The following is a 57,671-nucleotide window of genomic DNA, read 5'->3' as shown; positions in this document are numbered from 1 at the left end:
GCAGCCGGTGTGATCGTCTCGCGCGTGGCCACCGATGAAGACATCGGTTCGCAGCTCGTGAACCAGCTGTTCACGAATCCGCGTGTGCTTGCGATCACGGGCGGCATCCTCGCGATCATGGGGCTGATCCCCAACATGCCGCACATCGCGTTTCTGGCGCTCGGCGGTGGCCTGATTTATGCCGCGCGCTCGCTGCGCCGGAAGGCCGCCGAAGCGCAAGTGACGGCGCTGACGGTCGTGCCGACCGCGGCGGTTACCAGCGGTGAAGCGCCCGAAGCGAGCTGGGAAGACGTCACGCTCGTCGATTCGCTGGGCCTCGAAGTCGGCTATCGCCTGATTCCGCTCGTCGATCGCTCGCAAGACGGCGAACTGCTCAAGCGGATCAAGGGCATTCGCAAGAAGTTCGCGCAGGAAATCGGCTTTCTGCCGCCGGTCGTCCACATCCGCGACAACCTGGAACTGCGCCCGAATACGTACCGGATCGCACTCAACGGCGTCGAAATGGGCGGTGGCGATGCGTACCCCGGTCAATGGCTCGCCATCAATCCGGGTCAGGTCTCGCAGCAATTGCCGGGCGCACAGACGCGCGACCCCGCGTTCGGTCTGCAAGCTGTCTGGATCGACCAGCACATGCGCGATCAGGCTCAGGTGTTCGGCTACACGGTGGTCGATGCGAGCACGGTGATCGCCACGCACTTGAACCACCTCGTGGTCACGCATGCCGGCGAACTGCTCGGCCGTCAGGAAGTCACGGCGCTGCTCGAACGCATCGGCCGCGAATCGCCGAAGCTCGTCGAGGACCTGGTGCCGAAGACGATCGCGCTGCCCACGCTGCAGAAGGTGCTGCAGGGCCTGCTCGAGGAAGGCGTGCCTATCCGCGACATGCGCACGATTCTGGATGCCGTCGCCGACAACGCGCCGCGCATCACCGATGCCAACGATCTGCTCGCTGTGGTTCGCCTGTCCCTGGGCCGTGCGATCACGCAGCAGTGGTACCCGGGCACCGGCGAAATGCAGGTCATCGGTCTCGACGGCCAGCTCGAACGCCTGCTGTCGCAAGCGCTGGCTGCTGGCCCGAACCCCGGTCTCGAACCGAATCTGGCCAGCAACCTGATGCAGCAGACCGAACAGGCCGTGCAGCGTCAGCAGATGCTCGGCAACCCGCCGGTCCTGTTGGTGCAGCACCCGTTGCGCGCGATGCTCTCGCGCTTCCTGCGGCGAAACATGCCGCAACTGAAAGTTTTGTCGTACGCCGAGGTTCCTGATACCCGGACCATCAAGGTGACGACGTTGATTGGAGGTCAAGCTTGAAGATCCGCAAATTCATCGCCGGCTCGTCGCGCGAAGCGCTACGACTCGTCCGCGAGGCACTCGGCGACGACGCTGTGGTCTTGTCGAATCGTGCGATCGAAGGGGGCGTCGAGCTCACCGCGCTCGCCGAAGACGAGCTCGCTTCGCTGGCCTCGCCCACGGATGAAGCTGCGCGCCGCGCGGCGCGCACTGCACGTCGCGACGCCCAGGGCGGCGCGTTGCCCTACGGCACGGCAGGCGGCGCCGCGGGTGGCATGGCAGGCAACGGCGGCTCGCAAGGCGGTTACGCCGGCGGCCAGCCGATGCCGGGTTCGTCGATGCAAAACGGTGCAGCAGCGGGCCGTGGCATGAATGGATCGGCAATGAACGGGTCGTCGATGGGCGGATCGTCCATGGGCGGATCGGCGATGAACGGTTCGGGCATGAACGGCGCGTCGATGCACGGCGCCGGCGCTGAACTGGCCGCCGGGATGCCGTCGGCTGCACCCCACGCTTCGCAGTACGCAACACCGCCGGAATCGACGGGCTATATCAGCCCGCACAGCCCGCAAGGCCTGGCCGCGCAAAACGCGCAGCTCGCCGGTGCGCTGTTTGCCGGTGAACACTACGACACGCTGTCGACGACGGCCTACGCAGCACCGGGCTCGGACGCACAACCGAGCGAAGTGTTCGGCGGTCTGGCACAGACGCGCGCCGCGCAGTCGGCCGCGTTTGCAGAGCGCGCTGCACAAGCGGCTCCGGCCCAGCCTTCGCCGTATCGTGCGCCGGCCGCCGGCGCCTATGGTGCGGATCCGTTTGCCTCGACGTTCGGTCAGTCGCCTGAACCCGTCGCCGCGCCTGCCGCTCCGCAATACCTGAGCGAGCCGCCGGCTGACTACGACACGATGCACGGCGAATCGCTCGCACGCGCCATGGCCGCTCGCGCCGCGCTTGCCAATGCGAACCAGCACGTGATGCCGCTGACGGCATCGGAAGCCGCAAGCAAGGGCCTCGGCCGCACGGCACCGGCGCGCGAAGAGCGCGAGTTGCCCGCACCGTCGCCGTTCTCGTTCGACTCGGTCGAAGCGACGGAAACGCCGTACAACCACCGTGCCCGTTCGGCTGAAGAAGAGTCGACGCGCGATGCGAAGGACAGCGCCGAGCGTCTCAACGAGCGCCTGATCGAACGCGCACAGGAACGCAACGAACGCCAGGCTGATCGCGCAGAACGTGCCGAGCGTGCAGAACGTGCCGAGCGCGAACCCGTCCGCGCAAGCGAACGTGCGGAACCGGTGGTTCAAAGCCGCTCGGAATCGGCCGCTGCCGAAGTCCAGGAATCGCTGCTCGAGCGCGTGAAGGCGTCGCTGATGGGCGAACTGCAATCGATGCGCGGCGCGCTCGAAGAGCAGCTCGCGGGCCTGACCTGGTCGGATCGTCAGCGCCGTCAGCCGGTGCGTAACCAGATCGCCAAGACGGTGTTGTCGACGGGCTTCTCGGCACAGTTCACGAACCTGCTGCTCGACCGCATGCCGCAGAACCTGCAGGAGCCCGCTGCTGCGCTCGACTGGATCAAGGCTGCAATCGAACGCAACCTGCCGGTGCTCGACGACGAAGACGTCATGATGGAAAAGGGCGGCGTCTACGCGCTGATGGGCCCGACGGGCGTCGGCAAGACGACGACCACGGCCAAGCTCGCCGCACGTTGCGTGATGCGCTTCGGCGCAGAGCGCGTGGCCCTGCTCACGACGGATAGCTACCGGATCGGCGCGCATGAACAACTGCGCATCTACGGCAAGATCCTCGGCGTATCGGTGCATGCCGTGAAGGATGCCGCCGACCTCAAGCTGACGCTCGACGAACTGCGCAACAAGCACATCGTGCTGATCGACACGATCGGCATGAGCCAGCGCGACCGCGCGCTGACCGAACAGGTCGCGATGCTGTGCGGCACGGGCCGCCCGGTTCAGCGCCTGCTGCTGCTGAATGCGACGAGCCACGGCGACACGCTCAACGAAGTGGTCCACGCCTACCGCGGCCAGGCTCCGGCCGGCGGCCCGGGCGAACTCGCAGGCTGCATCCTGACCAAGCTCGATGAAGCCACGAATATCGGCGCGGTGCTCGACACGGTGATTCGCTACAAGTTGCCGGTGCACTACGTCTCGACGGGCCAGAAAGTGCCTGAAAACCTTTATGTCGCACGCAAGCCGTTCCTGATGAAGAGCGCATTCTGCATCCCGCGCGAAAGCTCGCCATTTACGCCTGCCGACGACGATTTTCCGGTCGTGATGACCGGTACACAAGCACGTTCAACTGCTGAATTGAGTGAGGTTCGCCTTGGATAAGCATGTCCTGGATCAAGCGGAAGGTCTGCGTCGTTTGCTGGCGCGCGATGCCCCGCGAGTGGTCACGCTCGTCGGCGGTGATGAACAGGCAGGCACCAGCAGTGCAGTGATCAACCTTGCGGCCGCACTCGCGCGCCAGGGCAAGGACGTGCTCGTGATCGACGAACAGTGCGACGCGAAGTCGCTCGTCGAAGCCGTCGGCGCCGATCGTGCACGGACCCTGTCCGATGTCGTCGCAGGCAACGCGACGATCGAAGAAATCTCGGCGCAATTCGACGAGCGCGTTCGTGTGATCGCCTCGCCGCTTGGCACCCTCGCGGGCTGCAGCCCGACGCAGACCCTTGCATCGCTGAACTGCGGCGTAGACGTCGTGCTCATCGATGCAAAGGTCGACGACGAGGGCGCGCTGTCGCCGATCGCCATGCAGGCACACGACGTGGTCGTCGTCATGCGTGCGAATGCTCAATCCATCACGGGCGCGTATGCGTGCGTGAAGCGCTTGCACTTCGCCCATGCGATCCACCAGTTCCGTGTGCTGATCAATGGTGTGACGAGCGCCAGCGACGCCTACAGCGTCTACCAGAATTTGACGGCAGTCGGCAGCCGTTACCTCGCAGTTTCCTTCTCGCCCGCGGGCGCGGTTTCGCTGGACGTGCGCCTTGCGCGCGCCGCGCTGCTGAACCGCACTGTGGTAGAGGCATTCCCGGCCGCGCCGGCAACGCTGGACTTCCGGCGTATCGCGGTCGATTTGTTGCACTGGCCGTGGCGGCCGGCCGTTCAGGCCCCAGCCCGCGGCATGACAAGCCGCGCGGCGCATGCGCCGCTCGCATCGACCGTTTGATCGGGGAGAGACACGATGTACACCCCTCAAGGAAAAGTGACGCAATCCGAGGTGCTGACGCAGTACGCACCTCTTGTACGCCGCCTTGCTTTACAACTCGTCGCCAAGCTTCCGGCGAGCGTCGACCTCGACGATCTGATCCAGGCCGGCATGATCGGCCTGCTCGACGCCGCGGGACGCTACAAGGAAGACCAGGGCGCACAGTTCGAAACCTATGCCAGCCAGCGAATCCGCGGCGCCATGCTCGATGAGCTGCGCAGCAACGACTGGCTGCCGCGCAGCCTGCGCAAGACCTCGCGTGAGGTGGAGCAGGCCGTGCACGAAGTCGAACAACAAGTCGGACGGGCACCGAGCGAAACCGAAATCGCCGCCCACATGCAAATGCCGCTGGGTGATTACCAGGGCATGTTGCAGGACCTGCATGGCAGCCAGTTGATCTACTACGAGGACTTCGATCGCGGTGGCGACGATGAGCCGTTCCTCGACCGGTATTGCGTGGATCACTCCGACCCATTGTCGGCATTGCTTGACGACAACCTGCGTAGCGCGCTGATCGAAGCGATCGACCGCTTGCCGGATCGTGAAAAATTGCTGATGAGTTTATATTACGAGCGTGGTTTGAACCTGCGCGAGATTGGCGCTGTGATGGAAGTGAGCGAATCTCGTGTCTGCCAGTTGCATTCCCAGGCTGTAACCCGGCTGCGCGCACGTTTGCGTGAGCAAAGCTGGACTGCAGCGCCAACGAATTAATCAGACAAGTCAGCCGGTCCCGCTCGTCCGGCTCTTCGTCGTCTTAGTTCATTCGGTAAGTCAGGTATTACGGACGTTTTGCGCGTCTGTAATGCTAAGGAAAGCGAAACGTCATGTAGTCGACATGACGGCGCTGGAAGATCTCACACTTCGTTCGGTCGTGCGCATTTTTTGTGCCCGATATTAAGGAACCCAAAATGAGTTTGAAACGGCATTACGGCCTGGCGGCAGCGCTGGGGCTCGTGTGCTGGTCGGGGTATGCATGCGCGACGCTGGGCCAGTCACAAGACTCGGTCGAAGCAGACCGCATCAGAATGGGCGCTGTGCGCCAGAGCGTCGAAAACAATTCGGCGGTCATGCGTGCAGCAGTCTCGAGCAGCTATTCGGTCCAGCAGATTTCTTTGAGTGACGACACCATCGTTCGCGAGTACGTGAGCGCATCGGGTGTCGTGTTCGGTGTGGCATGGCAAGGCGCGTCGATTCCGCCGCTGCGTCAATTGCTCGGCGACGACGTGTTCACGAAGACGCAAGCGGCGTATCAGGTCGCGCGCGCAGCCAATCCGGGCCGCGGCCCGGTTTCGCTCGCAACCAGCGACATCGTGTTCGTGTCGGGCGGTCACCCGCAAGCGTTTGTCGGCAACGCCTATGTGCCGCGACTCCTCCCGGCGGGCGTCGACCCGTCGGTCATCCGTTAAGGAGCCGGCCATGCATAGCTACAAACTCTGGGGCGCACTCGCGGTGTGCGCGGTGCTCGCCGCATGCGGCGGTGGTGGCGGTGGTGGTGAAACCGCTTCGACTCCGACGCAGCAAAACACGACCGTGCAGGGCAGCACGACGATCACGCAGGTGATCGCGAGCGCGGGCGCGAATGCAGCGACGATTACCGTTGCTGCGGCACCGGCGCCGACCAATGTGGTCGTGGCCAACGTGCCGATGGTCACGGTGAAGATCTGCGCGCCGTCGAACCCGTCGCAATGCGCGACGATCAACAACGTCCAGGTCGATACGGGCTCGAGCGGTTTCCGCGTGCTCAGGTCGGCACTCGACAGCGCAATGGGCAGCACGGCAACGTGGCAGGCGGCGTTCCCGCAAGTCACCGCACCGAGCAGCGCGAATGCGCTGGGCGAATGCATGACGTTTGCGGACGGTATCGCGTTCGGCGGCATCCACAAGGCCAGCCTGACGGTTGCGAATGAAACGGCATCGAACCTCAATATCGAGGTGATCGACGATCCGGCGACACCGAAGCCGACGACGACGCAGACCAACGCCGACGGCACGATCCAGACCGCGTTGAACAACTGCGAAAATCTGGCGAACCAGAACACGCCGCAATTGCTGCACGCGAACGGTGTGCTCGGTGTCGGTACGGCGGTCGATGACTGCTACTACTGCCACAGCGGGCACAATGCGACGCCGATGTACTACAGCTGCACGACGTCGTGTACGAACCTCGCGGGTACGGCGCTGACCTCGACGCAGCTCGTCGCCAACCCGGTCACGCTGTTCCCGGTCGACAACAACGGCGTGATCGTCGAGTTGCCGGCGGTACCGGCGACAGGTTCTGCGAGCGTGACGGGTGTGCTGGTATTTGGCATCGGAACGCAGGCGAACAATGCGCTGGGTAGTGCACAAGTGCTGCAGGCCGATTCGATCAGCGGCAACATCACGACCGCGTTCCAGGGCAACAGCCTGACGAACAGCTTCTTCGATAGCGGTTCGAACTCGCTGTTCTTCCCGGCTTCGATCGCGACGTGCGCGGATGCGACTTCGTTCTATTGCCCGACCTCGACGCAGTCGTTGAGCGCCATGGTTGAAGGCGTGAACGGTACCAACGCGACGATCAATTTCACGGTCGCCAACACCGACACGCTGACGAACTCGGGCAACTTCGCGTTCAACAACCAGGCCGGCACGACGGGCGCCTACTTCGGCGGCAGCGGCGGTACGTTCGACTGGGGCCTGCCCGCGTTCTTCGGCCGCAACGTCTACACGGCAGTCACGGGCTCGACCACGAGCGGCCATCCGGGCCCGTTCTACGCGTTCTAGTTCACAGGGCCCCGTTCAAGGGGGCCCGATTCAGCAGCGCCGATTTACCCTGTAACACCACCTGCATGGCGCCTCAGCTTCGGCTGCGGCGCTATTTTTTTGCGGGTACAAAACGGCGAAGCGGTACGCGAAGAGCGGCGTATCGCGCGAGCCGAAGCGCCGAAGCGCCGAAGCGCCGAAGAGCCGAAGCGCCGAAGAGCCGAAGAGCCGAAGAGCCGACAAGCCGACGAGTCCATTAGCCTGCAGGCGATGCGGGTTGGAAAAGCTATGGGTGGTGTGGGGCCGGGGTGGGCAGCCGACGGTGTCCGCGAGCGCATATTGCGCCTCATCGTTGAGGTCGACGCTGACCTCAGCAGGAGCGCAACGGAGGCTGGGGCCCGGTAGGAATTCGGTGCGCGTTCGTTAAGGTCGGCAAGGCGACGCGTTGTCGCACAGCGTTCGTTGCTGCTGCGCAAACGCGTAGCCGCCGCCGACACGCGACTCGCCGCAACGGGCGGAGTCAGCGTGAGTGCGCGGAATAGCAGGGGGTACGACGACGCGCGGACCGATGACAACGGTCCGCGACAAGCAGCAGGGTCTTAGCGCGATTGCATCGACATCGGCAAACGGCCGTCCGGGCCGTAAATCGCCGGCGCGCCAGCCGCCAGGCGCAGAGCGATCAGCGCCTGATGGTTGTAGTCCATGCGGGTCTTGATCAGCAGGCCGTTCGTGACGTTGCGCGCACGGGCGCGCTCGGCCGAAGTCAGCAAGGCTTTCCAGGCGGTGGAGAGCGATTCGTCGGTGCCGATCGCCGAAGTCATGCCTTCGCGGTTCGCGGGCAAACCCATTTGGGCCAGCGCGGCTTCGCGCTGTTTGCCGAACACGCTGAGCTTTTCGGTCAGATCGGTCTTGCGCTCGACGATGCCAGGCAGCACCGCCATCAGGTTGCCGTCGATCAGCGCGGCTTCTTCCTGCTCGAGGACTTCGGTGAAGGCTTCGACAGCGTTGAGCTCGTCCTGCAGGGCGTCCAGCAATGCAGCAGTCATTTCATGTGCTCCGATGAGATGCGGATCGCCCCCAGGGCGCCCCGCACACGGCGGATCACATGACCCGCCGGGTTACGACGTTTTCAAAAAACTGCGGACCGAATCGATCAGACCGTCGGCAATCTTGCTCGTGTCGATGGGCAACTGTCCCTTGCTGATCGCATCTTTGATCTGCTGAACAGTATTCACATCGATGTCGCCGACGTTCGTGCCGCCGCTACGCAGCGTCGACGAAAGGGGCGACAGGCTGACATCGCTCGTGCCGTTCGACGACGTTTGCACGTTCGTCGGCGCGACATTGGCGGCGGCAGCTGCTGCTGCGGCAGCCGTGCTTTGGGCGCGTTGGGCGTTGTCCTTGACGGTACTACCGATGTCCGCGATGTTCTGGCTGACGGATGGATCGATTTTCACGATAGCTTCCTAATTCTGAGTGACTTGCCTTCTTTAACGGCAGTGCCCCTCACAACTTTAAAAGCCCCCCGGTCAGTGCCGGGCTTCCGACAGCCAAATCGCTTCCTTCCCTACTAAAAACTCCTTTTAAATCAATGGCGTAACACTAAAGGTGCAGAGTTGTTACCAGATGTACGTCACATGGGGATCTGCACAACACCGCGTCCTGCGGCTGTGCCAACCACCGTTTCACCGTTGTCGGTCTTGACCCGGACCTGCTGGCCCGGGCTCGCGTTGTTCATTGCGCTGCCGCTGACGCTGATCGAAAAGCCGTTGCCTTCGGCCACCACCTTGACCGTCTGGCCAAGCTGGATCGCGCTCACCGAGCGGACCAGGTCGCTGCGCACGGGCAGGCCCGGCGTGAGCCGGTTCTGCGCGACGCCGCCGATCACCTGGGCCGGATCGGTCACAATCGCGCGCGGCATGACCGCGAGGTCGCCGTCGCGCGGCAGCAGATCGCCCGGCTGAATCACGTCGCCCGCGTTGATCTGGCGAGCCGCGACGTAGTACGTCGCCTGCACCGAGATCCGCGCCACCACATAAAACGTCCACGGCTTGTCGGCGATGCAGCGCACGCCGACGGTCGTACGGCCCCAGAGCGGCGCACCCGGCGCCATAAAGGCCTGAATGTTGTCGCACGCGGCGAGTCCGCGCGGCGCGATCGGCGGCACGGCAATCGTCACGTGGCCCGGCAGGCCGGTGGCCTGCTGGCGCAGAAAATCTTCAACCGTCTTGATGATGACGGCCGGGTCTTGCTTGCCGGCGAGCGCCGGTTGGGTGAACTGCGCAGCGCCGCCGTGCTCGACCGTCACGGAATGTGCGATCGGCGGGCCATCGGACGACAGCACGGTCACCGCGGGCGCGGGGCGAACGGCTCGACCGTTTGCCTGTTGCGCTCCGGCATCGGCCGCGTTGGCCTGATTCCCGTTGCCTGCGGCAGCGCTGGCGTTGGCCATGGCCGCTGTATTGATGCCGTCGCCCTGGGCGCCAGCCTCTTCATTGATTTCCTTCTGCGCCATGGCGGTCTTCGTCGCTGCCGCTGCGGCAAACCGCGCGGCTGGCGACATCGCCGTGCCCATGCTTTGGCCGGGCTGAATCGTCTCGAGCGCCGGCATCGTGCGCGCCGTCGGCACGTTCGACGTGGCCGAGAACTGGAGTTTCGATTTGCCTGCGGCCCCGGCCCCGGCTGCTGCGTTTGCGTTCGCGGCTTCGGCGTTGCCCTTCGCACCGGCAGTTGCGCCGGCCTTCAGATTCGCAGCGGCGATATTCGCGCCGCTGGAATTCGCTGCATTCAGATTTGCACCCGAATTCGCGATCGCCGCGGCGTTGACGGCCGTCTTCGGCGAACCGGAGCCGTCATGCGCGAGTTCGGTCGCGGCTTGCTGTTGCAGGCGCGCGAGGTCGGCGCCAACCGGCGCCGAGGGCTCATTCGATGCGGCGGTCGCGGGATTGAACGCAACGCGCCGGATTCCTGTGCCGGCAGCCGGGTTGGCCCCATTGGCGCGGTTTGCCCCGTTGGCAAGCAGTGCCGCAACAGCCGGATTCAGAGATGGCTCGGCCGAGTTCGAGCCTGCGGCGTTGGCAGCCAGCGCGTTTGCGCTGTATGGGGTGCTTCTCGCCGCAGTCGGGGTCGTCCCAACCGGATTCGCCGCGCCCGGATTCGTCCCGTTCGGGTTGGCGGCGGTCGAATTCGCCCCATTCAACACGGCCATGTATGCCGCGCGTGCTGCTGCCGGTGACGGCGTCGTCGGGCCGGACACTGTTTCGACGGTGACGCCGGCAGGCTTTCCGCCTGCGCCGGCATTACCGGGGATCACGATCTGGGCGCCGCGCGAGGCGGCCTGGAATGCGGCTTCGGCGCGTGCGGCCTCGGCAGACGCACCGCCTTGAGCGTTATAGCCGGCCGCGGCGTTGCCGCCTGCGGTTGTGCCAGCATTTGCGCCCGCATACGTACCGGCGTTGGCGCGACCGGCGTAAGCATTGGTGGAATTGCCACCCGCCGCCGTTTCGCCGTTGCCCGGAATCATGATCATGCCGTCCGACGCCGACTGCGCGGCCGCCGGAATCGGCAGCAGGGCGAGCGCCGGGAGGGCCGGCAACGCCAGCGCGGCGCCGAGCAGGCCGACGGCGCGTGCGACGCGCCCGGCCAGCTGCGCCGTGGCTTCGATCGTAGTGCTCCGTGGGTTCATATCTCTGCTCCGCTTCACTGCGTTGCCACGTTGGCGCGCGCTGCGCTTCCGGGCGGATTTATCACGAAGCAGATTCTAGAACCGGGGCCTTGTCTGAAAACGTGGAATTGAAGGCCGCTTTCCCGCCTATTCGCCAGATTGCGGCTTGCATGCGCCCCCTAAGATGCCTGTCATGCGGAAAAGCCTCCTTTTGCCTCACGGAAAAAGCTGCCGAACCGCGCGACACAGTCGCCCCAGGCCCCGATGGGCAAGGCGATGGAGATTTCGATGATCGACAAACTCGATGCTGAATTTAAGTTCGGACAGGAAGCCCTGAATCTGCGCGGTTACCGCCAGTCAGTGCTGTCTTCGAACATTGCCAACGCGGATACCCCCGGGTATCAGGCGCGTGACATGGACTTTGCCAAGACGCTGACCAGCGCACTCAAGAAGGGCGGCCACGCGGAAGCGTCGAAGTCCGGCCTGTCGCTCGTCACGGATAACGCCGCGCATATTCCCGCGCAGGCACAAGGCACCGTGGGTGGCGACTTCTACGGCCAGCTGGCCTACCGCAACCCGATCCAGCAAAGCCTGGACGGCAATACGGTCGACCTCGACACCGAGCGCGTGAATTTCGCGGACAACGCGCTGCACTATGAAACAGGCATGACCGTGCTGACGGGCCAGATCAAGTCGATGCTGGCCGCGATCACGCAAGGCACCTGATCAGGCAACTGATCAGTAACGATTGATCGGCGGACTCGCCGGTCAGCGCAAAGATCGACGTACCGATTGTGGCAACAACCAAAGCAACGATGGGTACGGCAAAGAAACAAGCAGCGGCGGGACGCGGGGAAAACGGCTCGGCGCTGCGGTTTGTAATCCAGGCAATCTGAACAAGGGGCGCATTCCATGCCTTCCATGATGAGCGTGTTCGATGTGGCGGGTTCGGCTCTTACCGCCGAATCGCAACGTCTGAACGTCACCGCGTCGAACATGGCCAACGCCAACAGTACGACGGGTCCTGACGGCCAGCCGTACAAGGCGAAACAGGTCGTTTTCCAGGTCAAGTCGATTGGCGGCGCTCGCACGAGCTCGGGCCAGCAGATCGGCGGTGTGTCGGTCAGCAACATCATCGACGATCCGACGCCGATGAAGATGACCTATGACCCGAGCGACCCTTCGGCGAATGCCGACGGGTACGTGACCAAGCCCAACGTGAACCCGGTCAACGAGATGGTCAACATGATCTCGGCGTCGCGTTCGTACCAGGCCAACGTCGAAACGCTCAACACGGCGAAGACGCTGATGTTGAAGACTTTGACGATCGGCAGCTGATCCGCCCCCGGACCTCTCTGACCCAACATGACCTCCTCTGTTAACAACAACACCTCGGGTACCTCGGGCGCCTCGTCGGCGACGGGTGCCAACAGCCTGACGAGCGGCAGCGCGTCCGATCTTCAGACGACGTTCCTGACGCTGCTCGTTACGCAGCTGCAGAACCAGGACCCGACCAACCCGATGGACAGCTCGCAGATGACTTCGCAGCTGGCCCAGATCAGCACGGTGTCGGGCATCAGCAACCTTCAGAGCTCGCTCACCTCGCTTGCGAGCCAGCTCAACGCGACGCAGCAGCTCCAGGCGGGCCAGCTCGTCGGTCACGGCGTGCTCAGTTCGGGCAGCTCGATCACGGTGGGCACGACGACAGACTCGTCGGGCAATTCCACGCAGGTCGCCACGCCGTTCGGTGTTCAGCTGCCGAGCGCGGCAACCGACGTGCAGATCACGATCAAGGATTCGAACGGCAACACGGTTCGTACGATCGACGCCGGCGCCGAACCGCAAGGCGTGACGCCGATGTCGTGGGACGGCACCGACAACTCGGGTACCGCAGTCGCGAACGGCAACTACACGTTCACGGTCACGGCGACGGGCACGTCGGGTTCGATCACGGCGACGCCGCTCGCGTACTCGACGATCTACGCGGTCGGCTCGAACACGGATGGCTCGACGAACCTGCAGCTCTCGAACGGCAAGTCGGCCAGCCTGACCGACATCGCCGAAATCATCTAACTGAATTGAATACAACGGGGCCGCGCCGGAGCGCGCGGCTCGTTTGATACCTAATCTGGAGGCCTAGATGGGCTATTCACAAGGTCTGAGCGGTCTGAACGCTGCTTCTGCACAGCTCGACACGGTCGGCAACAACATCGCGAACTCGTCGACGACCGGCTTCAAGTCGGGCACGACCGAATTCGCCGACATGTACGCAAACACCGTCGCCACGGCTGTTTCGACGCCGGCAGGTCTGGGCGTCAAGGTCGTGGGCGTCGCACAGAACTTCGGTACGGGCACGTTCACGAACACCGGCGTGCCGCTCGACGTCGCGATCAACGGCAACGGCTTCTTCCGTATGTCGGTCAACGGCCAGATCGAATACTCGCGCGACGGTGAATTCCACACCGATGCGAACGGCTACATCATCGACGCCGAAGGCGCGAACCTGACGGGCTACCCGGTCGGCACGAGCGGTGTCGTTTCGACGACCAACCCGCAGCCGATTCAGGTGCCGATGGGCAATATGCCGCCGGCCGCGACGACGATCGTCAATACCTCGGGCCTGAACCTCGACTCGTCGCAAGCGGTTCCGACGACGACGCCGTTCAACCCGACGGACAGCACGAGCTACTCGTACTCGAACCAGATCACGACGTACGACTCGCTGGGTGACTCCCACTCGATGCAGCTGTACTACGTGCGCAACTCGCCGACGAGCCCGATCCAGTACAGCGTCTACGCAGCTGAAGACGGCACGCTGGTCCCGGCGCAAGGCGGCACGGTCGCGACAGTCGGCCTGATCGGCACGATGGACTTCTCGAACACGGGCACGCTGACGGGCTTCACGACGGCTGGCCCGGCTGCCACGCAGACGAATACCGACGAAGTCCAGGTCACGGGCATTCCGTCTGCGACGGGTTCGATCAACCCGATCAGCATCAACTTCAATCTGCAAGGCGCGACGGCTTACGGCGGCACGGGCAACACGGCCAACCTGCAGCCGGACGGCAACGCGGCAGGCAACTTCGTGACGGCCGAAATCGACCAGAGCGGCAACGTGGTCTGCACCTACACGAACGGCAAGACGCAAACCGTCGCTCAGCTCGTGCTGGCTTCGTTCAACAACAACAACGGCCTGCAGCCGGTCGGCGACAACAAGTGGATCCAGACGGGCACCTCGGGTCAGCCGACGCTGGGCACCGCGGGTACGGGCACGTTCGGTCAGCTGCAGACCGAGTCGATCGAAAACTCGAACGTCGACCTGACGGGCTCGCTCGTCGACCTGATCACCGCGCAACGCTTCTACCAGGCAAACGCGCAGACGATCAAGACGCAGAACACGGTCGACCAGACGCTGCTGAACATGTCGTAATCGCAGGCGCGGGTTCGCCCGCGCCACCGGCTCAGCGCAGTCCCGGCTGAGCCTGTAACCAGGCGCCGCGTGCGGTTTGTGCGCGGCATCTGTCACAGCATTTCCCACACATCGTCTTTAGCGCACCGTTATGGACCGTTTGATTTACACCGCAATGACCGGCGCGTCGCAAACCTTCGACGAGCAGGCCACCATTGCCAACAACCTGGCGAACACTTCGACGTCGGGTTTCCGCGCGCAGCTGTACGCCTACCGTGCGGTGCCGCTGAAGACGCAAGACCAGCTCGCGACGAACAACAACGACGTTACGCGTACGTTCGTGCTGAGTTCGACGCCTGTCGCCGACTACACGCCCGGCATCATTTCGAAGACGGGCAACCCGACCGACATGGCGATCCAGGGCGACGGCTGGTTTGCGGTGCAGACCGCCGACGGCAACGAAGCCTATACGCGGAACGGCACGTTCCACGTCGATGAAAACGGCCAGCTCGTCGATGCGCAAAACCGCGTCGTGATGGGCAACGGCGGTCCGATCTCGGTCCCGCCCGGCGGCACGATTTCAGTGGGTACCGACGGCACGATCTCGGAACTCGGCGGCGGCGATTCGCCGAACCAGATCGCCGTCATCGACAAGCTCAAGCTCGTGAACCCCGGCAACGCCAATATGCTTCGCGGCGACGACGGCCTGTTCCGCACGAGCGACAACCAGCCCGCGCAGGACGATCCGACCGTGCAGGTCGTGGCCGGCGCGGTCGAAGGCAGCAACGTGAATCCCGTCGAGGCGATGGTCTCGATGATCGCCAACGCCCGGCAGTTCGAGATGCACATGAAGATGCTCAGCACGGCCGACAGCAATGAACAAAGCGCCAACGCGCTCCTGAACTTCAGTAACTAGGAAAGACCATGAACCGTTCCCTGTACATCGCTGCGACCGGCATGAACGCGCAGCAGACGAACCTGGACGTGATCTCGAACAACCTCGCGAACGTCAGTACCAATGGTTTCAAGGCATCGCGCGCCGTGTTCCAGGATCTGCTGTACCAAACCACGCGTCAGCCGGGTGCCTCGACGACCGACACCACGCAGCTGCCCTCGGGCATGCAGCTCGGTACCGGCGTGCAGGAAGTCGCCACCGAGCGCCTGTATTCGCAAGGCTCGCTCTCGCAAACGTCCAACGCCAAGGACCTCGCGATCAACGGCAACGGCTTCTTCCAGGTGCAAATGCCGGACGGCACGACGTCGTACACGCGTGACGGCTCGTTCCAGACCGACCAGAACGGTGTGCTCGTGACGGCATCGGGCTACCCGGTCCAGCCGCAGATCACGATCCCGCAGAACGCGACGTCGTTCACCGTCGGCAGCGACGGCACGGTCACGATCACGACGCCGGCCAACCCGAACGCAACGACGATCGGCACGATCCAGACGGCGAACTTCATCAACCCGGCCGGTCTTCAGGCACTGGGTCAGAACCTGTTCGCCGAAACGTCGACGTCGGGCACGCCGCAGGTCGGCACGCCGGGGCTCAACGGTCTGGGCACGATTCAACAGGGCTACGTCGAAACGTCGAACGTCAACGTGGTCCAGGAACTCGTCAACATGATCCAGACGCAACGTGCGTACGAAATCAACAGCAAGGCGGTCGAGACGTCCGACCAGATGCTGCAGAAGTTGACGAATATCCAGTAACACAAACGGACCCGGCGGTCCGTAGCCGCTTGTCGGCGGACCCCGGGGCTGAACATGATGGTGGCAGTGATGGTATCTCTCGAATCCTTGATGACCGAGCTTCGCCGACCCCAGCGGGTCGTTGCGACGCGACGCACGTTCGCAGCAGCGGCGGTGTGCGCAGTGGCCGTGCTGGCCGGCTGCGCTCAAATCCCGACGCAGCCGCTCGTGCAGCAGCCGATGACGGCTTTGCCGCCGCCGCGGCCGCTCGTGACGCAGGCCACCGGCGCGATCTATACGGGGTACTCGGACCATCCGCTGTTCGAGGACAGCCGTCCGCGCAACGTCGGCGACATCCTCACCATCGTGATCAGCGAAGCCATCAACGCAACGAAGAGCTCCGGTACGCAAGCGAACCGGAATGCCGAGCAGGATTTCACGCCGACGGCCATCCCCGGCATCATCGGCGGCCTGCTGAGCCGTTCGACGACGGCGATCACGGGCAACAACAACTTCAAGACCACGGGTGGCGCGGCCGCTCAGAACACCTTCAGCGGCACGCTGACGGTGACGGTCACGCAAGTGCTGGCCAACGGCAACCTGATGGTGAGCGGCGAAAAGCAGATGCTCATCAACCAGGGCAACGAATATGTGCGGTTCTCGGGCGTCGTGAATCCGACGACCGTCGCCGGCGACAACACCGTCAAGTCGTACCAGGTCGCCGACGCAAAAATCGAATACAGCGCGAAGGGCTACATCAACGAAGCCGAAACGATGGGCTGGTTGCAGCGCTTCTTCCTCAACCTTGCGCCTTACTGATCATGCACGCCTCATTCTCATTCCGCATGGTCCGGCAGGCTCTGTCGGTCGCACTGCTCACGGCCTGCTCGCTGCTCGGCACGCTCGCGCAGCCTGCGCACGCCGAGCGCCTCAAAGACCTCGCGCAGATCCAGGGTGTGCGTGACAACCCGCTGATCGGTTATGGCCTGGTCGTCGGTCTCGACGGCACGGGTGACCAGACGACGCAGACGCCGTTCACGACGCAGAGCTTGACGAACATGCTCGCGCGCCTCGGCATCACGGTCACGGGCGCCACGAACATGCAGCTGAAGAACGTCGCGGCCGTGATGGTCACGTCGACGCTGCCCGCGTTCGCGCGTCCCGGTGAAGGAATCGACGTCACGGTGTCGTCGCTGGGTAATGCCAAGAGCCTCAAGGGCGGCACGCTGCTGATGACCCCGATGAAGGGCGCCGACGGCAACGTCTACGCGATCGCGCAGGGCAACGTGCTGGTCGCGGGCGCAGGTGCGGCCGCCAATGGCAGCAAGGTCCAGATCAACCAGCTCGACGTCGGCCGCATTTCGAACGGCGCACTCGTCGAGCGCGCAGTGCCCACCGTGCTCGGCGAAGCCGGCACGATGCAGATGACGCTGAACCAGACCGACTTTGACAACGCACAGCGCGTCAGCGCCGCGATCAACAACGCATTCGGCGGCGGCACCGCGGTGCCCGTCGACGGCCGCACGATCGCGATCAAGTCGCCGTCGGATCCGGCTGCGCAGGTCGCCTTCCTCGCGCAGGTCGAGAACATCGACGTCGCGCCGTCGAAGGAAGCCGCCAAGGTCGTCGTCAACGCACGGACTGGTTCGGTCGTGATGAACCAGATGGTGCAGCTCCAGTCGTGCGCGGTCGCTCACGGCAATCTGTCGGTCATCGTGAATACGACGCCGCAGGTGAGCCAGCCGGGTCCGTTCTCGAACGGCCAGACGGCGGTCACGCAACAGTCGCAGATCCAGGTGCGCCAGGAAAACGGTGCACTGCAGATGGTCAAGGCCGGCGCTTCGCTTGCCGACGTCGTCAAGGGCCTCAACGCCCTCGGCGCGACGCCCGCGGATCTGATCTCGATCCTCCAGTCGATCAAGGCAGCCGGCGCCCTGCGCGCCGACCTCGAAATCATCTAAGGGGCGCGCCATGTCACGTCTGAGCATGCAGAACCAGCTGGGCGGCAACGCCAACTCTGCAGATATCTCGCAGCGCTTCGCACTCGACACCAACGGTTTCGATGCGATGCGCACACAGATCCAGAACTCGCCGGCCGCGGGCGCGAAGCTCGCCGCACGTCAGTTCGATGCGACGTTCATCAATATGATGCTCAAGAGCATGCAGGACGCGACGCCGTCCAACGGCATGCTCGACAGCCAGGCCGGCAGCCAGTACATGTCGATGCTCGACCAGCAGCTCTCGCAGCAGCTGTCGACCAAGGGCATCGGTGTCGCCGACCAGCTGCTGACGCAGCTCATGCGCAATCAGGGCCTGTCAGTCGGTGCGGACGGCCAGTCCGGCGGCAACGACGCGAACGGCGGCACGAGCGCGGGCGGCGCGATCAATACGAACGCGATGCTCAATATGCTCGCGGCATCGGCGTACGCGTCGGCGCACTCGCAGGGCGCGTCGCTGGCGGCGAACCAGCAGGACTACAACGCCAACGATTCCGAGATCGAATACGACGGCGACGATCGCAAGCAGGCGTTCGTCAACAAGCTCGGCAGCGCGGCGCGTACGGCAGCGGCGGCATCGGGCATCCCGGCGCGCTTCATCCTGTCGCATGCGGCGCTCGAGTCGGGCTGGGGCCGCCACGAAATTCGCGAGCACGACGGGTCGACGTCGCACAACGTGTTCGGCATCAAGGCCGGCAAGAACTGGACGGGCCGCACGGTCACGGCGATGACGACGGAATATGTCGACGGCGTGGCACAGAAGGTCCGCGCGAAGTTCCGCGCCTACGATTCTTACGAAGACGCGATGGTCGACTACGCGAACCTGCTGCGCAGCAACCCGCGTTATGCCGACACGATCGCATCGACGCATTCGCATGACGCAGCGGGCTTCGCGGCCGGTCTCCAGCGCGCGGGTTACGCGACGGATCCGGGCTACGCAAAGAAGCTCGTCAAGATCATGAATCAGATGGTGTAAGGCCGAGCGCGAGCCACGCCGGCCGGGGTTTCACACGTAATTTGCAGCAATGCGAGCAGGTCAGGCCCCCCGGGGCCGCCTGCTCAAGTTTTCTAGTCGAAGGCCGTTATTCCACTCATTGACTGGCCGGAGCCATTTGACGCCGCACCCCTTCCGGCGCGCGCCGGGACGTCGCGGCAACACAGGATCACGCATGGCACAATCGCTTATAGATATCGGCAAGAGCGGTCTCACCGCAGCTCAGTACGGCCTTTCGACGACGGGTAACAACATCAGTAACGCGTCGACGGCAGGGTACTCGCGTGAGGTCGTCGAATACGCGGAAGCCAACGGCCAGAACCTTGGCGCGGGCTACCTCGGCCGCGGCGTCAACGTCGTGACCGTGCAGCGTCAGTACGCCGACTACCTGAACCAGCAGCTCAACAAGGCGATCGCTCAAGGCGGCACGCTGAGCACGTACAACACGCAGGCTCAGCAGCTCAACACGATCGTCAGCGACCCGACCGCGGGTATCACGACGCAGCTCACGACGCTGAATACCGGCCTGTCGACGGTTGCGAACAACCCGCAGGACACGGCAGCGCGTCAGGCAGCGATCGGCAATATGCAATCGCTGGTGTCGCAGTTCAATGAAATGACGTCGGAATTCAACGACGTCCGCCAGAACGTCAACACGCAGCTCGTCAGCGCGGTCAGCCAGGTCAACCAGCTGTCCGCCCAGATCGCCTCGCTGAACAAGCAGATCGTGATCTCGCAAGGCACGTCCAACGGTCAGGCCCCGAATCAGCTGCTCGACCAGCGTGATGCGGCCGTGACGCAGCTGAGCCAGCTGGTCGGCGCGACCACGACGAACAACGCGGACGGCTCGATCAACGTTCAGATCGGCAACGGTCAGTCGCTCGTGAACGGCCAGTTCTCGTACAACCTGACGACGACGCCGTCGGCGACGGATACGTCGGAGCTCGAAGTTGCCTATCAGGTTACCAACAGCAGCGGCGTGACCACGAACATTCCGCTCGCGGAAAGCACGCTGTCGACGGGCACCATCGGTGGCCTGTTCCAGTTCCGCAGCCAGACGCTGGATCCGCAGGAACGTGCGCTCGGCAATATCGCCGTGACGATGGGCACGTTGATGAACCAGCAGAACGAAGCGGGTGTCACGCTGACGGGCGCGCAAGGTGGCGCGTTGTTCAACGTCGCGCAGCCGGCCGTGACGCCGGGCACGGCAAATACGGGCGCCGCGACAGTGAGCGCGATTTACGGCGGCAGCACGCTGAGCCAGCTGACGGGCGACAACTACACACTCACGTACGCAGGCGGCGGCAACTACACGCTGCAGGACACGACGACGAATGCCGCGCCCGTGACGATCGCGGCGACGCCGAACACGACCGGCACCGGCAGCACAATCAACGTCGACGGTCTCCAGATCGCGATTTCGACGAACCCGGCTGTCGGCGATTCGTTCCAGATTCAGTCGGATACGCGTTCGGCCGGCGCCACGCTGTCGGTCGCGGTTTCGCAAGCTTCGGACATCGCCGCGGGTTCGCCGCAAGCGACCGCAGCCTCGGGCACGGCGAATACCGGCTCGGGCGCACTGACGGTGACGTCGCCGCCGGCTCAGTACTACACCGGCGCAATGATGCAAGGCGTGGTGACCGCGACCGTGAATGCGGGCGGCACGACGATGGACTTCACGCAAGGTACGACGGGCGATGCCACACCGGATGTGACCGTGACGGTCAACGGCGTGTCGACGACGTACCCCGCGCCGCCGACCAATGTGCCAATCACGGCAGGCGCGACCTACAACGTCGGTGGCGTGACCTTCACGATGGCCGGTACGCCGGCAGCTGGCGACACGTACACGCTGACCGCGCAACCGTTCGGTCCGTCCGACAACACGAACGCCCTCGCAATGGCGAACGTGCTGCAAGCCAAGACGATGGGCAACCAGACGTTTGCCGGCGCTTACTCGACGTTCGTCGGCGCGATCGGCGATGCCGAATCGACGACGAACACGGCAAACCAGGCGCAGACGACGCTTGTCTCGCAGGTGACCCAGGCTCAGCAGTCCGTCTCGGGCGTGAACCTCGACGAAGAGGCCACGAACATGATGACGTATGAACAGATGTACCAGGCGAACAGCAAGGTGATCCAGGCGGCCGGCACGATATTCGACGCAATCATCGGCATCCAGAACTAACAGCATGCTGGCCGCGCGGCGGGTCGATCCCGCAGCGCGCCACACTGAATGACTGAAATCGAAGGATAAGAAACCATGCGTATCGCAACCAGCACGATCACCCAGATCGGCGTGAGCGGGATGAACTCCCAGCAGTCGCAGCTCGTGACGCTGATGGAAGAGATCTCGTCGAACCGCACCGTGAACCTCGCGGGCGACGATCCAGCTTCGGCCGCGCAGTCGGTGCAGGTTCAGACCAAGGTCCAGAACAACACGCAGTACACCGCGAACCAGAGCTCGGCGACGACGTCGCTCGGTCTCGAGGACAGCACGCTGAACAGCGTCGCGACGCAGATCCGCAGCATCCAGTCGATCCTCGAAAAGGCCAACAACGGCTCGCTGACCGACTCGGACCGTGCCGCGTACGCTACGCAGCTTCAGTCGGCTCGCGAACAGCTGCTGTCGCTCGCGAACACGACGGACGCTTCGGGGAACTACATCTTCTCCGGCTTCCAGACGCAGACGGCTCCGTTCACGAACGCCGCGAGCGGTCCCGGCGTCGTCTATAACGGCGACCAGGGCGTGATCTCGGCGCAAGTCAGCTCGCAACGCCAGATCCCGACGAACGATCCGGGCAGCAACGTGTTCCTGAGCGCAACGCCGGGCGCGGCCTCGCCGATCGCCACGGCACCGACGACGAACGGCGGTTCGGGCACGATCGGCGTGCTGTCGACGACGCAAGCCGGCGCGGCGACGAACAACGACAACTTCACGGTTAACTTCGCGGTCGACGCGCAGGGCAACACGACCTACACCGTGACGGACAACACGGCCGTTCCCGCGACGACCACGCAACCGGCATCGTTCACGGCGGGTTCGGCGATCCAGCTCGGCGCAGGCGAGACGATCACGATCAACGGCGCACCGGCTAACGGCGACTCGTTCAACGTCGCACCGCCGACCGCCGCGCAGAACAACATCTTCACGACGATCGACAACGCGATTGCCGCGCTGCAAACGCCGTCGCAAAGCGCATCGGGCCAGACGAACATCGCGAACGCGATGGCCACGTCGCTGCAACAGATCGGGAACTCGTACACGACGGTGCTGACGACGCTTGCATCGGTCGGTTCGCGCGAAACCGAACTGCAGACGCTCGGCACGCTGGGCACGTCGATCGATACGACGTACTCGACGCAGCTGACGAACCTCGTGGGTCTGTCGACGTCGGACATGGCTGGCGTGTACTCACAGCTGTCGACGATCCAGACGCAGCTGTCGGCCACGCAGAAGGCCTTCGTGTCGACGCAGCAGCTGTCGCTGTTCTCGCAGATTCAGACCTGATAAGCCGCACAAGCCACGACACGGTCGGGTGCGAGCCTGACCCGGAACGCGGCATCGGTAACAAGGTAGCCAACAAGCCGCATCAAGACGGCAATAAGTGTTCAATCGCTACGGGGGCGCCTCAACGACCGGAGAATCCGGCTTTGGGCGCAAAGTGCAGCGGCCACGGATTTCGTGGCCGTTTTTTTTTGCCACGTGTGACCCTGTATTCAGTGGGCACGTCGGTCAGGCCAGCCCACCGATGACCCGTGTGAGCGCGTCCATGCCCATCGAGAAGAGCCGCGAGAAGAACGGCATGAGGTTCGGCGTCATCCATTGCAGCATCAGCAAGCCGACGGTGAGCGTGAGCGGCAAGCCGACTTGAAAGACACCGATCTGCGGCGCAGCGCGATTGAGTACCCCGAGCGCAAGGTTCACGATCAGCAGCGCGATGACCACGGGCAACGAGAGGAGCAGCCCTGCGGAGAAGATGGTCGCACCCCATTCGACCATCGTGTGCAAGCCCACGGCCGAGATCGGCGTGGCGGTGATCGGCACGCGATAGAAGCTGTCGATCAGCACGCCGAGCACCTGCAGATGCCCGTCGATGGTCAGGAACGCGAGCACGGCGATCAGGTTCATGAACCGCGAAAGCACGTCGGTCGAGCCGTCCATGCTGCCGGTGTAGAGCTGTGCGAAACCGAGGCCCATCTGCAGGCCGGCCATGTCGGCGGCGGCCTCCACCGTGGCGAACACGACCTGCACGGTCATGCCGATCACGCCGCCGATCACGATCTGCTGCGCCATGATGAACAGGCCCGTCGCGGTCGCGATACCTGCGTCGGGCATGGCCGGCAGATTCGGCGCGATGATGATGGTGATGAGCAGCGAGATGCCGACCTTCGCCGTCACGGGAATCGACGAGTGATTGAAGAACGGCGCCGTCGCAAACAGCGCGAGCAGCCGCGAGGCGGGCCACAGGAAGGCGGCCAGCCACGCCATCAGCTGTGAGTAGGTGAACGTGATCATGCGTCGGGCGCGATCCGGAGGGCCACGACGGACGAGGCGCGCGCGGTGGCCGGCATCAGCCGATCAGCGACGGAATGTTCGTGAAGATCTGCCGCATATAGTCCAGCATCATATGCAGCATCCACGGACCTGCGATGACCAGCGCCACGAACACCGCGAGCAGCTTCGGGATGAATGACAGCGTCGATTCATTGATCTGGGTCGCCGCCTGGAACAGGCTTACGACCAGACCGACCACCAACGAGACGATGAGCAGCGGCGCCGCGAGCAGCAGCGCGATGACCATCGCATGGTGGGCAATGCCCATGACGGATTCTGGAGTCATGATGGCCTCGCGATCACTGGAAGAAGCTTTGCGCCAGCGAACCGATGATCAGCTGCCAGCCGTCGACCAGCACGAACAACATCAGCTTGAACGGCAGCGAGATTGTCGCGGGCGACACCATCATCATCCCCATCGACATCAGCACGCTCGCCACCACAAGGTCGATGATCAGGAACGGGATAAAGATCGTAAAGCCGATCTGGAACGCCGTCTTCAGCTCGCTCGTCGCAAACGCCGGCACGAGCAGCGACAGCGGCACGTCGGCGGGCGTGTTCATCGGCGCAGCGTGCGAGATCTTCGCGAACAGTGCGAGATCGGGCTCCCGCGTCTGACGCAGCATGAATTGCTTGAATGGCTGGGCGCCCCGCGTGACGGCCTCTTCGAACTGGATCGTCCCTTCGGAGAACGGCTTGTACGCATCCTGATACGCACGGTCGAGCACCGGGGACATGACGAAGAAAGTCAGGAACAGCGCCAGGCCGACGAGCACCTGGTTCGGCGGCGTGGTCGACAGGCCCATGGCCTGACGCAGCATCGACAGCACGATGATGATCCGCGTGAAGCTCGTCATCATCAGCAGGATCGCGGGCAGGAAGCCGAGCGACGTGATGAACAGCAGCGTCTGAACAGGCAGCGAGTAATTCGTACCGCCGTTTCCTCCCGGCACCGCAATAAAGGCGGGCAAACCGCCCGGCGCGCTGCCTGTGCTCTGCGCGTAGGCGAGCATCGGCAGGGCGAGCGATGCGCCGAGCGCGATATGGCGGATCAGGCGCCGGCGACGCACCGACTTGTCGGCGCACAGGCCGGCATTCAGGGCGAGGCTCGAGCAGGAGCGGGTGTCGCGTGTCGCGCCAGTGCTCACTTCGCGAGCCGCGTCGGCGGCAGCGGAAATCGGTAATTCGTTCATGTCTGATCGCAGGGCCGGATAATCGCAGGTTATCGCGCTGCGCCGATATCGTCGTCGTGAACGTTGCGGCGCGGCGACTTGCCGAGCTTTTCGCTCAGGCGTTGGCGAAAGTCGGTCGCGAATTGGGCGACCTGGGGCGAAACGGGTGCCGGCGACGCGGCGGCTTCGCCGGCGGGCAGGGTATGAAGATGGCTCACGCTGCCCGGCGCCACGCCGAGCACGAGCCACGTATCCTCGATTTCAACGACGACCACGCGCTCCTTCTGCGACAGCGGCGTGGTGCTCACGAGCTTGACGAGCCCCGTGCGCGGCGGTGTCTTGTTGAGGCCGAGCCGGCGCGCAATCCACGCACAGCCGAAAATCAGCCCGATCACTACGACCAGGCCGAACAGCGCCTGAAAGATGCCCGCGAGACCCAGCGAAGGCACGGCGGAGCCGGCGTCGACGGCCTGGCTCGCGGCACGCGCCGCACTGTTGAGCCCGCCGCCGACCACGCCCGACGCGACGATCGAGCCACCGGCGGCTTGTTCACCTGCGGCTTGCGCCGCCTGACTGGCCATCAGGCCCGCAGTTGCCAGGAGCAGCGCAAGCGCGCTGCCCATACGACTGCTTACGGCACGGCACACGGTACTGCATGCCTTACGACTGGCGGCGTGCCCAGCGGCACGCCATGCCCTGGCTTTCATCGATTGAGTTTCCGGATCCGTTCGGACGGGGTGATGATATCAGTCAGGCGGATACCGAACTTGTCGTTGACCACCACGACTTCACCCTGCGCGATCAGACAGCCGTTCACGAGCACGTCCATCGGCTCGCCGGCCATGCCGTCGAGTTCCACGACCGAGCCCTGCGCGAGTTGCAGCAGGTTCTTGATCGCGATCTTCGTGCGCCCGAGCTCCACGGTCAGCTGGACCGGGATGTCGAGAATCATGTCGATGTCGTTGCGCGTCGTCGTCTGCGGCGTGCCCGCGAGCGGCTGGAACACGCTGGCGCCGGCCGATGTGGCCGCCGGCGTCGTCACGACGGTATTTTGCTCGGCGAGCGCGCTCGCCCAATCGTCGACGCTTTGCTCTTCGTCCGGCGCCGGGGTCGTCGTATCACTCATATCCACTGTCCTTGTTGATTTCCGCCGAGCTGATCATCTTGTTGACGCGCAGCGCGTATTGACTGTTGAACGTCCCGTAACTGCATTCCATGACCGGCACGCCGTCGACCTTCGCGGTGACTTCTTCCGGCATTTCGAGCGGCAAGACATCGCCGACCTGCATGTTCAGGATCTGATTGAAGTTGGTGTCGATATTGCTGAGTTCGACGCGCAGGTCGACGAGCGCGGTCTGCACCTGCTGCGACAGCAGGCGGACCCAGCGGCGGTCGACTTCGAGCGCTTCGCCCTGCAGCGGGCTCGACAGCATGTCGCGTACCGGCTCGATCATCGAGTACGGCATGCAGATATGCATCTGGCCGCCGCTCGTGCCGAGCTCGATCGAGAACGCCGTCGACACGACCACTTCGTTCGGCGTCGCGACGTTGGCGAACTGCGTCTGCACTTCCGCGCGGATGTATTCGAACTCGACCGGGAAAACAGGCTTCCACGATGCGCCGTAGTTCTCGAACACGATATTGAGCAGGCGCAGGATGATGCGCTGCTCCGTCGGCGTGAAGTCACGGCCTTCGACGCGCGTGTGGAAACGACCATCGCCGCCGAACAGGTTGTCGACGATCAGGAACACGAGGTTCGGATCGAAGACGAACAACGCCGTACCGCGCAGCGGCTTGATATGGACGAGGTTCAGGTTCGTCGGGACATGCAGGTTGCGGATGAACTCGCTGTACTTCTGCACGCGCACCTGGCCGATCGAAATTTCGGCGCTGCGGCGGATGAAGTTGAACAGCGAAGCCCGCATCAGCCGTGCAAAACGCTCGTTGATGATTTCGAGCGTCGGCATCCGGCCGCGGACGATCCGTTCCTGCGTGGCCAGGTTATATGGCCGTACCGACCCGTTGTCGCCGGCGGCACGTGCCTCGGCGCTTTCCTGGTCGCCATTGACGCCTTTGAGGAGGGCATCGACCTCCTCTTGGGAAAGGAACTCTTCGTGCGACATGGCTCTCGTTCGCTTACTGGACCACGAATTCGGTGAACAGCACTTCGGCGACGTGGTTTGCCGGACCGCCGTTCGTGAACGGCTGGTCAACCGCGGCCTCGATCTCGGCAGCGAGCTTTTGCTTGCCGTCGAGCGAAATCAGGTCCTCGGGGTGCTTGTTCGAGATGAGCAGCAAAATGCGGCTACGCAGCTCGGGCATATGCTCGGTCAGACGGGCTTCGCCTTCGGGGTCTGCAAGACGCAGCGTGAGACCCACGTGGGCGTAGCGTTGGCCGTCGTCCGACAGCAGGTTGACCGTGAACGGCTCGAGCGTGAAGAACACCGGCGGTGCGACCTTCACTTCCGCGGGTGCTGCAGCTGACGAGCCTTGCTTCTTGGACAACATCCAGAAGGCCGCGCCGCCGCCCGCGAGCACGAGCACGAGTACGGCCACGAGGATGATGACCAGCGTATTCTTGCCGCTCGCGCGGGGCGCTTCGGTAGTGGATGCCATGAGAGAAATTCCTTGTGCTTACAGATTGAATTGTCGTGGAACGCGCGCGCAACGATCGGCGGAACAGAAGCCGTAAACTCGGCCATCTCACGCATTTGCGCGGTGGGCCGGAGCCCGTGATGCCGACACCCCCCTGACGCCGGCTCCCGCGGAAACTGCTATATCGGCGGGGGCGCAAAAGGGCTTTAGCGAGTTGTCGGTTGTTACGGTGTCGGTGTGCGGTGCGTACAACACTGATCGGATCGATTTCGATTCCGATCGGCGTGTAGCGAGCGTCCCCTGCCTGATTGAACGGTACGTTTGAATCGGTGGTGTGAGCGAAGCACGCAACGGCATGACCGCTGTCAGCTTCGCGGCCCTTTCAGGCCGCTTCCTCGATCTTGCTGGTGGGTTCTGTCCGGACCCGCAAGCGAGTCCGGACGCTGCCCGACAATCAGGCGAAGGTATCGACGGCGCGGTCCGACACGCGGACGTTGGCGACGGTCTGGAGCACGCTCGTGTCGTCGCTCGCATCGGCATCGCTGCCCGAGCCCGAACCGTTACCGCGGCCGTTGCCATTGCCACGACCCGAACCGGTGTTGGTCTGGGCGAACGCGGCGAATTGCTGTTGCTGCTGCGCCGAGTTGTCCGACACCGTCGTGCTGCCAAGGCCGATACCGTTCTGCTGGAGCGCGTCGCGCAGTTGCGGCAGTGCGGCTTCGACCGCATCGCGCACTTGCTGATGGCCCGACATGAACATGGCCGTTGCGTTCTTGTCCGCGACGTTGAGCACGACTTGCAGCGGACCGAGATCCGGCGGGTTCAGGCTCAGCTGAGCCGTCTGCTGGTGCGCGTTGGTCAGGAACACGACCTTCTGCGACAGGGCGTCGGCCCAGGCGCTCGTGGTGCCGACCGGCGGCGACAGCGTCATCGCGGCGGCCCCGACTTGCTGCGTCAGGGCTGGCGAGGTCGTCGCGTTGGTCTGGGCGGCAGCGGCTGCGGCGGTGGCCGCGAGTGCATCCGTGTTGGCCGTGTTCGCCGTATCGGCGTCGGTTTCGGTCTTCGCTACAGCTTGCTGGAGGGCGGTCTGGTCGGCGAGGTTCGGCGTGGTCGTGGTCGCGGCCTTCGGATCGGCAGCCACGGCGTTGACGGTCTTCGCGTCACCGGCCTTCGTATTGGCGGCGTTCGCTGCGACACCGGTCGTCGCGGCCGACTTCGCTGCACTGCCGAGCTTCGCGGCGCCGAGGTTGGCAGCGGTCGTGGGTGCGGCAGGGGCCGTCGCGCCGGCCTTGGGCACGGCGACACCGTTTTGCTGAAGCATGCTGAGCGCGGCCTGCAGGGCCGATGCGCCTTGCGCTGTGCCGACCTGGCCTTGTGCAGCCGTTGCCGTGGCGTCTGCAGCCGTCGTGGCTGCGTCGGCTGACGGGTCGTCGCCTTGCGCGTTCGCATCGGAGCTGCCTGCTGCGGCTGCGGCGAGTGCCGCCTTTTGCTGGGCCGCGAGGGCGGCGGCCGCCGCAGCGGCTGCGCCCGCAGCCGATTGCACAGCCGTACCCGCTTGCGCGTCCTTTGCGCCCGCGGCCGTGCCGCCGTTTGCCTGGACATGCGCGTTGATCATGGCAGCGGCGGCTGCCGCTGCAGCCGCGACTGCGGCAGCGTTCTGCTGGCGCGCGTCAGCTGTGGCCTTGTCCTGCGCGCTGGTATCCGTCTGCGACGACGACGCATCGCTGCTCGAATGGCTCGACGTGTTGCTCGAGCTCGAGGTGGGATGCGGCGTGCTGCTCGATGCGTGCGTGCTCGACCAGCTCGAACCGCTGTTCGACGCGTTCGCCGAGCTGTTCGAGTTGCTCGAATTGTTCGAATTGCCGGAATTCGCGTTGTTGTTCGACGACGCGGCATTGTTGTTCGATCCGCCGAGCGCCTGGCTTGCGCTGTTCAGCGCATCGGTGAAGCTCGAAACGGGGTTGGACGAGTTGTTCGACGAACTATCCGACGAGCCGGACAGGACGGAGGCCGCGGTGTTCACGGCAGCTAGGACTAAGGGCAGCATGGCGTTCTCGATTCCCGGATATCAGTCTTGCGAAGCGTCGCGGCGCATGCGGACGATCTTCGCGGCATATTCGTCGGATTCGCGCTGTTCACGGCGCGCAAGCACGGCCTGCTCGCGCTGACGCGCGCGTTCGGCGAGTGCTTCGTAGGAAGTCATCTTGCGGCGCTTTTCCATCCAGTTCGCGCGGGCGATCTCGAGCCGGTGCTGCGCGGCGGCGAGCACGCGGCGCTGTTGTTCGATCGCGGCGTCGAGCGTCTCGATGAACGTCTGGAAGTTGCGCCAGTTCGCACCCGACAGCCCGGCCTGGGCCGAGGTGGTCAGACGCGCACGGTATTCGTCGCGATACGTGATCAGCGACTGGGTCTGCGTTTCCGCCTCGGTCGCTGCCTGTTGCGCGATACCGAGGGCGCGCTGCGCTTCGTCGAGCTCGCCACTTGCCAGCTCGATCAGTGTCGTCAGCGGTAACTCATTCGAAATCATTCGAACGCTCCTGTCATTTCATGCTCGTCAGCCCATCGCATTGGAAAACAATGCGTTGAGCTGCGCAAGGCTTGTCGCATATTCCGCGCGTTCGAGCATCTTCTGCTGAAGGAATTGCTCGAGTCGCGGATACATCGCAATCGCGCGGTCGATCTGCGCGTCACGGCCGGGCGCGTAAGCGCCAACGGCGATCAGGTCGCGGTTGCGCTGATAGCGCGACAGCGTCTGCTTGAATTTACGGACTTCGTCGAACTGCTGATCGGTCACGAGCGCGGCCATCGCCCGGCTGATCGAGGCTTCGATATCGATCGCGGGGTAGTGGCCCGACTCCGCAAGCGAACGCGACAGCACGATGTGGCCGTCGAGAATCGCGCGCGCCGAGTCGGCGATCGGGTCTTGCTGATCGTCGCCTTCGGTGAGCACTGTATAGAACGCCGTGATCGAACCGCCGCCTTTCGGACCGTTACCGGTGCGCTCGACGAGGGCGGGCAGCTTGGCGAACACCGAAGGCGGATAGCCCTTGGTTGCCGGCGGCTCGCCGATCGCCAGCGCGATCTCGCGCTGAGCCATCGCGTAACGCGTGAGCGAGTCCATGATCAGCAGCACGTTGCAGCCCTGATCGCGGAAGTATTCGGCGAGTGTCGTCGCGTAAGAAGCGCCCTGCAGGCGCATCAGCGGGGTCACGTCGGCCGGCGCCGCGACCACGACCGAACGGCGAAGGCCTTCCTCGCCGAGGATCTGTTCGATGAATTCCTTGACTTCGCGGCCCCGTTCGCCGATCAGGCCCACGACGATGACGTCAGCGCTCGTATAGCGCGCCATCATGCCGAGCAGCACCGATTTGCCGACACCGGAGCCGGCGAACAGGCCCATCCGCTGGCCACGGCCGACGGTCAGCAGCGCATTGATCGCGCGCACGCCGACGTCGAGCGGTTCGTGAATCGGATCGCGCTGAAGCGGGTTGATCCAGTTGCCGTGCAGCGACGCGTCGGCTTCCGTCCGGAGCGGGCCGAGGTTGTCGAGCGGGCGGCCGGCGGAGTCGACCACGCGGCCGAGCATGCCAAAACCCACGGGCAGACGCTTCTGGCCTGCGTGCGGATCGTCGACCGGTGCGACTTCGAGCGGGAACACGCGTGCACCCGGCAGCAGGCCGGCGACTTCGGTCGTCGGCATCAGGAACAGGCGATCGCCCTGGAAGCCGACGACTTCGGCTTCGGCCATCTTGAGCGGGTTGCCCGGCGGCAGTTCGATGAGCGCGCCTGCGCCGACCGGCATGCGAATGCCGATCGCTTCGAGCACCAGGCCCGCGGCGCGCGTCAGACGGCCGCTGCGCAGCAACGGGCGGGCGAGCGGGGCGCCATGACCGACTTCGGCCATGCGTTGACGCCACGCCGCAAGGTGCGGATTGGCAGCCAGCGCCGGATCGTGCGTGGCGACGATCGCCGCACGGGCCGCGGCGTCGGGCTCCATGAATGAGTGATGCAGTTGCTCGGCGGCTTCCTGCTCCGCGTCGAGTTCGGCTTCGAGCTCGGCCACGGTGCGAGCCTTGCTCGGCGTCCAGTCCATCTCGTCGAGCACGGCGGGGCCGTCGGGCGCGGCGGGTTGAGCGACCGGCGTGGGCATCGCGGACGTGGGCGTCGGCGTTACGTGTTTTTCGGGCGCTTTGCGCGGTGCCTCGAACGGTGAGGGCATCGTGAACGGCTCGGCTTCCGGAGCCGGTGCTGCGGCATAGGCGGCCGGGGCCGCTGCAGGTGCGGCCGGAGCCGTTTGCGCGTGTGCTGGCGCAGGCGCTGCATAGGCCGGTGCAACAGGGGCGACAGGCGCAGCGGGCGCAGCAGGTGCCGAGTACGCGGGCGCAGCAGGTGCAGCCGGTGCCGAGTAAGCAGGCGCAGCGGGAGCGGCGGGTGCCGTGTACGCCGGTGCAGCAGGAGCCGCATAGGCCGGTGCGGCGGGCACAGCACCCGGAGGGGCGGTCAGCGGCGCACGTGATGCAAACGCATCGAAATCAAAATCGTCAGGCGGCAAGGACGGAGCGGAACGTGAAACGGGTGACTGAGCGGCGAAATCGCCGTGGTGGGCACCCGACTGCGAACCACTACCCTGATGGCCGGTGCCGTGGCCATTCATGGCGCCATTGAAGGCCCCGTTCATTGAACCGCTGCCGCGGCTTTCGCGACGCGACGGCATCACCGGCGCATCGAAATCGTCGGGCGGCAGCGTGGCTTTGCGAGCGCCGCCGTCGTAGGCGGTGCGAGCCTGCGTCGATACCTCGACGAGCTCGCGTTCGAGCTCGCTGAGATCCGGAGGCAGCAAAGGCGCGTTCATCGTCGACCTACCACTCGCTCTGGTGACCAAGGGCGAGCAGCACGCGCTGCCAGCGCGTGGCCAGCGTCGCGTCGACGTCGCCGGTCGCGGCGCGCGCACGGCAGCCGCCGCGCTCGATCGTCGGATCGGCGTGCAGCGCCCAGCCGTTGGCTTCGAGCTCTTCCTTGAGGTAGGCCTCGATCACCGGCATATCGGCCGGATTGATCAGGATCTGCGGCGAACCGACCAGCGCCGGCTCCGACGCGAGCACTTCGCGCACAGCACCGAGCAGCACGGTCGGATCGAGCGTGATGCTTTGACGCACGACTTCACGCGCGACGTCGAACGCCAGCGCGACGATACCGTCGGCCACTTCCGCATCCGCGGCGGCGAGCGCCGTCGTGAAGGCGTCGGCGACCGTCTTGAATTGCGTCGCGACCGCCTGCGCCTCGCCCAGACCCTTGTTCAGGCCGTCGAGATGACCGGCCGAAAATCCGGCCTGATAACCCTCTGCATGACCTGCGGCAAGTCCTTCCGCATAAGCGGCGGCACGCGTTTCTTCGATCAGGCGTGCGCGTTCTTCGATCCACGGATCGATTTCGGGCTCCACCGGCGCCGGCGGGGGCGGCGGCGGAGGCGGCGGCGGGTCGAAGGAGGCCATCTCCCAGCGCTCGTACGCTGTGAGACGTTCCTTCGGAATGTGTTGGCCGCGATTCATTTACTGCATCCCTCTTCGCGTTAGACGTACGCGTCTTCGGGCTTGCTGCCCAGCGTGATCTCGCCTTCGTCGGCGAGGCGTCGCACGATCTGCAGAATGTTCTTCTGCTCGGCTTCGACTTCCGACACGCGCACCGGTCCACGCGACTCGAGGTCTTCGCGCAGCAGATCGGCCGCCCGCGAGGACATGTTCTTGAGAATCTTTTCGCGCAGTTCCGGACGTGCACCCTTGAGCGCGACGATAAGCGATTCCGACTCGACTTCCTTGAGCAGCACCTGGATGCCGCGGTCTTCGACGTCGATGAGGTTGTCGAACACGAACATCTGGTCGACGATCGCCTGAGCCAGTTCCTCGTCGTACGAGCGGACGTTGGACACGACCGATTCCTCGTTCGCACCGCTCATGAAGTTCAGGATTTCGGCCGCCGCACGCACGCCGCCCATCGGGCTGCGCTTGAGGTTGTCCGAACCCGACAGGAGCTTGGTCAGCACGTCGTTGAGCTCGCGCAGCGCCGTCGGCTGGATGCCGTCGAGCGTTGCGATACGCAGCACCACGTCGTTGCGCAGACGTTCCGTGAAGTACTCGAGCACTTCCGACGCCTGATCGCGGTCGAGGTGGACGAGGATCGTCGCGACGATCTGCGGGTGTTCGTTCTTGATGAGTTCGGCGACTGCACCCGAATCCATCCACTTGAGGCCTTCGATACCGCTGGTATCGCCGCCCTGAAGAATCCTTTCGATCAGGCCCGAGGCCTTGTCGTTGCCCAGTGCCTTGGTCAGCACTGCGCGGACGTACTCGCCCGAGTCGAGCGACAACGCCGAGAACTGTTCCGCTTCGAGGCGGAATTCCTCGAGCACGGCGTCGATCTGGTCGCGCGTCACGTGCTTGAGCGTTGCCATCGTGGCGCCGATCTTCTGCACTTCACGCGGGGCGAGGTACTTGAACACCTCGGCAGCTTCATCCTCGCCGAGCGACATCAGCAGGATCGCGGATTTGGTCAGACCTTCAGCCTTCATCATTCACCCAGTTCTTGATCACCGTTGCCACCGCCTTCGGATCGGACTTCGCGATCTGGCGAGCGTAGGCAAGGTTACGATCGAACGACGAGACCTGCGGCGCGCCCAGCGCTGCGTTCTCACCAATGGCCTCGACGACATTGCCGTTCTCGTCGACGAGCTGTCCTTCTGCATTGAGCGCCGTCGGTCCTTCGAGTGCGGCGAGCGCTGCGGCTTCTTCCTCGGCCTGCGTCGGCTGCGGGCCGAGCTTGCCCTTCATCCACGGACGCAACACGCCGAAGAACAGCACCAGGAAGACCATCGCCATCAGCACGTACTTGCCGACCGTCTTCGTGAGATCCAGCGTTTCAGGCTGCTTCCAGAACGGCAGGTCCGGTCCGGTCGAAGCGTTCGTGAATTCACCGTTGACCACGTTCAGCGAGTCGCCGCGCTTCGCGTCGAAGCCCATTGCGTCGCTGGCCAGCTGCTTGACCTGAGCGAGTTGCTCGGCCGTCAGCGGCTTCATCGTCACGTGACCCTTCGCGTCGACCGTCGGCTTGTAGTTCACGAGCACGGCGGCGCTCAGGCGGCGCACACGGCCTTGCGGCGTATCGATGTGGCGAACCGTCTTGTCCAGCTCGTAGTTCGTCGTCGTGTCCTTGTGCTCGCTCGACGGACCGCTGCTTGCGCCGGCTGCGCTTGCACCGCTTGCCGGGTTGGCGATCGGCGCGCTCGCGGGCTGCGGCGGCGTGTTCGACAGGGCACCGGGCACACCACCCGACTGCGTTGCACCGTTTTCCTTCGATTCGCTCGTCTGCTGGCTGCGGATCGCGCTGTCCTTCGGTGCCTCGTTCGGCGTGTATTCCTCGCTGCTTTGCTCCATCTTCGAGAAGTCGATGTCGGCGCTGACCTGCGCGTGGACATTGCCTTCGCCGAACAGCGGCCCCAGGATCGCGTTGATGCGGCGCTGCGTGTCTTGCTGGATCTGCGCGACGTACTTGAGCTGCGTGGCGTCGAGGCCCGAACCGGCTTGCGGCGACGTCAGCAGATTGCCGTTCTGGTCGACGATCGTGACGTTCTTCGCCGGCATGTCGGGCACGGCCGACGACACCATATGCGTGATCGCGGCGACCTGACCGTCGTCGAGCACGCGGCCCGGCCAGAGGTTCAGCATGACGGAGGCCGTCGGGCTTTGCTTTTCGCTGACGAAAACCGTGGGCTTCGGAATGGCCAGATGCACGCGCGAGTCGCTGACGGCCGACAGGGCATCGATCGTGCGTTCGAGCTCGCCTTCGAGTGCGCGCTGGTAGTTGACCTGTTCGGCGAACTGGCTGATACCGAATTTCTCGTTGTCCATCAGCTCGAAGCCGACCGAGCCGCCCTTGGGCAGGCCCTGTTGCGCAAGGCGCAGGCGCGCCTCGTGCACCTGGTCGGCCGGCACGAGAATCGCGCCGCCGGCATCGGTGAGCTTGTACGGCATGTTCATCGCCTGCAGCGCAGTGATGATCGAGCCGCCGTCGCGGTCCGACAGGTTGCTATAGAGCACCTTGTAGTCGGGCGCACGCGTCCAGAGGTACAACGCGGCCAAGGCGGCGATCAGCAAGGCGCTGACGACCATGATCGGCAGCCGCGGATTGGTCCGGAGCTGCGTGACGAACGGCATGCGCTGCTCGAGCGCTGCGATCATCGGAATCGACGACGGGGCGGGGGCCGCGTCGGGTGCCGCTGAGGCGGGCGCGGGCGCGGGGGACGCCACAGCGCCGCCGGGGGCGGCGGTCAGCGGTGCCGGGGTCGTGGTCGCTGCGTTCATGCGGCGCTCCCGATCAGGCCTGCTTTCAAGGTGGATGAAACCATCATCACGGCGAAACTCTCCAGAATTCGATGGTGCTGCGTTGTCTGGCGCCACGCGGACCCCGCGGGCGGGCAGACGACGACAGGTTCTGCACGTTGCCGATTATTGGGCTGGAGGGTCCAGTGCGATTGGACGAATAGAAGAGGGTTTTCCCGTCAATTGACCGGCTTGAATTCCGGTTTGCGCTGCTAATCTGCGAACCATCGATAGAAGTGGGCTGCGCATCGCGCGCACAGGAGAGTGGAATGAGCGGGATTGCACCGATCGCAACGGCATTGCAGCAGATCCAGTCGATGGCCACGGAAGCTGCCGGCAGCAAGATGCCCGACGTGGGCACGATTGCAGAAAGCGGCGCGGCTTCGGGCGAATTTGCGACGCTGCTGAACAATTCGCTGAAGAAGGTCAGCGGCATGCAGGCGCACGGCATCGCCCAGGCGCGTTCGTTCGAAATGGGCGGCCCGGTTGCGCTGAACGACGTGATGGTTGATCTGCAAAAGGCGAATATCGCGTTCCAGGAAGCCGTCGAAGTGCGTAATAAGCTCGCAACGGCTTATACGACGATTATGCAAATGAGCGTTTAAACGCCCGACTAGCGGCGAATAAACGATCAAATAGCAGCTTTTAGCGGGATTTAAGAGCCGTTCAGCGTCCGCTGAACGGCTTTTTGGGCTTCGAAGCGGTTTTTGGCTTCGGGCCGAGCGCCGGCATCTGTGCGTCCGCGCCATTTTCGAGCCGGTACAGCCAGGCGAGCAACTCCGCCACGGCCTGATACAGCATCGGCGGCACGTGGCTGTCGAGATCCACCCCCATCAGCATCGACACCATCTGCGACGACTCGTGCACATAGAGGCCCGATTCGCGCGCGCGCTGGACAATCATGTCGGCAAGTTCGCCATAACCCTTGGCGACAACGCGCGGGGCCGTATCGTCCCCGTGCTCATACGCGAGCGCGACCGCTTCGCGACGACCTGTTGCGCTCATGACGAGACTCCCGGAGTCGAAGTACCCGAAGCGGAGTCCACCGTGCGGGCCCGCGCCGGCAGGCTGCCGTCGGCATTGCGGATCGCGAGCTGGTCGAGGTTGAGCCCCGCACCGGCGAGCGCACGCATAAAGTCGGAAGTACCTTCCTTGAGCGTCGCGATCGTCTGACCGTCGGCCGTGATCCGCGCGCCGAGCCGGTGACCCGTCAGCGTCAGTTCGGCGTCGACCAGACCCAGCGTCGGCAATTCGATCGCAATCCTTGTGCGCCAGACCCGCTGGTCGGGCGAGGCCCGGTCGTCCGGGTCCCAATCGAGTTCCCAATACATCCGCGAATCGGGCCAGGCTTCGCCAGACCAGCGAAAACGCGGCTCAGGGGCCTGCAGCAATTCGAGCTGCTGGCGCACGATCGACAGGGCATCGGGGTGGATCGGCAGCGACGTCGGCGCGCCGCTGGCCTGCAGCGTCGGGTTGTTCTGGGCCGCCGACGCGAGCGCACGGTCCGTGGCGCTGGCAAAGGCTTCAGGTGATTCGTGGACCTGCACCGCGGCCTGCGCCGCGTAGGCCGCGTTGCCTTCGTTGGCGAACAGCGTGCTCGACGGTGACGGCGCGTAGCTGGCCGCATGAGCCGCACCGGGCAATGCGCCTGACGGCAGACCGTTTGCCGACGCGGCCGATCCATTCGGATCGCCGTCGCGGCCTGCGACGACGAGCGCCGTGCCGGCGTCCGGGCTGGCTTCGCCGGGGATTTCTTCGCTGGCTGCGTCGAGCAGCAGCGCATCGAGGCCGCCCGAGCCCCCGGACGCGGCCGCCAGAGCCAGACGTGCAAGGCCGGCTTGCCCGGAATTGCCGGGCGCGGGCGTCGTTGCGCCTTGCGGGCCAGTCTGCGTCGCGTGCGCGCCGCTCTGGCTGCCGCCCGGGCCGTCATCGGCTTCGGCGACTTCGACGTCGATGGTTTCGCTACCCGTGCCGATGCTGGCGGTGCTCGAGCGCTGGCCCGTAAAGGGGACCGGCCCCTGCGCGAGCGCGCGCAGCGCGGCTTCCGCGTCGTACGGCCAGCCGGCTTCGTCGTCGGCGGTGGGCAGCTGGGATTGCGGTTCCTGGCTCAGCAGCGCGCTGCTGCGCTGGCCTGCGAGCCACTGAACGAGATGGGATTCGTAGAAAAGACCGCTGGTATCCAGCGCCTGTTCGAGCGCCATCGCGAGCGATGACGCCAGGCCGGCGAAGGCCTGACCCTGAACAGCGCCTGTGGCGGTAGCACCCGGTGCGGTCGACCACAGCGCCTGCCGGCCGATCACCGGTGGCGCCGGCTCACCGTCGGCGCCACGCGAGATCACGTCGAGCGTGCGTGCGGTCTGCGACAGCACCGCCTGCGCGGACGCGGGCGGCGGTGTGTTCGCATCCGGCACGACGACCTGCTGCGTATTGGCCCACTGGGTCGCAGCGGTTGCATCGGCCGCCTGAGCCGACTTGGCGTCGGTCGGGGCGGATACGGCAGACAGCAGCGCGTCGATCCGGCTGGCCAGCGCGGACGCGAGAGCCGGGTCGATCCCGCTCATAGAAGCCTCAGGCGCGTGGTTTGTTCAGGCCGTACATGTCGCGCAGTGCGACTGTCTGACGGGTGCTGGCGATCAGCGCCGACAGACGGGCGACACGCGGACTTGCAAGATCGCGGATCGCCGCGTCGTTGTCGAGGATCTGGCGGATCAGATCGTGCTTGCGCTGACGCTCGGCTTCGTCGAGAGCGACCCGTGCATCGATGGGGCGAATCTCGTCGACGAGGCGTTCATACTCTCCCTGCAACTGGAACAGTTGATTCCAGTCATCTTTGCGGGCCGCTTCCAGCATGCGAGCGGTCACCCCAGCGATGGCTTCGTAGTACGAAAACAGTTCCAGAGTGGAATTCATGTGGCTAGACTTCCGCGGCGGTAAGCGGTGGTGCGACGGCGGGGCCGATGGCCTTCCACGCATCTTCGAGGTTTGCGAGCAGGCCGTCGACCTCGACGATGATCGTGTCGTCGGCGCGCAACGACGCTTCCATCAGACGACGATTCATATAATCGTACAGCGCATTGAGGCGCGCCGCGATCTCGCCGCCGCCATTCAGGTCTAGCGCGTCCTGCAGGCCGCTGCCGATGATGCCGATGGCCTTCGTGATCGACTGGCCCTTCAGCGCCACATCGCCCATTTGCACGGCCACGCGTGCCTTGGCGAGCGCCTTGCGCGCGCCTTCATACAACAACACGATCAGGCGGTGCGGGCTTGCGTCGACGACGCTCGTTTGCACTCCTACACGTGAATAGGCGTTGGCGCCAAATTGTCCGTACATCGTGAATCTCCTCGTGATGCAAGGGAGGGTGACGTGCTGCGCCGCGATACGCGCGCAGAAGACCACAGACACCCAGGTGAATCCAAAAACTTCAAAACGCGCACGCCATGACAGCGTGCGCGAGCTTGCCCGCGATCAGCTGCTGGTCGTCGGGTTAAAGATCTGCTGCAGATAGCTCTTGATGCTCGACATCGATGCCAGTGTCGTCTGAAGCGCCGTAAATTCGGCCTGGTAGTTCTGGCTGACCGTGTCGATATACGCCTGCTGATTCGATTCCTGCGTCTGAATCTGCGAAATCTGGTCCTTGAGCGTGTTGACCGCGCCTGTGATCGAACCGTTGATCGTTGCGCCGCCCGAACCTTGCACCGCGACCGCGTCGGTCATGACCGTCGTGAGCTGCTGTGCGATACCGCTCGAGTAGCTGACCGTGCCGCGGTTGCCGATTTGCGTACCGAGGACCGTTGCCGTGATGCCCGACGTCGGCGTGTTGCCGGTCGCCGTCAGGGTCTGGCCCGAGCCGGTGGCGGGGTAGCCGCCGATCGTGCCCACGATGTCGGTGCCGGCCGTGCCCGTGTTCGTTGCCGAGCCGAACAGCGTCGTCGCGTCGGTGCCGGTGATCGTCACGTTCGACGCCTTGCCGTACGCCGTCGACTGGACGACGAGGTTGCCCGACGAATTGACCGAGACGTTCACGCCGTAGCCCGCCGCCGTGAAGGCCGAGTTGCCGTTGATCTGAGCCTGCAGCGCGGCGGCGTAATCGCTCATCGTCGCGTACGAACCGGCCGGAACCGTGACGCTGGCGAACGTACCGTTCAGGTTGATCGAGAGCTGCGTCGCGGCGGTCGGGACCGTCGGCGTGGCCGTGCCGGTCAGCGACCCTTGCGTCGCGGCGGCCGTCACGTTGACGGCGTACGTGCCCGACGTCGGCGAAGAGCCCGAGACCGTGCCGGCCGTCACGAGCGGGTCGGTCGCGGTTTCCTGAACGGCGAACAGTGCCTGCAGGGCTGACGGCTGGGTCGACAGCGCGCTTTCGAGCGTCGTCGAGTCGAGCTGGAGTTGTCCGGTGGTCGGGTCGAGCGTGATGCCGATGTCGGCGAGCTGCTGATACTTCGACGTGCCGCCGACGACGCTCGAGACGATCGACTGGACCTGACTCGTGAGCTGCTGCACCGTGCTGTCGCCGATCAGCGGACCGTTGTTGCTCGAGTCCGACGAGTCGAACGCCGTCAGCGGCTGAATCGCCGTCTGCATCGCGTTGTACGCGGTCACGAAGTTGTCGACGAGCGTTTCAAGATTGCTGGTCGCGTTACCGACCGTGAGCGTCGTCGAGCCCGTGCCCGTCAGGTCGATCGCCAGACCCGGGAACTGGTTGTCGACCGTGTTCGTCGTGCTCGAGATCGGCGTGCTGTTGACCGTCAGTTTTGCGTTCTGCGCGACCGACGTCTGCGTCATCGTCGACGCACTCGCGTTCGTCGGGTCGTACGTGAACATGCTCGTAAGCGTCGCGTCGCCGCTACCCGTTCCGCCCGCACCTGCGACGGCCACGGAGAACGACTGCGTCTGGCCCGTGGTGGTCGACGTCAGCGCGATGCGATACGGCGTGCCGCTACCGTCGTTGACGATGCTGGCCGTCACGCCGACGTTGGCGGCGTTGATCGCCGAGCGGATGCCTTCGAGCGTGTTGTCGCTCGAGTCGATCTTGATCGGCACCACGGTCTGGCCTGAGGTCGGCGAGAAGGTCGGCGGCGTGCCGGCGGTGGTCGTGCCGAAGGTGATGTTCAGCGTGGTGGTCGCGCCCGTGCCGATCGGCGTCGACGTGCTTGCCATACCGGTCGCGAGCAACGATTGCGATTGCGCGAGCTGCGTGACGTTGACCGAGTACGAGCCGGCGACGGCGCCTGCGTTCAGCGCGACCGAAGCGACGGTCTCGTCGCTCGATGCGGCCGCGAGCGTCTGGAAGCTCGATGCGAACGTCAGGTTCGAGATCGCGTCCTGGAACGTGCTCATCGCGTTGGCCAGCGTGCCGAATGCCGACACCTGCGCGTTCACGCCGGCTTCCTGCGCCTGCAACTGAAGCAGCGGCACGCTTTCGACGGACATCAGGCCCGACATCAGCGAAGCCAGGTTCATGCTCGAGCCAATGCCCGAGCCCGAGATGATCGTCTGCGCGGCGGCGGCTGCAGCGGCCTGTGCAGAAGCAAGAATCTGCGACGCGGTCGGCGTCTTGGTCGTGCTGCTGGTGCCCGTTGTGCTGCCGGTGCTACCGGTGGAACCGACGCTGGAAGTCATCCGTGTACCCTTCTCAAAAATTTTTCAGTTGCACCGCTGGCATGCCGAAGTGCCCGGCCGGCTGCGGTTCGACGCTGATAAGCCTTAAACCTTGTGGCCGATGAACAGGCCCTTTTGTTGATCGAGCGTGTGCGCTGCCTTGATCGCATCTTCCGTCGGCATCTGGCGCACTGTCTCGCCGGTGTCCGTGTCGATGACCTTGACCACGCGCGTGAGCGTAGCCGGGTCGACCGTGAACTCGAGCGACGTCGCAAAGCGCTTGAGCGCTGCGTTGATCTCAGTCACGGCCTGTTGCGCACGGTTGGCTTCGCTGACGGGCGGAGCCTGTTGAATGACCTGGGCGTTCAGTGCGCCGGCGGCGCCCGAAATCGTGACCGCGTCGTCCTGCGACTTGCGTTCGCGATCGTCGTAGGCCTTGAGCGAGCCGCTGCCATTGCCGAATGCGATGGCGGCTTTCGGATCATTGCTGCCGACTTGTGCGGTTGCTGATACGTCCATGTCCTTCTCCCCTGGAGACCGAATCGAAATGACGTCGCGAGGTGTCCTGTCTGATACCCGCGACTGGCGGATTCGATCATTTCGTTGCGGACTCGCGTCGTCTGAAAAAAACGGCCGGCATGCAAAAGACACTGCGATGCCGACTGCCCAAACGATGCTTGCTGTTTTTCACGGCTTGTTAGCTTGTTCGTGCTGCGCAACAACTCTCAAGTTCGTGGTGCTGCGGTCCTTCGATGTTGCTGTATCCAGTACTGCGTTATTCGGTGCTGCTTTGTTGCGTGCTGCGGTCTTCGGTGCTGCTTCCTTCACTGCGGTGCTGCTGCCGTACTGCTACTGCTGCTTCGGTGCTGCCACGTTCCTGCTATCACCAGGCCGGACGCCGTACTTCCCTACTTCAATTGCGCCGACTTTTCGTACAAGCGCCCGGCGGGTCTTGCGCTTGTGGCGCGGACCTGCCGGGCGGGCAACCTGCGAGAGCCCCGGCGACGGCTGTTCAATCCGCCGGTGCCGGGAGCCCGCGTTCCTCCTTACTGGAGGAGCTTCAGCACGGTTTGCGGGATTTGGTTCGCTTGCGCGACCATTGCCGTACCGGCTTGTTGCAGAACTTGAGCGCGCGACAGGTTCGAAGCTTCCGATGCGTAGTCCGCATCCTGAATCGCCGATTGCGAGCTTTGTGCGTTCTGCGTCGACGACTGGAGGTTCGTGATCGTCGATGCGAAGCGGTTTTGCACTGCGCCGAGCTGACCTTGCAGGCTGTCGACTTCGTTCAGTGCCGAGTCCACTGCGAGCAGGGTTTGCTGTGCGTCAGCGACCGTCAGGACGTCGGCGGTTGCCAGGCTGCTGTTGCCCGTTGCTGCCGTGAAGATCGTCGTTTGGGTCGTCGTTGCCAGGCCAGCGTCCGAAGCGACTGCGCTGTTACCCGACAGGGTGATGCCGGCGTTCGAGAACGATTCGAGTTGCAGGTGGCCGCTCGAGTCTGCCGATGCGACAACGTTCGTGACGTGCGCTGCGTTGATCGCTGCAGCCAGGTCCGATGCGTTCCACGTCGTGCCCGTCGTGACGACCGTGCCGTTCAGCGTGAAGCTCGTTGCGGTCGTGCCCGACAGCGAAGCCGACGAGTTGACTGCGCGACCCGTAGCTTGCAGGTTCGTGCCGGTCGACAGCGTCGTTGCGTCCGTGCCCGACAGGCCGATCGTGCTGCTCGACGACATCGTGATCGTGCCGTAGAGGGTCTTCGCCGTCGACGTGATTGCCGTACCGCCGGTCGAGATCGCGCCAGCGCTCGACGAGTCGGTGATCGCGATGTTGCGGCCGTCAGCAGCCGTCAGCGAGAGCGAGCCGTCTGCGTTTTGCGAAGCCGTCACACCGGTCGAAGCCGATTGTGCGTTGATGCCGTTGATCAGGTCACCAACCGACAGGGCGCCGACGCCTGCGCTGTACACGTCCGTGCCGTTGATGTTGATCGTCGTAGCCGTCGTCACCGATGCCGACAGCGTGACGTTTTGCGTGTTCGTTGCCGTGACGCTCAGGCCCGAGATGTCCGACGAGTTGATCGCCGAAGCTGCTGCGTAGGCCGAGTCAGCTGCCTGGCCTTGACCGCTTCCGGCCGTTGCCGTGCCGATTGCGTACGTTGCGCCGTTGCCGAGCTGGATTGCCAGCGAGCCCGACGACAGGTTTTGACCCGTGCCCGAACCGATTTGCAGCGTCGTTTCCGACGTTTGACCGATTTGCGACGTCTTGACGCTCGACGACAGGTTCACGCTGATCGTCTGGCCAGCGTTTGCGCCAACTTGGAAGTTCGCGACGCCGAATGAGCCGTCGAGAAGGTTCAAGCCGTTGTATTGCGTTTGCGACGCGATACGGTTGATTTCCGAGAGGCGTTGCTGAACTTCCTGGTTCATCGACTGACGGTCGGTCGACGAGTAGGTCGAGTTCGAAGCTTGAACAGCCAGCTCACGAATACGTTGCAGGTTGGCCGTGATTTGCGACAGAGCGGAACCGGCCGTTTGTGCCAGCGAGATACCGTTCGTTGCGTTTTGTTGTGCAGCCGTCAAACCGTTGATTTGCGAGGTCATGCGATCCGAGATCGCGAGGCCTGCAGCATCATCCGCCGCGCTGTTGATCTTCAGGCCGGACGACAGACGCGTGACAGCCGAAGTCAGGCTGGCTTGCGAGTTCGTCAGGTTGTTCTGAGCGATCTGCGAGAGGATGTTGGTGTTGATAATCGATGCCATGAAGCAGCTCCATTTTCCAAGAGTTGGTGCGTTTTTCGGCACACCTGCCGTAACGAGGCCTTGTTTTTGAGCAACGCACTGCTTAGCCGCCGTTGTCTGGGTTATCGGTGGGTGGCTGCAAAGCTTTAGGGTCCGGGAACGCCGTTGGACAAAGGAGACAGCGATGGTGCGTCGCAGCAAGCCGGGCGCGGCATGTTTAGTTCGGTGCGTGGATTAAGCGAGAGCCTTGACTGGCCGGGGGTTTCAGGGCCCCGCCGCCATGGACGTGCAAACCTCGCGTGCGGGCAATCAAGGGTGTAAAAAAATGTTACGTGCGGGCGGGCGAACGAGTGATTTATTTCAGGGGGAGTAAGGACGGGGGCGTGGACTGTTACATGACGGGCGCAGGACTGGCCGTCGTGGCCGGGTTCGAATGACCCGGCCTCGGGGTGCGACTTAAGCTCACTTGCCAATGCAGCTTTGTAATGCAGCTTTGCAACCGCTTTCCTTAGCGCCCGCTGAAAAACCGCTCAGGCCGCTGCCGAGCCGACGTCGATGAGGTTGTTGCTCATGACGTAGTAAGTGAGTTCGGCGTTATTCGACAGCCCCATCTTTTCGAGCAGCCGCGAGCGATAGACGCTGACCGTCTTGACCGACAGCGACAGCGCGACAGCAATATCCGTCAGGCGCTTGCCCGAACCGAGCATGCACAGCGTCTGGTACTCGCGGTCCGACAGGCGTTCGTGCGGCAGCTGATCGCCGTCGAGCGACACATAGTCAGCCAGCGCCTCGGCCATCGACACCGATACATATTTGCGGCCGGCCGCGACCTGGCGCACCGCGCCGATCATTTCCGTCGCATTCGACGTCTTGCTCAGGTAACCGGCGGCGCCGGCCTTGAGCGCACGCACCGCATATTGATCTTCGCGGTACATGCTGAACATCAGGATCGGCACGCGCGGCGCCTTGCGGCGCAGGCGCTTGAGCACTTCGATGCCGTTCATGTCGGGCAGCGAGATATCGAGCAGCACGATGTCCCAGAACGCACGATCGATCTGTGCCAGCGCCTCGGCGCCGGTTTCAGCCTCGGAGACGTCTGTCGCGATGCCCTTATCGAGCAGCAACTGCTTGACGCCCTGGCGCACGATGGCGTGGTCGTCGACGAGCAGAATTCGTAACGTCATGTTGGCTGGATGAAAAACGTTGGTCTGAGTGAAGCTCGTAATACGGCTTTTATGGTGCTGCTGTTGTTGTTTCCTGGTGTTTCTGATGGTGTCGCAGATTTTGTTCCGGCGCTTGTTCCCGCGCCGTTAGCGTAAACGCGCCTTACTGGTTTATCGCGCTTCGCACAGCGAATCCCACGGCAGGCGGGCGCGAATCTGCACGCCCTGACCGGCCTGGGAGGTGATTTTCAATGTTCCGCCGAACGCCTCGCAGCGCGCGCGCATTCCGGCCAGGCCGAAACGATTGACCTTGGCGCGCGCGCCGCGGGCGAGTCCGCGGCCGTCATCCTTGATCGTGACCGCCAGGAAGCGACGTTCAGCGACAACCGTCACCTCGACGCTTTGCGCAGCCGCATGCTTCGCGGCGTTGTTCAGCGATTCCTGGACGATCCGGAAGACGGTATTGGCCCCGTCGTTTTGTACTTTTGCAAATCGCTCGCGCAACATCGGTGCGTCGGCGATCAGTTCGAATGAGGTGTGCAGGCGCGTCGTGTCGCTGAATTCTTCGATCCAGCGTTTGAGCGCGACGGCGAGGCCGGCGTCGAGCACCGGCGTATGGCCTTCTTCAACCAGACGGTGGCTGGTTTCGCAGAGGCGGTCGAGGGCGCCGTTGGCCGTCGCGAGTGCCTCGTGGCATGCTTCGGCGGCGTTGATCGGCAGCCACGTTTCAATACGGGCGAGTGCGAAGCGCGAGGCGGTCAGTTGCGCACCGAGGCCGTCGTGCAGTTCGCGGGCCAGGCGGGCGCGTTCGGCTTCCTGCGCGCGGACCAGCTCGGTCGCGAGTTCGCGCACACGAGCATTCAGTCGTTCGATTTCAGCACGCGCGGCGATCAGTTCCTGATTCGCCGTCGCCGGGGTGCTCCACGCATCGGCGCTCTGCACGCCAGGAGGCGGAACCGAGATCGACGCATCGCGCAAGACGGCGCCTTCGGGCATGTAAACATGTCCCGACGACGACGAGGCCAGCACTGACAAGGTATCTGCGTGAAACTGCATGTTCGGTTCACCAATAGGTGGCAAGGCGATTTGACCGGGGTAATGCTAAACAGAAACTGTTACGAACCAATGTAACTGAATTTACATTCGGTAACAACTTGGGACTAACCATTTGTCCGATGTAGCTGAATTTCCGGAACAGGGCGCATGGTAAAGGAAAACGCTTGTAGGGAAAGGCCTTCCGGCGACCAGGAAAAAATGTTGTACGTTTGCGTGGGGGGATGTTTGATACGGCGAAGGTATTAAAACCTCTTATGCGCCGGGTAAATTTTTCTGACACGACGTGTAACAGTTTGTCCGCGAGTACGAAACACTTTGTGACGCTCGGTGCCCCGAAAAACTTGTGTTCTCTTGCCCAAAAAAGAGGCGCAAGGAGGTTAAGCGCTCAAATTTTAGGTAAACCACTCTAATTTGTGACGGTGTTGCATACCAGCCGCGAGATTCGGCTGTGTTCGAAACTCCCGCTTGGCAACGGTTGTATACCGTGCTGCATGCCGCATTGGGGGCCGGAAGAGCAAAGGGTGTCGTTTCAATCCCGCGGTGCGAAATAAAAAACCCCTGAAGCCGGGAGGCTTGCAGGGGTTTATTTCTTTTTGCTTGCGGGGCGGTGTGACCGGCACGCAATCGTTTTCCAGGTCCGGCTGTATCCAATCAGCACTGCGAGTGCGGCGAAATGTCGCATTTAAGCCATCGCTACACCGCGTTTCTGTCCTGCCGGTCAGTGATCGTCAACCGCATGCGTGCGATCGACGGGTCGCCTGACCGGTTCAATCGGCTGTTTAGCCGACGAATGCCTTCTCGACGACGTAGTGACCCGGCTCGTTGTTGCTGCCTTCGTCGAAGCCCATCTGCGTCAGCAACTCGCGCGTGTCCTTGAGCATATGCGGGCTGCCGCACAGCATCATCCGGTCGTCTTCGAGCGAGAACGGGGGCAGGCCGAGGTCTTCGAACACCTTGCCGGTCTGGATCAGGTCGGTGATCCGGCCGCGCGTCTGGAAGCTTTCGCGCGTGACCGTCGGGTAGTACGTGAGCTTTTCACGGATCAGGTCGCCCAGATGTTCATGCTGCGGCAGGTGATCGGTGATGAACTCCTTGTAAGCGAGTTCGTCGACGAAGCGGCAGGTATGCGTGAGGATCACGCGTTCATAGCGCTCGTACACCTCGGGGTCCTTGATCACGCTCATGAACGGCGCGAGGCCCGTGCCGGTCGACAGGAGCCACAGGTTCTTGCCCGGCAGGAGGTTGTCGACGACCAGGGTGCCGACCGGCTTCTTGCCGATCAGGACCTTGTCGCCTTCCTTCAAATGCTGGAGGCGCGACGTCAGGGGGCCGTCGGGCACCTTGATCGACAGGAACTCGAGGTTTTCCTCGTAATTGGCGCTGGCAAGGCTGTAGGCGCGCAACAGCGGCTTGCCGTCGACTTCGAGGCCGACCATCGTGAACTGGCCGTTTTCAAATCGGAACGACGAGTCGCGCGTGCAGGTAAAGCTGAACAGCGTGTCGGTCCAATGATGCACGCTGAGAACGGTTTGTTCGTTGAGGTTGCTCATAATCAATGGGTGATGCCGCGCGGCGCCGGAGTCGCTTGCCGGGTGGGCATTGCGAGCGCGCTTCGTGGGCGCATCGGAGGCGCTTTCGGCGCGGGGTCTACTGAGTGACTGAATCTTGCTGGCCCGCTATTCTACCGGACTCGGGAAAATCCTGAGTTTGTCCGCGATATCAACGGGGTAAAGGGGGGGAACCGGCCCCTGTTCCGTGGATTGCCCCGCCGCGCCTCACCTTAGACTTTGATCATGCCGCTCGATGCGTCGAGCCGCGCAGGACTCAAAAGGTGAAAGCACAATGAACCAGTATCAGGCCGCCCGGGCTGCGCTCGAAAAGAAGCAGCTGGGCGCAGCGGAACGCGGCTTCCTCGCCGTGCTCAAGGCGGCACCCAATCACGTCGAAGCCACGCGCGACCTCGGCGTGCTGCGGTTCATGCAGCGCCGTTTCCCGGACGCCGAGAAGCTCGCGCTCAAGGCGATCTCGCTGCGTCCGTCGGATGTCGAGGGCCATTTGCAACTGGCCGAAATGTACGGGGCGCTGAACCGTCACGACGATCAGATCGCCCGCTACGAAGCGGCCTGCGATGCCGACGTCGGTTCTTCGCGCGCCTGGGTGTTGCTCGGTACCGCGTATGAAAAGCACGGTCTCGGCGCCGATCGCGTGTTCGAACGCATGCACGCGACATCGCTTGCGAACCCGGACTCGAAGGCGCTGCTGCTTCTGCTCGGCAATATGTACGCGAACCGCGGTCAGCACGTGAAAGCCTACGAGGCCTTCGATCGCGCGACGCAAGCGTATCCCGGCGACGCGGACGCCCAGTTGCATCGCGCGACCGCGCTCTACCACCTCGACCGCAACGAAGAGGCGATCGTCGGCTATGACGCCACGCTCGTGCTCTCGCCCGGCATGTACTTCGCGTGGTCGCAGAAGGGCAATATCCTGCTGCGCCTGCGCCGTACGAATGACGCGATTGCCGCGTTCAGCCGCTCGCTCGAGATCGAGCAGACGGGTTACGACGCGCTCGTCGGCATGGGCGCCGCACTGTTCGAAGTCAATCGTTTCGATGAGGCGCTGACGTTCCTGCAGGCCGCCTTGCATGTCGACCCGCGAGGCGCCGCCGCATTCAACAACATCGGCCAGGTCATGGCCGCGCTCAAGGACGATGCGAACGCGATCCAGATGTTTGACCGCGTGCACGAGATCGAACCCGGCTCGCAGGCCGATGCTGATCTGTCGGCCGCGACATCGCGGCTGCGCATGGGCGACTACGAAGGCGGCTGGCAGTGCTACGAACGCCGCTTCCGTATCGATCGTCATCCGATTGTCGCGCCGCACCGCTATGCGGGCGCGCAGCGCTGGAACGGCGAATCGATCGCGGGCAAGACCTTGCTGATCGCCGCCGAGCAGGGCGCAGGCGATACGTTCCAGTTCGCGCGTTACGTGCCCATGGTCGTGCAGGCCTCGGGGGCGCACGTGGTGTTCGCGGTGCAGGCCCCGACGCTGCCGTTGCTCACCGAACGGGCCGCCGAGTGGGGGCCGCAGGGGCAATTGAGCATCGTGTCAGCCGATGACGCATTGCCGGCCGTCGACTACTACGTGCCGTTGATGAGCCTGCCGCTCGTGTTCGGCACGCGTGCCGATTCGATCCCGAGCGCACCGCGTTACCTGTCCGTTCCCGAGATCTATCGCGCGAAGTGGCGTAACGCGTTGCCCGCCAGTGGCCGCCTGCGTTTCGGCCTCGTCTGGAGCGGCAATCCGAAACACACGAACGACCGCAATCGCTCGATGCCGATCGTGCATCTCGCACCGCTCGTCGGCGACAGTTCCGTCGACTGGTGCACGCTGCAACCGGGACTGTCGGAACACGACTCCGCCGCGCTGAAAACCGTGCCGCACGTGTTCAACGCGGGCGCGCACCTCAAGGACTTCGCCGACACCGCCGCGCTGATCGAGACGCTCGATGTCGTGATCACCGTCGACACGTCGGTGGCCCACATCGCAGGCGCGCTCGGCAAGCCGGTCTTTGTACTGCTGCCGTGGGCCGCCGAGTGGCGCTGGTTCCATGACCGGTCCGACTCGCCGTGGTACCCGAGCGCAACACTGTTCCGCCAGCCCTCGATCGGCAACTGGGACGGCGTGATCGATGCCGTGCAGAAGGCGCTGATCGAATTCGCAACGAACAGGGTGGCGCAGGAAGCGCAGGCGCTGGCGGGATCGACGTCGGCATCGGATCCGGCATTGGCGTCGGCGCCTCAGGTGATCTGATCCGTGGCACCGCATGAACCTGTGCTGAACACCGGCATCGAAGCACTCCGGGCGGGACGCGGCGATACCGACGCGCTCGTCAGCGCCGGCGTTCAGTGTCTGATCGCTGGCGATGCACGTTCAGCCGCTGCGTTCGCGCGCGCGGCAAATTGTGTCGACGCCGCGCGCATCGCGACGGCGCGCCTGCTCGGTCATGCGCTCGTCGCGCTCGGCGAATACGCGGACGCTGTCGAGGTGCTCCGCGCGTCGCTGGTTTCGGACAGACAGCAGGCTGAAGAGCCTGCGCTGCAAAGCGAGCCGCTCAACGAAAGTCATTCACGCGTCGCGTTGGGCCGCGCGCTTTGCGCGACGTCGAGAACCAACGACGGCATCGTCGAATACGAACGCGCTGCGGGGCTCGAACCGGGCTCGGCATGGATACTCGCGCGTCTTGGTGAAGGCCTTGCGCTGGCAAAGCGCTATCCGCAAGCACTCGATGTGCTCAATCGTGCGATCGCGATCGACCCGCAATGCGGGCCCGCGTACACGACGCTGGGCGAAGCACTGATTGAAGTGGGTCGACCTTCTGCGGCACTCAAGCCACTCGAGCGTGCGTTAGCGCTCGACACGGGCCGCGGCGCACCCGCAGTCGCGCTGGGCCAGGCCTTTGTGCGTATGGGCAGGCTCGCTGAGTCGCTACCCTGGTTCAATCGCGCCGTCGAAATCGAGCCGACCTGCGCGGACGCATTCCGGCATCTTGGACGCACGCTCGCCGCGCTGCGTGCCGACAAGGAAGCGCTTGATTGCATTCGCGCCGCGCGTCAGCTGCGCGGAGGCGACTGGCCCGACACGTGGATGGACGAGGCGGGCTTGCTGCTTCGCCGGGGCGACTTCCGCGCAGGCTGGCGTGCCTATGAGAAGCGTGAGTTCGCACAGCGCCTCGCGACGATCGTGCCGCCGCTCTGGAATGGCGACGATTCGGTCGAAGGCGAATCCCTGTTGCTGATCGCCGAGCAGGGACTCGGCGATACGTTCCAGTTCATCCGTTTTGCACCGCGCGTCGTCGCGCTTGGCGCCAAGGTGACCGTCGAAGTGCAGCCGCCGCTGCGCAATCTGCTCAAGCGCTGTTTCGCGCACACCGGTGTCGACATCATCGCGCGCGGCGATGCGCAACCGGCGGCCACACGTCAGAACTCACTCGTCGGGATGCCATTCGCCTTGCAGGCGGATCCGTCGACGTATGCGAGCGAAGTGCCGTACGTCTTTGCGGACGACTCACGCACCGCGCTGTGGCAGGAGCGGCTCGATGCGCATTGGCGCGCGTCGAAGCATGCAGGCACAGGCACAGGCACAGGCACAGGCACAGGCACACCGCGTCTTCGCGTCGGCATCGTCGCGTCGGGCAATCCGCTCTTTCGCAACGACGCCGACCGCTCGATGCCGCTTGCCGAATGCGCGCCGCTGTTTGCGCAGCACGATATTCAATGGGTGGTCGTTCAACCCGAACTTCGCGAGCGCGACCGCGCAACGCTCGCGGTGCACCCGTCGGTCTGGTGGACGGGCAACGCATTGCAGGACTTCGACGACACCGCGGGTCTGCTGGCGTCGCTTGATCTTGTGATCAGCGTCGACACAGGGGTCGCGCATTTGTCGGGCGCGATGGGGCGGCCGGTGTGGGTGCTGTTGCCGTATTTCGGCGACTGGCGCTGGCTTCACGATCGCGACGACAGCCCGTGGTACCCGAGCGCGCGCCTGTTCCGGCAGCCGCAGCCGCAGGACTGGCGCAGCGTGATCGCCGCCGTCCAGACGGCGTTGGACAGCATGGCGAAACCCGACAACACCGCCGTCCGGTCCGTCCCGAACGGCGCAGCAGCAAACGCTCCAACCTAAACTTCGTTTCGTTTGGGCCGATAAACAAGCCAGATATGGCGCGCCCGCGCAGGGCTGCGGGCTCGCGCGCCGAAGCCCGCGTGCACTGACGCCGGAACGGCGCGAGCACCGCTCAGCACAGGATGACATGACGATGGATCAGTACGAAATCGCGCGCGCAGCGCTCGAGAAAAAGCAATTGGGCGCAGCCGAGCGCGGCTTCGCCGCGATTCTCAAGAGCGCGCCGAAAGACGTGCGCGCGACCCGCGGCATGGCCATCCTCCGCTTCGTGCAGAAGCGGTATCAGGACGCCCTGACGCTCGCCCGCCGCGCCATCGAATTCGACACGACGGACCCCGAAAGCCCGGTGCAGCTCGGCGAATTCCTGCTCGCGCTCAAGAAGCACGACGACGCGCTCGCCGTGCTCGAGAAGGCGTGCGACGAACATGTCGGTTCCGTGCTGGCCTGGGGCACGCTGCTCAAGGTGTACCGCGCGGTGGGCCGCGCTGACGAAATCGGCCCGCGCATGGAGCGCGCACTTGTTGCGAACCCGACCTCGGTCGACCTGATGCTGCACATCGGCAATCTGTACGGCAAGCAGGGCCATCACGAGAAGGCGAACACCATGTTCGCCCGCATGACCGTGCTGAGCCCCTCGAATGCCGAAGGGCAGCAGCAGCGCGCGAACTCGCTGTACTTCCTCAAGCAATACGACGAGGCCTACGCGGCCTACGAAGCGGTGCTGCGCGTCGATCCGTCGCGTGCATTCGCCCATTCGCAGAAGGGCAACGTCCGCATCGCGCAGCGCCGTCCGCAGGACGCGCTCGTCGATTTCGGCAAATGCCTGCAAGTCGACCCGAACTCCTATGACGGCCTCGTCGGCATCGGCGCGGCGCTGTGGGAACTCAATCGCCTCGACGAAGCGCTGACGTTCTTGCAGGCCGCACTGCAGATCCAGCCGCGCGGCGTGGCTGCCTTCAACAACCTCGGTCAGGTCATGGCGGCCTATCGCGCCGACGCCGACGCGATCCTGATGTTCGACAAGGTTCACGAAATCGAACCCGAATCGAAGATCGACGCGAAGCTGTCGTCCGCGACCTCGAGCCTGCGCCTGGGCAACTATGCCGATGGCTGGCGCCGTTATGAAAGCCGGCTCGAGATGGACCGCATCCCGATCGTCGACCCTGCGAAATACGCGGGCGCGCAGCGCTGGAACGGTGAAGACCTCACGGGCAAGACGCTGCTGATCGTGCCCGAGCAAGGCGTGGGCGACACCATCCAGTTCTGCCGTTTTGTGCCGATGGTCGCGCAGACGAGCAATGCGCAGGTCGTTTTCGCGGCCAACCGCGCCGTGCTGCCGTTGCTGGCCGGCAAGGAGCACGAATGGGCGCCGGCCGGAAACCTTCGCATGCTGGCGCACGACGACGAGCTGCCGCTCTGTGACTACTTCGTTCCGTTGATGAGCCTGCCGTTTGTCTTCGGCACGCGTGTCGAGACGATTCCTTCGGCGCAGCAGTACCTTAGCGCGCCCGAGGCTTATCGCCAGAAGTGGAGCAGCGTGCTGCCCAATAACGGCAAGCTGCGCATCGGTCTCGCGTGGGCGGGCAATCCGAACCACGTCAACGATCGCAACCGTTCGATGCCCATTCAGTTTCTGGCGCCGCTCGTCAGCGACACATCGGTCAACTGGGTGGCGATCCAGCCCGGACTGTCGGTTCACGATCAACGCGCGCTGACGACCGTGCCGCACGTGCTCAACGGCGGCGCCCACATCACCGACTTCGGCGACACCGCCGCGCTGATCGAGCAGCTCGATGTGGTGGTCGCGGTCGACACCTCCGTCGCCCACCTTGCGGGTGCGCTGGGCAAGACCGTCTTCGTCATGCTGCCGTGGGCGGCCGAGTGGCGCTGGTTCCACGAACGCGCCGATTCGCCGTGGTATCCGAGCGCGCGCCTGTTCCGTCAGCCGTCGCTCGGCGACTGGTCCGGCCTGGTCGACCAGGTTCAGCAAGCCCTGATCGACTTCGCACGCGCGAAACTCACCCCGAACGTCGTGCCGCTCGCGCCGGTCGTGCCGGTTGCGGCGCCGGTGCAGCTGACCGCCGGTAGCCTCGTGCTCTGACACGACGAGCCTGAGTTCACCGGGTTCCTGTGAATCCATCCCACGCGGCAGTCACGGTTTGAAACATCGAATCGTATCTGCCGCGCGTGCGGATGCATGTGGATAACAACGCATGACATCGGCATGACGTCCCGCACGTGCACCGCCGCAATCGCATCGCACGGCGCGCTCGCGCACACTCCCCGCACCCGCAAAAAAACACGGTTTACACCGTGAAAGCCGCCATGCTGCGTCGCAGCAAGTGCGGCTTGCCGACTGCGCGCCAGCGCACATAGCGATGAGGTACTCACGCCACAACCCGCGCCAAGTAAGGGTTATGTGAGCCTCCGCACCGATTCGCCAGCGTCGTTCCCGTCTAATTCATCCCAACCATCGGCTACTCGTTTCGGCGAGGGCATCGGTGGAGGGAGCCGATCCATCGCGACCACGATACCGATATTCGTTGCCGCCCAAGCGGCATCGGCATGTTTTTCCAGACCAGTCTTGCAGGGGAATCTGATGAATACCGCACCTCGTTACGTCACGTTGCGACGAATCCTTTCCGAATCGGCGCGGCTCGATGTGCCGGTGGACCAGATCGAAGACACCAGCGACTTGTATGAGCACGGTCTCTCGTCGCTGGCGACCGTACAAATCATGCTCGCCGTTGAAGATGCATTCGACATCGAAATCCCCGATGCGATGCTCACGCGCAAGCTGTTCCAATCGATTGATTCTCTTGCGGCAGCCGTGTCCGAGCTTTCCGCAAATGGAGCCGAAGTATGAGCGCGCTGCCTGATGCCGCCTCCGATGCGGCCGAACTCAACGATGCACAGCCAGGCGCGGCCGTCGAAGCGCTGACGACCACGTTTGCCGGCGACGGCGAAACCGAGTTCGCCGCGCTCGAGGCGCAAGCCCGCGCTGCGGCGCAAGTCGCTGCGACGCACGCGGACGATGTGGACCGCGCCGCGCGCTTCCCGTCGGAAGCGGTCGCCGCCCTGCGCGAACAAGGCCTGCTCGGCGCGATGGTGCCGCGCGCCTTTGGCGGCCACGGCGCATCGCTGCGCTGCCTCGCCCAGATCTGCGAAACGCTGGCGCAAGCCTGCGCGTCGACGGCCATGATCTATGCCATGCATCAGATCCAGGTCGCGTGCGTGCTCGAACACGCACCGAGCGACGCATGGCACCAGCAACTGCTGCAACGCCTGACGGGCGAACAGCTGCTGCTCGCTTCGGCGACGTCGGAAGACACCGTCGGCGGCAACCTGCGCAACAGCGCATGCGCCGTGCAAGCTGAAGGCAACGCCTTCTCGCTCGAAAAGCTCGCGTCGACGATCTCGTACGGCGCCTACGCCGACGGCATCCTCGTCACGGCTCGCCGCAACAACGATGCGCCGCCGTCGGATCAGGTGCTGATCACCATCCTCAAGTCGGACTACACGCTCGAGCGTCGTAGCGGCTGGGACTCGCTGGGCATGCGCGGTACGTGCAGCGAAGCGTTCAAGCTGATCGCCAAGGGCGGCATCGAACAAGTGCTGCCCACGCCGTTCGCCGAGATCGCCGACCGCACGATGCTGCCCGTGTCGCACGTGCTCTGGGCCTCGTGCTGGATCGGTATCGCCGCCAACGCCGTTGATCGCGCGAAGCAATTCTTCCGCGTTCAGGCCAAGGCCAAGCCGGGCACGCTGCCGCCGGGCGGCACGCGTCTCGCCGAATCGGTGGGCCTGCTGCAACTCGCGCATGCACGCCTGACGATGGCGCTCGATAGCTACGCACAAGCGCGCCGCAGCGAGTCGATGAGCGAATCGATGTCCGAGACGATGGCGTTCGCATCGGACATGAACCTGCTGAAGACAAGCGTCTCGACGACCGCGATCGCGATCGTCGGCCAGGTGCTCATGATCTGTGGCATGGCCGGTTACAAAAACGGCACGCCGTTCAGCGTCGGCCGCCATCTGCGCGACCTGCACTCGGCTCCGCTGATGATCAACAACGACCGTATCGCGGCGAACACCGCGAGCCTGTTGCTCGCGCAACGCTCTACGACGCTGAGGTTCTAAATGTCTGATGCCAAAGTCACCCTTGACGACGCCCAGGGCGTCGACACCGCCAAGACGCTCGCAGCCGATGTGCTCGGGCGCGCGGCGACCCCGACGTTCCGCGACGAACTCATCGATGCCGGCCTGCTGATTCCGATGGGCGTCGACGGCCTCTATGGCCGTAGCGAAGTGTTCGAAAGCGTGGTCGAAGGGATCAACAACCTCGTCACACGTCGCGGCGCCGACCAGAAAGCGGAAGTCATGCGCTTCCCGCCGGCGATGAACCGCACGGACTTCGAGGACAGCGAGTACCTGAAGAGCTTCCCGAACCTGGCCGGCACCATCCACAGCTTCTGCGGCGGCGATCGCGAGCACCATCGCCTGCTCAAGTGCCTCGACGAAGGCGAAGACTGGATGGAAAACCAGAAGCCCACGCGTGCTGTCCTGACGCCGGCGGCCTGCTATCCGTGCTACCCGGTCGTGGCCAAGCGTGGTCCGCTGCCTGAAGAAGGCCGCACGATCGACGTGTTCTCGTACTGCTTCCGCCACGAGCCTTCGCTCGATCCGGCACGCATGCAGATGTTCCGCATGCGCGAGTACGTGCGTATGGGCACGCCCGAGCAGATCGTCGAATTCCGCGCGATGTGGATCGAGCGCGGCAAGGCACTGATCGAAACGCTGCAACTACCGCACTGGATCGATCTCGCGAACGATCCGTTCTTCGGTCGTGGCGGCAAGATCGTGGCCGACAGCCAGCGCGCACAGGAACTCAAGTTCGAGCTGCTGATCCCGATCGAAAGCGAAGAGAAGCCGACGGCCTGCCTGAGCTTCAACTACCACATGGACCACTTCGGCGAGCTGTGGAAGTTCCACACCGCAGACGGCGCCGTGGCGCACACGGGTTGCGTGGGCTTCGGCATGGAGCGCACGACGCTTGCCATGTTCCGTCACCACGGCCTCGACGTCACGCAGTGGCCGGCAGGTGTTCGCGAAGCACTCTGGGGCCAGCAATGAATGACATGACGGTCGGCGCGAGCGTGGATCCCTGGACAGCCGCGGGTGCAGTGCCCACGGTCCCGGCAGGGCTGCACGCTGTGGAACGCAGCTGGCAGGAAACCAACTGCTACGTCGACCTCTGGCTGAGCCTGCTCGGCGCGCGCGGCTGCGAAGCGCGCGCTGCGCTCGGATTTACCGTGACGCAGGACTTTGAAGGCGATCAGTTCACGTTCTTCAAATTCCCGCTCTACGATCTCGACCGCCTGTACGGCGTGGCCGTGCAGGAGCTCGCGATCTTCGACGAGCTCGACGAACACATCGAGCAGCAGGTCGTGCGCGGCAACATCGTGCTCGTCGAGATGGATGCGTTTTACCTGCCCGATACGCGAGCAACGACGTACCGGCGCGAACATACGAAGACGACGATCGGTATCGACCGCATCGATCGTACGGGTGGCCGGCTCGGCTATTTCCACAACGCCGGGTACTACACGCTCGACGGAGAAGACTATGCAGGTGTATTCCGCAAGACCGACGCATTGCGCGCCGACCCTGATGTGCTGTTCCCGTACGTCGAGTTCGTCAAGCAGGCGCGACCCGCTCTCACAGGCGAAGCACTGGCGAGC

The 57,671-nt window shown here is 64.2% G+C and carries 51 protein-coding genes (2 of these 51 cut by a window edge); 25 read left to right on the top strand and 26 right to left on the bottom strand.

What is annotated here, in order from left to right; all coding sequences use genetic code 11:
- The 6 genes from flhA to ACMFWR_RS00450 all read left to right on the top strand — a co-directional run.
- Nucleotides 1–1,311, top strand: partial view of a flagellar biosynthesis protein FlhA gene (gene flhA, locus ACMFWR_RS00475; protein WP_413193111.1) — the 3' portion only. The gene continues 786 nt to the left of window position 1, outside the view; the window shows 1,311 of its 2,097 coding nt (coding positions 787–2,097); its start codon lies beyond the left edge, outside the window; it ends in the stop codon at nucleotides 1,309–1,311.
- Nucleotides 1,308–3,632: a flagellar biosynthesis protein FlhF gene (flhF, locus tag ACMFWR_RS00470; protein WP_413193110.1), complete on the top strand. Its 2,325-nt coding sequence runs from the start codon at nucleotides 1,308–1,310 to the stop codon at nucleotides 3,630–3,632. The genes flhA and flhF overlap by 4 nt, the downstream gene beginning before the upstream one ends.
- Nucleotides 3,625–4,473 carry a MinD/ParA family protein gene (locus tag ACMFWR_RS00465; protein ID WP_413193109.1) on the top strand — a complete coding sequence of 283 codons (849 nt, stop codon included), beginning with the start codon at nucleotides 3,625–3,627 and terminating at the stop codon, nucleotides 4,471–4,473. The genes flhF and ACMFWR_RS00465 overlap by 8 nt, the downstream gene beginning before the upstream one ends.
- Before the next feature lie 15 nt (nucleotides 4,474–4,488).
- Nucleotides 4,489–5,223 carry an RNA polymerase sigma factor FliA gene (locus ACMFWR_RS00460; RefSeq protein WP_413193108.1) on the top strand — a complete coding sequence of 245 codons (735 nt, stop codon included), beginning with the start codon at nucleotides 4,489–4,491 and terminating at the stop codon, nucleotides 5,221–5,223.
- Nucleotides 5,224–5,420: 197 nt separating this feature from the next.
- On the top strand, nucleotides 5,421–5,918 hold the full coding sequence (locus tag ACMFWR_RS00455) for a DUF2844 domain-containing protein (protein WP_413193107.1): 498 nt from the start codon (nucleotides 5,421–5,423) through the stop codon (nucleotides 5,916–5,918).
- Nucleotides 5,919–5,928: 10 nt separating this feature from the next.
- On the top strand, nucleotides 5,929–7,272 hold the full coding sequence (locus ACMFWR_RS00450; protein ID WP_413193106.1) for a DUF3443 family protein: 1,344 nt from the start codon (nucleotides 5,929–5,931) through the stop codon (nucleotides 7,270–7,272).
- Between the two features lie 578 nt (nucleotides 7,273–7,850).
- Here ACMFWR_RS00450 and ACMFWR_RS00445 read toward each other — a convergent pair.
- The 3 genes from ACMFWR_RS00445 to flgA form a co-directional block, all read right to left on the bottom strand.
- Complete coding sequence (locus tag ACMFWR_RS00445; RefSeq protein ID WP_413193105.1) at nucleotides 7,851–8,297, bottom strand: flagella synthesis protein FlgN; 447 nt, start codon at nucleotides 8,295–8,297, stop codon at nucleotides 7,851–7,853.
- A gap of 72 nt (nucleotides 8,298–8,369) precedes the next feature.
- Nucleotides 8,370–8,708 carry a flagellar biosynthesis anti-sigma factor FlgM gene (flgM, locus tag ACMFWR_RS00440; RefSeq protein ID WP_413193104.1) on the bottom strand — a complete coding sequence of 113 codons (339 nt, stop codon included), beginning with the start codon at nucleotides 8,706–8,708 and terminating at the stop codon, nucleotides 8,370–8,372.
- Between the two features lie 176 nt (nucleotides 8,709–8,884).
- On the bottom strand, nucleotides 8,885–10,936 hold the full coding sequence (gene flgA / locus ACMFWR_RS00435; protein WP_413193103.1) for a flagellar basal body P-ring formation chaperone FlgA: 2,052 nt from the start codon (nucleotides 10,934–10,936) through the stop codon (nucleotides 8,885–8,887).
- Nucleotides 10,937–11,203: 267 nt separating this feature from the next.
- Here flgA and flgB point away from each other — a divergent pair, with 267 nt between their 5' ends.
- The 11 genes from flgB to flgL all read left to right on the top strand — a co-directional run bounded on the left by flgB (nucleotide 11,204) and on the right by flgL (nucleotide 22,515).
- Nucleotides 11,204–11,641 (top strand): flagellar basal body rod protein FlgB, encoded by a 438-nt coding sequence (gene flgB, locus ACMFWR_RS00430; RefSeq protein WP_413193102.1) that lies wholly within the window; start codon nucleotides 11,204–11,206, stop codon nucleotides 11,639–11,641.
- A gap of 186 nt (nucleotides 11,642–11,827) precedes the next feature.
- Nucleotides 11,828–12,253, top strand: coding sequence for a flagellar basal body rod protein FlgC (gene flgC, locus ACMFWR_RS00425; protein WP_413193101.1), 426 nt, complete (start codon nucleotides 11,828–11,830; stop codon nucleotides 12,251–12,253).
- A 27-nt stretch (nucleotides 12,254–12,280) separates the two neighbouring features.
- A complete protein-coding gene (locus ACMFWR_RS00420; protein WP_413193100.1) occupies nucleotides 12,281–12,988 on the top strand; it encodes a flagellar hook assembly protein FlgD in 708 nt (235 codons plus the stop codon).
- Nucleotides 12,989–13,055: 67 nt separating this feature from the next.
- Entirely contained in the window at nucleotides 13,056–14,345 is a 1,290-nt protein-coding gene (gene flgE, locus ACMFWR_RS00415; RefSeq protein ID WP_413193099.1) for a flagellar hook protein FlgE, read from the top strand.
- A gap of 130 nt (nucleotides 14,346–14,475) precedes the next feature.
- Nucleotides 14,476–15,240 carry a flagellar basal-body rod protein FlgF gene (flgF, locus tag ACMFWR_RS00410; RefSeq protein WP_413193098.1) on the top strand — a complete coding sequence of 255 codons (765 nt, stop codon included), beginning with the start codon at nucleotides 14,476–14,478 and terminating at the stop codon, nucleotides 15,238–15,240.
- A gap of 8 nt (nucleotides 15,241–15,248) precedes the next feature.
- A complete protein-coding gene (gene flgG / locus ACMFWR_RS00405) occupies nucleotides 15,249–16,034 on the top strand; it encodes a flagellar basal-body rod protein FlgG (RefSeq protein WP_413193097.1) in 786 nt (261 codons plus the stop codon).
- Between the two features lie 90 nt (nucleotides 16,035–16,124).
- Nucleotides 16,125–16,832 (top strand): flagellar basal body L-ring protein FlgH, encoded by a 708-nt coding sequence (locus ACMFWR_RS00400; protein WP_413193096.1) that lies wholly within the window; start codon nucleotides 16,125–16,127, stop codon nucleotides 16,830–16,832.
- Between the two features lie 26 nt (nucleotides 16,833–16,858).
- Nucleotides 16,859–17,974, top strand: a complete 1,116-nt coding sequence (locus ACMFWR_RS00395) for a flagellar basal body P-ring protein FlgI (RefSeq protein WP_413194961.1) — start codon at nucleotides 16,859–16,861, stop codon at nucleotides 17,972–17,974.
- A 10-nt stretch (nucleotides 17,975–17,984) separates the two neighbouring features.
- Entirely contained in the window at nucleotides 17,985–18,986 is a 1,002-nt protein-coding gene (flgJ, locus tag ACMFWR_RS00390) for a flagellar assembly peptidoglycan hydrolase FlgJ (RefSeq protein WP_413193095.1), read from the top strand.
- A gap of 193 nt (nucleotides 18,987–19,179) precedes the next feature.
- On the top strand, nucleotides 19,180–21,192 hold the full coding sequence (gene flgK / locus ACMFWR_RS00385; RefSeq protein WP_413193094.1) for a flagellar hook-associated protein FlgK: 2,013 nt from the start codon (nucleotides 19,180–19,182) through the stop codon (nucleotides 21,190–21,192).
- A gap of 75 nt (nucleotides 21,193–21,267) precedes the next feature.
- Nucleotides 21,268–22,515 carry a flagellar hook-associated protein FlgL gene (gene flgL / locus ACMFWR_RS00380; RefSeq protein WP_413193093.1) on the top strand — a complete coding sequence of 416 codons (1,248 nt, stop codon included), beginning with the start codon at nucleotides 21,268–21,270 and terminating at the stop codon, nucleotides 22,513–22,515.
- A gap of 225 nt (nucleotides 22,516–22,740) precedes the next feature.
- Here the strand turns inward: flgL and fliR are convergent, their stop codons facing one another.
- From fliR to fliF, 13 genes are all read right to left on the bottom strand, one after another.
- Complete coding sequence (gene fliR / locus ACMFWR_RS00375) at nucleotides 22,741–23,523, bottom strand: flagellar biosynthetic protein FliR (RefSeq protein WP_413193092.1); 783 nt, start codon at nucleotides 23,521–23,523, stop codon at nucleotides 22,741–22,743.
- A gap of 55 nt (nucleotides 23,524–23,578) precedes the next feature.
- Nucleotides 23,579–23,848, bottom strand: a complete 270-nt coding sequence (gene fliQ / locus ACMFWR_RS00370; RefSeq protein WP_413193091.1) for a flagellar biosynthesis protein FliQ — start codon at nucleotides 23,846–23,848, stop codon at nucleotides 23,579–23,581.
- A gap of 13 nt (nucleotides 23,849–23,861) precedes the next feature.
- Nucleotides 23,862–24,575 carry a flagellar type III secretion system pore protein FliP gene (fliP, locus tag ACMFWR_RS00365; protein WP_413194960.1) on the bottom strand — a complete coding sequence of 238 codons (714 nt, stop codon included), beginning with the start codon at nucleotides 24,573–24,575 and terminating at the stop codon, nucleotides 23,862–23,864.
- 209 nt (nucleotides 24,576–24,784) lie between these two features.
- Entirely contained in the window at nucleotides 24,785–25,357 is a 573-nt protein-coding gene (fliO, locus tag ACMFWR_RS00360) for a flagellar biosynthetic protein FliO (protein ID WP_413193090.1), read from the bottom strand.
- An 80-nt stretch (nucleotides 25,358–25,437) separates the two neighbouring features.
- Entirely contained in the window at nucleotides 25,438–25,860 is a 423-nt protein-coding gene (gene fliN, locus ACMFWR_RS00355; protein ID WP_413193089.1) for a flagellar motor switch protein FliN, read from the bottom strand.
- Nucleotides 25,853–26,857: a flagellar motor switch protein FliM gene (gene fliM / locus ACMFWR_RS00350; protein ID WP_413193088.1), complete on the bottom strand. Its 1,005-nt coding sequence runs from the start codon at nucleotides 26,855–26,857 to the stop codon at nucleotides 25,853–25,855. Before fliM ends, fliN begins: the two co-directional genes overlap by 8 nt.
- Nucleotides 26,858–26,870: 13 nt before the next feature.
- A complete protein-coding gene (gene fliL / locus ACMFWR_RS00345; RefSeq protein WP_413193087.1) occupies nucleotides 26,871–27,350 on the bottom strand; it encodes a flagellar basal body-associated protein FliL in 480 nt (159 codons plus the stop codon).
- Between the two features lie 433 nt (nucleotides 27,351–27,783).
- Nucleotides 27,784–29,376, bottom strand: coding sequence for a flagellar hook-length control protein FliK (locus ACMFWR_RS00340; RefSeq protein ID WP_413193086.1), 1,593 nt, complete (start codon nucleotides 29,374–29,376; stop codon nucleotides 27,784–27,786).
- A gap of 21 nt (nucleotides 29,377–29,397) precedes the next feature.
- Nucleotides 29,398–29,853 carry a flagellar export protein FliJ gene (fliJ, locus tag ACMFWR_RS00335; protein ID WP_413194959.1) on the bottom strand — a complete coding sequence of 152 codons (456 nt, stop codon included), beginning with the start codon at nucleotides 29,851–29,853 and terminating at the stop codon, nucleotides 29,398–29,400.
- Nucleotides 29,854–29,883: 30 nt separating this feature from the next.
- Nucleotides 29,884–31,326, bottom strand: a complete 1,443-nt coding sequence (gene fliI / locus ACMFWR_RS00330) for a flagellar protein export ATPase FliI (protein ID WP_413194958.1) — start codon at nucleotides 31,324–31,326, stop codon at nucleotides 29,884–29,886.
- An 862-nt stretch (nucleotides 31,327–32,188) separates the two neighbouring features.
- On the bottom strand, nucleotides 32,189–32,878 hold the full coding sequence (gene fliH, locus ACMFWR_RS00325) for a flagellar assembly protein FliH (protein WP_413193085.1): 690 nt from the start codon (nucleotides 32,876–32,878) through the stop codon (nucleotides 32,189–32,191).
- 20 nt (nucleotides 32,879–32,898) lie between these two features.
- On the bottom strand, nucleotides 32,899–33,894 hold the full coding sequence (gene fliG / locus ACMFWR_RS00320) for a flagellar motor switch protein FliG (protein ID WP_413194957.1): 996 nt from the start codon (nucleotides 33,892–33,894) through the stop codon (nucleotides 32,899–32,901).
- On the bottom strand, nucleotides 33,884–35,683 hold the full coding sequence (gene fliF / locus ACMFWR_RS00315; RefSeq protein WP_413193084.1) for a flagellar basal-body MS-ring/collar protein FliF: 1,800 nt from the start codon (nucleotides 35,681–35,683) through the stop codon (nucleotides 33,884–33,886). Before fliF ends, fliG begins: the two co-directional genes overlap by 11 nt.
- Nucleotides 35,684–35,970: 287 nt before the next feature.
- On the opposite strand from fliF, the gene fliE reads away from it, so the two are divergent.
- Entirely contained in the window at nucleotides 35,971–36,306 is a 336-nt protein-coding gene (fliE, locus tag ACMFWR_RS00310; protein ID WP_413193083.1) for a flagellar hook-basal body complex protein FliE, read from the top strand.
- A 61-nt stretch (nucleotides 36,307–36,367) separates the two neighbouring features.
- Here the strand turns inward: fliE and ACMFWR_RS00305 are convergent, their stop codons facing one another.
- The 10 genes from ACMFWR_RS00305 to ACMFWR_RS00260 form a co-directional block, all read right to left on the bottom strand.
- Complete coding sequence (locus tag ACMFWR_RS00305) at nucleotides 36,368–36,706, bottom strand: EscU/YscU/HrcU family type III secretion system export apparatus switch protein (protein ID WP_413193082.1); 339 nt, start codon at nucleotides 36,704–36,706, stop codon at nucleotides 36,368–36,370.
- Nucleotides 36,703–38,262: a flagellar hook-length control protein FliK gene (locus tag ACMFWR_RS00300; RefSeq protein ID WP_413193081.1), complete on the bottom strand. Its 1,560-nt coding sequence runs from the start codon at nucleotides 38,260–38,262 to the stop codon at nucleotides 36,703–36,705. The genes ACMFWR_RS00305 and ACMFWR_RS00300 overlap by 4 nt, the downstream gene beginning before the upstream one ends.
- A gap of 7 nt (nucleotides 38,263–38,269) precedes the next feature.
- Nucleotides 38,270–38,611, bottom strand: coding sequence for a flagellar protein FliT (locus tag ACMFWR_RS00295; protein ID WP_413193080.1), 342 nt, complete (start codon nucleotides 38,609–38,611; stop codon nucleotides 38,270–38,272).
- Nucleotides 38,612–38,615: 4 nt separating this feature from the next.
- Nucleotides 38,616–39,032, bottom strand: a complete 417-nt coding sequence (fliS, locus tag ACMFWR_RS00290; RefSeq protein WP_413193079.1) for a flagellar export chaperone FliS — start codon at nucleotides 39,030–39,032, stop codon at nucleotides 38,616–38,618.
- 135 nt (nucleotides 39,033–39,167) lie between these two features.
- Complete coding sequence (gene fliD / locus ACMFWR_RS00285; protein WP_413193078.1) at nucleotides 39,168–41,321, bottom strand: flagellar filament capping protein FliD; 2,154 nt, start codon at nucleotides 41,319–41,321, stop codon at nucleotides 39,168–39,170.
- A gap of 84 nt (nucleotides 41,322–41,405) precedes the next feature.
- Nucleotides 41,406–41,819 carry a flagellar protein FlaG gene (locus tag ACMFWR_RS00280; RefSeq protein ID WP_413193077.1) on the bottom strand — a complete coding sequence of 138 codons (414 nt, stop codon included), beginning with the start codon at nucleotides 41,817–41,819 and terminating at the stop codon, nucleotides 41,406–41,408.
- A gap of 527 nt (nucleotides 41,820–42,346) precedes the next feature.
- Nucleotides 42,347–44,053 (bottom strand): flagellin, encoded by a 1,707-nt coding sequence (locus ACMFWR_RS00275; RefSeq protein WP_413193076.1) that lies wholly within the window; start codon nucleotides 44,051–44,053, stop codon nucleotides 42,347–42,349.
- A gap of 509 nt (nucleotides 44,054–44,562) precedes the next feature.
- Nucleotides 44,563–45,216 carry a response regulator transcription factor RqpR gene (gene rqpR / locus ACMFWR_RS00270; RefSeq protein WP_413193075.1) on the bottom strand — a complete coding sequence of 218 codons (654 nt, stop codon included), beginning with the start codon at nucleotides 45,214–45,216 and terminating at the stop codon, nucleotides 44,563–44,565.
- Between the two features lie 150 nt (nucleotides 45,217–45,366).
- Nucleotides 45,367–46,251 carry a sensor histidine kinase gene (locus ACMFWR_RS00265; protein ID WP_413193074.1) on the bottom strand — a complete coding sequence of 295 codons (885 nt, stop codon included), beginning with the start codon at nucleotides 46,249–46,251 and terminating at the stop codon, nucleotides 45,367–45,369.
- 779 nt (nucleotides 46,252–47,030) lie between these two features.
- Nucleotides 47,031–47,801 (bottom strand): ferredoxin--NADP reductase, encoded by a 771-nt coding sequence (locus ACMFWR_RS00260; protein WP_413193073.1) that lies wholly within the window; start codon nucleotides 47,799–47,801, stop codon nucleotides 47,031–47,033.
- A gap of 292 nt (nucleotides 47,802–48,093) precedes the next feature.
- On the opposite strand from ACMFWR_RS00260, the gene ACMFWR_RS00255 reads away from it, so the two are divergent.
- The 7 genes from ACMFWR_RS00255 to ACMFWR_RS00225 all read left to right on the top strand — a co-directional run.
- On the top strand, nucleotides 48,094–50,061 hold the full coding sequence (locus ACMFWR_RS00255; RefSeq protein ID WP_413193072.1) for a tetratricopeptide repeat protein: 1,968 nt from the start codon (nucleotides 48,094–48,096) through the stop codon (nucleotides 50,059–50,061).
- Nucleotides 50,062–50,064: 3 nt separating this feature from the next.
- A complete protein-coding gene (locus tag ACMFWR_RS00250) occupies nucleotides 50,065–51,930 on the top strand; it encodes a tetratricopeptide repeat protein (protein ID WP_413193071.1) in 1,866 nt (621 codons plus the stop codon).
- A 133-nt stretch (nucleotides 51,931–52,063) separates the two neighbouring features.
- Nucleotides 52,064–54,031, top strand: coding sequence for a tetratricopeptide repeat protein (locus tag ACMFWR_RS00245; protein ID WP_413193070.1), 1,968 nt, complete (start codon nucleotides 52,064–52,066; stop codon nucleotides 54,029–54,031).
- Nucleotides 54,032–54,529: 498 nt separating this feature from the next.
- Entirely contained in the window at nucleotides 54,530–54,796 is a 267-nt protein-coding gene (locus ACMFWR_RS00240) for an acyl carrier protein (protein ID WP_413194956.1), read from the top strand.
- Complete coding sequence (locus tag ACMFWR_RS00235; protein ID WP_413193069.1) at nucleotides 54,793–56,070, top strand: acyl-CoA dehydrogenase family protein; 1,278 nt, start codon at nucleotides 54,793–54,795, stop codon at nucleotides 56,068–56,070. Before ACMFWR_RS00240 ends, ACMFWR_RS00235 begins: the two co-directional genes overlap by 4 nt.
- Nucleotides 56,071–57,063, top strand: coding sequence for an amino acid--[acyl-carrier-protein] ligase (locus ACMFWR_RS00230; protein WP_413193068.1), 993 nt, complete (start codon nucleotides 56,071–56,073; stop codon nucleotides 57,061–57,063).
- 5 nt (nucleotides 57,064–57,068) lie between these two features.
- Nucleotides 57,069–57,671 carry the 5' portion of a DUF1839 family protein gene (locus tag ACMFWR_RS00225; protein WP_413194955.1) on the top strand. Its footprint extends 405 nt past the window's final position, so the window shows 603 of its 1,008 coding nt (coding positions 1–603); it begins with the start codon at nucleotides 57,069–57,071; its stop codon lies beyond the right edge, outside the window.

Origin of the sequence: Pararobbsia alpina (assembly GCF_965118125.1) — a bacterium.
GTDB lineage: Bacteria > Pseudomonadota > Gammaproteobacteria > Burkholderiales > Burkholderiaceae > Pararobbsia > Pararobbsia alpina_A.
The sequence above is the reverse complement of the archived record's forward strand: the minus strand, read 5'-3'. Positions and strand labels throughout refer to the sequence as shown.

Coding starts and splice junctions, on each gene's coding strand:
- ACMFWR_RS00455 (WP_413193107.1), top strand. CDS start 5,421: ATGAGTTTGAAACGGCATTACGGCCTGGCGGCAGCGCTGGGGCTCGTG.
- ACMFWR_RS00420 (WP_413193100.1), top strand. CDS start 12,281: ATGACCTCCTCTGTTAACAACAACACCTCGGGTACCTCGGGCGCCTCG.
- ACMFWR_RS00260 (WP_413193073.1), bottom strand. CDS start 47,801: ATGAGCAACCTCAACGAACAAACCGTTCTCAGCGTGCATCATTGGACC.
- ACMFWR_RS00255 (WP_413193072.1), top strand. CDS start 48,094: ATGAACCAGTATCAGGCCGCCCGGGCTGCGCTCGAAAAGAAGCAGCTG.
- fliR (WP_413193092.1), bottom strand. CDS start 23,523: ATGATCACGTTCACCTACTCACAGCTGATGGCGTGGCTGGCCGCCTTC.
- fliL (WP_413193087.1), bottom strand. CDS start 27,350: ATGGCATCCACTACCGAAGCGCCCCGCGCGAGCGGCAAGAATACGCTG.
- fliP (WP_413194960.1), bottom strand. CDS start 24,575: ATGCTCGCCTACGCGCAGAGCACAGGCAGCGCGCCGGGCGGTTTGCCC.
- ACMFWR_RS00460 (WP_413193108.1), top strand. CDS start 4,489: ATGTACACCCCTCAAGGAAAAGTGACGCAATCCGAGGTGCTGACGCAG.
- fliH (WP_413193085.1), bottom strand. CDS start 32,878: ATGAATCGCGGCCAACACATTCCGAAGGAACGTCTCACAGCGTACGAG.
- fliN (WP_413193089.1), bottom strand. CDS start 25,860: ATGAGTGATACGACGACCCCGGCGCCGGACGAAGAGCAAAGCGTCGAC.
- flgA (WP_413193103.1), bottom strand. CDS start 10,936: ATGAACCCACGGAGCACTACGATCGAAGCCACGGCGCAGCTGGCCGGG.
- ACMFWR_RS00450 (WP_413193106.1), top strand. CDS start 5,929: ATGCATAGCTACAAACTCTGGGGCGCACTCGCGGTGTGCGCGGTGCTC.
- fliI (WP_413194958.1), bottom strand. CDS start 31,326: ATGGAGCCCGACGCCGCGGCCCGTGCGGCGATCGTCGCCACGCACGAT.
- flgK (WP_413193094.1), top strand. CDS start 19,180: ATGGCACAATCGCTTATAGATATCGGCAAGAGCGGTCTCACCGCAGCT.
- ACMFWR_RS00240 (WP_413194956.1), top strand. CDS start 54,530: ATGAATACCGCACCTCGTTACGTCACGTTGCGACGAATCCTTTCCGAA.
- fliF (WP_413193084.1), bottom strand. CDS start 35,683: ATGAACGCAGCGACCACGACCCCGGCACCGCTGACCGCCGCCCCCGGC.
- ACMFWR_RS00340 (WP_413193086.1), bottom strand. CDS start 29,376: ATGCTGCCCTTAGTCCTAGCTGCCGTGAACACCGCGGCCTCCGTCCTG.
- fliE (WP_413193083.1), top strand. CDS start 35,971: ATGAGCGGGATTGCACCGATCGCAACGGCATTGCAGCAGATCCAGTCG.
- rqpR (WP_413193075.1), bottom strand. CDS start 45,216: ATGACGTTACGAATTCTGCTCGTCGACGACCACGCCATCGTGCGCCAG.
- flgE (WP_413193099.1), top strand. CDS start 13,056: ATGGGCTATTCACAAGGTCTGAGCGGTCTGAACGCTGCTTCTGCACAG.
- fliM (WP_413193088.1), bottom strand. CDS start 26,857: ATGTCGCACGAAGAGTTCCTTTCCCAAGAGGAGGTCGATGCCCTCCTC.
- ACMFWR_RS00230 (WP_413193068.1), top strand. CDS start 56,071: ATGTCTGATGCCAAAGTCACCCTTGACGACGCCCAGGGCGTCGACACC.
- ACMFWR_RS00300 (WP_413193081.1), bottom strand. CDS start 38,262: ATGAGCGGGATCGACCCGGCTCTCGCGTCCGCGCTGGCCAGCCGGATC.
- fliS (WP_413193079.1), bottom strand. CDS start 39,032: ATGTACGGACAATTTGGCGCCAACGCCTATTCACGTGTAGGAGTGCAA.
- ACMFWR_RS00275 (WP_413193076.1), bottom strand. CDS start 44,053: ATGGCATCGATTATCAACACCAACATCCTCTCGCAGATCGCTCAGAAC.
- fliD (WP_413193078.1), bottom strand. CDS start 41,321: ATGACTTCCAGCGTCGGTTCCACCGGTAGCACCGGCAGCACAACGGGC.
- fliO (WP_413193090.1), bottom strand. CDS start 25,357: ATGGGCAGCGCGCTTGCGCTGCTCCTGGCAACTGCGGGCCTGATGGCC.
- ACMFWR_RS00400 (WP_413193096.1), top strand. CDS start 16,125: ATGACCGAGCTTCGCCGACCCCAGCGGGTCGTTGCGACGCGACGCACG.
- ACMFWR_RS00305 (WP_413193082.1), bottom strand. CDS start 36,706: ATGAGCGCAACAGGTCGTCGCGAAGCGGTCGCGCTCGCGTATGAGCAC.
- flgC (WP_413193101.1), top strand. CDS start 11,828: ATGCCTTCCATGATGAGCGTGTTCGATGTGGCGGGTTCGGCTCTTACC.
- flgG (WP_413193097.1), top strand. CDS start 15,249: ATGAACCGTTCCCTGTACATCGCTGCGACCGGCATGAACGCGCAGCAG.
- ACMFWR_RS00295 (WP_413193080.1), bottom strand. CDS start 38,611: ATGAATTCCACTCTGGAACTGTTTTCGTACTACGAAGCCATCGCTGGG.
- ACMFWR_RS00265 (WP_413193074.1), bottom strand. CDS start 46,251: ATGCAGTTTCACGCAGATACCTTGTCAGTGCTGGCCTCGTCGTCGTCG.
- flgL (WP_413193093.1), top strand. CDS start 21,268: ATGCGTATCGCAACCAGCACGATCACCCAGATCGGCGTGAGCGGGATG.
- ACMFWR_RS00445 (WP_413193105.1), bottom strand. CDS start 8,297: ATGACTGCTGCATTGCTGGACGCCCTGCAGGACGAGCTCAACGCTGTC.
- ACMFWR_RS00235 (WP_413193069.1), top strand. CDS start 54,793: ATGAGCGCGCTGCCTGATGCCGCCTCCGATGCGGCCGAACTCAACGAT.
- flgB (WP_413193102.1), top strand. CDS start 11,204: ATGATCGACAAACTCGATGCTGAATTTAAGTTCGGACAGGAAGCCCTG.
- ACMFWR_RS00280 (WP_413193077.1), bottom strand. CDS start 41,819: ATGGACGTATCAGCAACCGCACAAGTCGGCAGCAATGATCCGAAAGCC.
- fliQ (WP_413193091.1), bottom strand. CDS start 23,848: ATGACTCCAGAATCCGTCATGGGCATTGCCCACCATGCGATGGTCATC.
- flgF (WP_413193098.1), top strand. CDS start 14,476: ATGGACCGTTTGATTTACACCGCAATGACCGGCGCGTCGCAAACCTTC.
- flgJ (WP_413193095.1), top strand. CDS start 17,985: ATGTCACGTCTGAGCATGCAGAACCAGCTGGGCGGCAACGCCAACTCT.
- fliG (WP_413194957.1), bottom strand. CDS start 33,894: ATGAAGGCTGAAGGTCTGACCAAATCCGCGATCCTGCTGATGTCGCTC.
- ACMFWR_RS00395 (WP_413194961.1), top strand. CDS start 16,859: ATGGTCCGGCAGGCTCTGTCGGTCGCACTGCTCACGGCCTGCTCGCTG.
- ACMFWR_RS00245 (WP_413193070.1), top strand. CDS start 52,064: ATGGATCAGTACGAAATCGCGCGCGCAGCGCTCGAGAAAAAGCAATTG.